The organism is Streptomyces sp. NPDC059524 (genome assembly GCF_042749255.1).
Lineage (GTDB): Bacteria > Actinomycetota > Actinomycetes > Streptomycetales > Streptomycetaceae > Streptomyces > Streptomyces xanthii.
This window is the reverse complement of the sequence record NZ_JBHYTK010000019.1, coordinates 1-54783: the sequence shown is the minus strand read 5'-3', so window position 1 is coordinate 54783 and position 54783 is coordinate 1. Positions and strand designations below refer to the sequence as shown.

54 protein-coding genes, 1 tRNA gene and 1 pseudogene are annotated in these 54783 nt (G+C 73.7%); 31 read left to right on the top strand and 25 right to left on the bottom strand.

Annotated features, from left to right (window positions below; all coding sequences use genetic code 11):
* The first annotated feature begins 117 nt into the window (after positions 1-117).
* Positions 118-1476: an MFS transporter gene (locus tag ACFW9D_RS08525; RefSeq protein ID WP_384619333.1), complete on the top strand. Its 1359-nt coding sequence runs from the start codon at positions 118-120 to the stop codon at positions 1474-1476.
* Positions 1477-1496: 20 nt separating this feature from the next.
* On the opposite strand, the gene ACFW9D_RS08520 is transcribed toward ACFW9D_RS08525, so the two are convergent.
* Entirely contained in the window at positions 1497-2474 is a 978-nt protein-coding gene (locus ACFW9D_RS08520) for an Lrp/AsnC family transcriptional regulator (RefSeq protein ID WP_188340296.1), read from the bottom strand.
* Between the two features lie 113 nt (positions 2475-2587).
* Between ACFW9D_RS08520 and ACFW9D_RS08515 the strand changes: the two genes are divergently transcribed.
* The 4 genes from ACFW9D_RS08515 (at position 2588) to ACFW9D_RS08500 (ending at position 6771) form a co-directional block, all read left to right on the top strand.
* Complete coding sequence (locus tag ACFW9D_RS08515; protein WP_188340297.1) at positions 2588-3832, top strand: amidohydrolase; 1245 nt, start codon at positions 2588-2590, stop codon at positions 3830-3832.
* A gap of 49 nt (positions 3833-3881) precedes the next feature.
* Positions 3882-5261, top strand: coding sequence for a DUF3100 domain-containing protein (locus tag ACFW9D_RS08510; RefSeq protein WP_384619329.1), 1380 nt, complete (start codon positions 3882-3884; stop codon positions 5259-5261).
* Between the two features lie 63 nt (positions 5262-5324).
* Positions 5325-6128, top strand: a complete 804-nt coding sequence (locus ACFW9D_RS08505) for an aminoglycoside 3'-phosphotransferase (protein WP_384619326.1) — start codon at positions 5325-5327, stop codon at positions 6126-6128.
* A gap of 124 nt (positions 6129-6252) precedes the next feature.
* A complete protein-coding gene (locus ACFW9D_RS08500) occupies positions 6253-6771 on the top strand; it encodes a hypothetical protein (protein ID WP_384619323.1) in 519 nt (172 codons plus the stop codon).
* Positions 6772-6889: 118 nt separating this feature from the next.
* Here ACFW9D_RS08500 and ACFW9D_RS08495 read toward each other — a convergent pair whose 3' ends face one another.
* Complete coding sequence (locus ACFW9D_RS08495) at positions 6890-7573, bottom strand: helix-turn-helix transcriptional regulator (protein WP_384619374.1); 684 nt, start codon at positions 7571-7573, stop codon at positions 6890-6892.
* 223 nt (positions 7574-7796) lie between these two features.
* Between ACFW9D_RS08495 and ACFW9D_RS08490 the strand changes: the two genes are divergently transcribed.
* The 4 genes from ACFW9D_RS08490 to ACFW9D_RS08475 all read left to right on the top strand — a co-directional run bounded on the left by ACFW9D_RS08490 (position 7797) and on the right by ACFW9D_RS08475 (position 10593).
* Positions 7797-8363, top strand: a complete 567-nt coding sequence (locus ACFW9D_RS08490) for a DUF2231 domain-containing protein (protein ID WP_384619320.1) — start codon at positions 7797-7799, stop codon at positions 8361-8363.
* 67 nt (positions 8364-8430) lie between these two features.
* A complete protein-coding gene (locus ACFW9D_RS08485) occupies positions 8431-8865 on the top strand; it encodes a hypothetical protein (protein WP_384619318.1) in 435 nt (144 codons plus the stop codon).
* 1 nt (position 8866) lies between these two features.
* On the top strand, positions 8867-9514 hold the full coding sequence (gene folE, locus ACFW9D_RS08480; RefSeq protein WP_384619315.1) for a GTP cyclohydrolase I FolE: 648 nt from the start codon (positions 8867-8869) through the stop codon (positions 9512-9514).
* Positions 9515-9606: 92 nt separating this feature from the next.
* Complete coding sequence (locus tag ACFW9D_RS08475) at positions 9607-10593, top strand: aldo/keto reductase (protein WP_384619312.1); 987 nt, start codon at positions 9607-9609, stop codon at positions 10591-10593.
* Positions 10594-10595: 2 nt separating this feature from the next.
* Here the strand turns inward: ACFW9D_RS08475 and abc-f are convergent, their stop codons facing one another.
* On the bottom strand, positions 10596-12245 hold the full coding sequence (gene abc-f / locus ACFW9D_RS08470) for a ribosomal protection-like ABC-F family protein (RefSeq protein ID WP_384619310.1): 1650 nt from the start codon (positions 12243-12245) through the stop codon (positions 10596-10598).
* Positions 12246-12611: 366 nt separating this feature from the next.
* Between abc-f and ACFW9D_RS08465 the strand changes: the two genes are divergently transcribed.
* Both ACFW9D_RS08465 and ACFW9D_RS08460 read left to right on the top strand, forming a co-directional pair.
* Positions 12612-13436 (top strand): hypothetical protein, encoded by an 825-nt coding sequence (locus ACFW9D_RS08465; RefSeq protein ID WP_384619307.1) that lies wholly within the window; start codon positions 12612-12614, stop codon positions 13434-13436.
* Positions 13433-14605: a S8 family serine peptidase gene (locus ACFW9D_RS08460; protein WP_384619305.1), complete on the top strand. Its 1173-nt coding sequence runs from the start codon at positions 13433-13435 to the stop codon at positions 14603-14605. Before ACFW9D_RS08465 ends, ACFW9D_RS08460 begins: the two co-directional genes overlap by 4 nt.
* Before the next feature lie 73 nt (positions 14606-14678).
* Here ACFW9D_RS08460 and ACFW9D_RS08455 read toward each other — a convergent pair whose 3' ends face one another.
* Both ACFW9D_RS08455 and ACFW9D_RS08450 read right to left on the bottom strand, forming a co-directional pair.
* Positions 14679-14861 (bottom strand): hypothetical protein, encoded by a 183-nt coding sequence (locus ACFW9D_RS08455; RefSeq protein ID WP_384619303.1) that lies wholly within the window; start codon positions 14859-14861, stop codon positions 14679-14681.
* A gap of 71 nt (positions 14862-14932) precedes the next feature.
* Positions 14933-15487 (bottom strand): GNAT family N-acetyltransferase, encoded by a 555-nt coding sequence (locus tag ACFW9D_RS08450; protein WP_384619301.1) that lies wholly within the window; start codon positions 15485-15487, stop codon positions 14933-14935.
* On the opposite strand from ACFW9D_RS08450, the gene ACFW9D_RS08445 reads away from it, so the two are divergent.
* Complete coding sequence (locus tag ACFW9D_RS08445; protein WP_384619299.1) at positions 15486-16058, top strand: helix-turn-helix domain-containing protein; 573 nt, start codon at positions 15486-15488, stop codon at positions 16056-16058. The genes ACFW9D_RS08450 and ACFW9D_RS08445 overlap by 2 nt on opposite strands.
* The gene (locus tag ACFW9D_RS08440; RefSeq protein ID WP_384619297.1) at positions 16055-17236 is read left to right on the top strand and encodes an MFS transporter; all 1182 of its coding nucleotides are present in this window, start codon (positions 16055-16057) and stop codon (positions 17234-17236) included. The genes ACFW9D_RS08445 and ACFW9D_RS08440 overlap by 4 nt, the downstream gene beginning before the upstream one ends.
* 13 nt (positions 17237-17249) lie before the next feature.
* Here ACFW9D_RS08440 and ACFW9D_RS08435 read toward each other — a convergent pair whose 3' ends face one another.
* Positions 17250-17657 carry a DUF5997 family protein gene (locus ACFW9D_RS08435; protein ID WP_384619295.1) on the bottom strand — a complete coding sequence of 136 codons (408 nt, stop codon included), beginning with the start codon at positions 17655-17657 and terminating at the stop codon, positions 17250-17252.
* Between the two features lie 58 nt (positions 17658-17715).
* Here ACFW9D_RS08435 and ACFW9D_RS08430 point away from each other — a divergent pair, with 58 nt between their 5' ends.
* Positions 17716-18492 carry a LysR family transcriptional regulator substrate-binding protein gene (locus tag ACFW9D_RS08430; protein ID WP_188340312.1) on the top strand — a complete coding sequence of 259 codons (777 nt, stop codon included), beginning with the start codon at positions 17716-17718 and terminating at the stop codon, positions 18490-18492.
* A 229-nt stretch (positions 18493-18721) separates the two neighbouring features.
* Here ACFW9D_RS08430 and ACFW9D_RS08425 read toward each other — a convergent pair whose 3' ends face one another.
* Positions 18722-19306 carry a TetR/AcrR family transcriptional regulator gene (locus tag ACFW9D_RS08425; protein ID WP_384619292.1) on the bottom strand — a complete coding sequence of 195 codons (585 nt, stop codon included), beginning with the start codon at positions 19304-19306 and terminating at the stop codon, positions 18722-18724.
* 208 nt (positions 19307-19514) lie between these two features.
* Here ACFW9D_RS08425 and ACFW9D_RS08420 point away from each other — a divergent pair, with 208 nt between their 5' ends.
* The 6 genes from ACFW9D_RS08420 (at position 19515) to ACFW9D_RS08395 (ending at position 25118) form a co-directional block, all read left to right on the top strand.
* Positions 19515-20072 carry a 2Fe-2S iron-sulfur cluster-binding protein gene (locus tag ACFW9D_RS08420; RefSeq protein ID WP_188340314.1) on the top strand — a complete coding sequence of 186 codons (558 nt, stop codon included), beginning with the start codon at positions 19515-19517 and terminating at the stop codon, positions 20070-20072.
* The gene (locus tag ACFW9D_RS08415; protein ID WP_384619290.1) at positions 20069-21061 is read left to right on the top strand and encodes an FAD binding domain-containing protein; all 993 of its coding nucleotides are present in this window, start codon (positions 20069-20071) and stop codon (positions 21059-21061) included. The genes ACFW9D_RS08420 and ACFW9D_RS08415 overlap by 4 nt, the downstream gene beginning before the upstream one ends.
* Positions 21058-23175 carry a xanthine dehydrogenase family protein molybdopterin-binding subunit gene (locus ACFW9D_RS08410; RefSeq protein WP_384619289.1) on the top strand — a complete coding sequence of 706 codons (2118 nt, stop codon included), beginning with the start codon at positions 21058-21060 and terminating at the stop codon, positions 23173-23175. Before ACFW9D_RS08415 ends, ACFW9D_RS08410 begins: the two co-directional genes overlap by 4 nt.
* Positions 23168-24280 (top strand): XdhC family protein, encoded by a 1113-nt coding sequence (locus ACFW9D_RS08405; protein ID WP_384619286.1) that lies wholly within the window; start codon positions 23168-23170, stop codon positions 24278-24280. Before ACFW9D_RS08410 ends, ACFW9D_RS08405 begins: the two co-directional genes overlap by 8 nt.
* A 28-nt stretch (positions 24281-24308) precedes the next feature.
* Positions 24309-24384: transfer RNA gene (locus ACFW9D_RS08400), tRNA-Leu, on the top strand.
* A 23-nt stretch (positions 24385-24407) separates the two neighbouring features.
* A complete protein-coding gene (locus ACFW9D_RS08395; RefSeq protein WP_384619285.1) occupies positions 24408-25118 on the top strand; it encodes a VWA domain-containing protein in 711 nt (236 codons plus the stop codon).
* A 7-nt stretch (positions 25119-25125) separates the two neighbouring features.
* On the opposite strand, the gene ACFW9D_RS08390 is transcribed toward ACFW9D_RS08395, so the two are convergent.
* From ACFW9D_RS08390 to ACFW9D_RS08375, 4 genes are all read right to left on the bottom strand, one after another.
* Positions 25126-26487: a VWA domain-containing protein gene (locus ACFW9D_RS08390; RefSeq protein WP_384619282.1), complete on the bottom strand. Its 1362-nt coding sequence runs from the start codon at positions 26485-26487 to the stop codon at positions 25126-25128.
* Complete coding sequence (locus tag ACFW9D_RS08385; protein WP_384619281.1) at positions 26484-27341, bottom strand: AAA family ATPase; 858 nt, start codon at positions 27339-27341, stop codon at positions 26484-26486. Before ACFW9D_RS08385 ends, ACFW9D_RS08390 begins: the two co-directional genes overlap by 4 nt.
* A gap of 138 nt (positions 27342-27479) precedes the next feature.
* Positions 27480-28493: a Ppx/GppA family phosphatase gene (locus ACFW9D_RS08380; RefSeq protein WP_384619278.1), complete on the bottom strand. Its 1014-nt coding sequence runs from the start codon at positions 28491-28493 to the stop codon at positions 27480-27482.
* 29 nt (positions 28494-28522) lie between these two features.
* A complete protein-coding gene (locus ACFW9D_RS08375; protein ID WP_384619277.1) occupies positions 28523-31660 on the bottom strand; it encodes a carboxyl transferase domain-containing protein in 3138 nt (1045 codons plus the stop codon).
* 94 nt (positions 31661-31754) lie between these two features.
* On the opposite strand from ACFW9D_RS08375, the gene ACFW9D_RS08370 reads away from it, so the two are divergent.
* Together ACFW9D_RS08370 and ACFW9D_RS08365 are read left to right on the top strand one after the other, a co-directional pair.
* Positions 31755-32396: a TetR/AcrR family transcriptional regulator gene (locus ACFW9D_RS08370; RefSeq protein ID WP_188340323.1), complete on the top strand. Its 642-nt coding sequence runs from the start codon at positions 31755-31757 to the stop codon at positions 32394-32396.
* A 28-nt stretch (positions 32397-32424) separates the two neighbouring features.
* A complete protein-coding gene (locus ACFW9D_RS08365; RefSeq protein ID WP_384619274.1) occupies positions 32425-34080 on the top strand; it encodes an AMP-binding protein in 1656 nt (551 codons plus the stop codon).
* Here ACFW9D_RS08365 and ACFW9D_RS08360 read toward each other — a convergent pair.
* The 3 genes from ACFW9D_RS08360 to ACFW9D_RS08350 form a co-directional block, all read right to left on the bottom strand.
* Complete coding sequence (locus tag ACFW9D_RS08360; RefSeq protein WP_384619272.1) at positions 34028-34741, bottom strand: HAD family hydrolase; 714 nt, start codon at positions 34739-34741, stop codon at positions 34028-34030. The genes ACFW9D_RS08365 and ACFW9D_RS08360 overlap by 53 nt on opposite strands.
* A gap of 32 nt (positions 34742-34773) precedes the next feature.
* On the bottom strand, positions 34774-35256 hold the full coding sequence (locus ACFW9D_RS08355; RefSeq protein WP_384619271.1) for an Lrp/AsnC family transcriptional regulator: 483 nt from the start codon (positions 35254-35256) through the stop codon (positions 34774-34776).
* 99 nt (positions 35257-35355) lie between these two features.
* Positions 35356-36441: a LacI family DNA-binding transcriptional regulator gene (locus tag ACFW9D_RS08350; RefSeq protein WP_188340327.1), complete on the bottom strand. Its 1086-nt coding sequence runs from the start codon at positions 36439-36441 to the stop codon at positions 35356-35358.
* Positions 36442-36700: 259 nt separating this feature from the next.
* Here ACFW9D_RS08350 and ACFW9D_RS08345 point away from each other — a divergent pair, with 259 nt between their 5' ends.
* A complete protein-coding gene (locus ACFW9D_RS08345; RefSeq protein ID WP_384619269.1) occupies positions 36701-37975 on the top strand; it encodes an extracellular solute-binding protein in 1275 nt (424 codons plus the stop codon).
* A 58-nt stretch (positions 37976-38033) separates the two neighbouring features.
* Here ACFW9D_RS08345 and ACFW9D_RS08340 read toward each other — a convergent pair.
* From ACFW9D_RS08340 to ACFW9D_RS08330, 3 genes and pseudogenes are all read right to left on the bottom strand, one after another.
* Positions 38034-38276: pseudogene (locus ACFW9D_RS08340) on the bottom strand (hypothetical protein); the annotation flags it as partial.
* On the bottom strand, positions 38273-39043 hold the full coding sequence (locus ACFW9D_RS08335) for an ABC transporter ATP-binding protein (RefSeq protein WP_384619267.1): 771 nt from the start codon (positions 39041-39043) through the stop codon (positions 38273-38275). The gene ACFW9D_RS08335 and the pseudogene ACFW9D_RS08340, both read right to left, overlap by 4 nt.
* Positions 39040-39336 (bottom strand): SHOCT domain-containing protein, encoded by a 297-nt coding sequence (locus ACFW9D_RS08330; protein WP_188341707.1) that lies wholly within the window; start codon positions 39334-39336, stop codon positions 39040-39042. The genes ACFW9D_RS08335 and ACFW9D_RS08330 overlap by 4 nt, the downstream gene beginning before the upstream one ends.
* A 181-nt stretch (positions 39337-39517) precedes the next feature.
* Here ACFW9D_RS08330 and ACFW9D_RS08325 point away from each other — a divergent pair, with 181 nt between their 5' ends.
* The 4 genes from ACFW9D_RS08325 (at position 39518) to ACFW9D_RS08310 (ending at position 42075) form a co-directional block, all read left to right on the top strand.
* Positions 39518-40087 carry a TetR/AcrR family transcriptional regulator gene (locus ACFW9D_RS08325; RefSeq protein ID WP_384619265.1) on the top strand — a complete coding sequence of 190 codons (570 nt, stop codon included), beginning with the start codon at positions 39518-39520 and terminating at the stop codon, positions 40085-40087.
* A 62-nt stretch (positions 40088-40149) separates the two neighbouring features.
* Complete coding sequence (locus ACFW9D_RS08320; RefSeq protein WP_384619262.1) at positions 40150-40548, top strand: cupin domain-containing protein; 399 nt, start codon at positions 40150-40152, stop codon at positions 40546-40548.
* A 34-nt stretch (positions 40549-40582) separates the two neighbouring features.
* The gene (locus tag ACFW9D_RS08315) at positions 40583-41167 is read left to right on the top strand and encodes a DUF4865 family protein (RefSeq protein ID WP_384619260.1); all 585 of its coding nucleotides are present in this window, start codon (positions 40583-40585) and stop codon (positions 41165-41167) included.
* On the top strand, positions 41161-42075 hold the full coding sequence (locus tag ACFW9D_RS08310) for a phosphotriesterase (protein ID WP_384619258.1): 915 nt from the start codon (positions 41161-41163) through the stop codon (positions 42073-42075). Before ACFW9D_RS08315 ends, ACFW9D_RS08310 begins: the two co-directional genes overlap by 7 nt.
* Before the next feature lie 3 nt (positions 42076-42078).
* Here ACFW9D_RS08310 and ACFW9D_RS08305 read toward each other — a convergent pair whose 3' ends face one another.
* From ACFW9D_RS08305 to ACFW9D_RS08290, 4 genes are read right to left on the bottom strand one after another with little or no spacing between them, the layout of a single operon-like run.
* Positions 42079-43338 (bottom strand): ROK family protein, encoded by a 1260-nt coding sequence (locus ACFW9D_RS08305; RefSeq protein ID WP_188341706.1) that lies wholly within the window; start codon positions 43336-43338, stop codon positions 42079-42081.
* A 25-nt stretch (positions 43339-43363) separates the two neighbouring features.
* Positions 43364-44011, bottom strand: coding sequence for an alpha-ketoglutarate-dependent dioxygenase AlkB family protein (locus ACFW9D_RS08300; RefSeq protein ID WP_384619256.1), 648 nt, complete (start codon positions 44009-44011; stop codon positions 43364-43366).
* 38 nt (positions 44012-44049) lie between these two features.
* The gene (locus ACFW9D_RS08295) at positions 44050-44901 is read right to left on the bottom strand and encodes a class II fructose-bisphosphate aldolase (protein WP_188340413.1); all 852 of its coding nucleotides are present in this window, start codon (positions 44899-44901) and stop codon (positions 44050-44052) included.
* A 34-nt stretch (positions 44902-44935) separates the two neighbouring features.
* The gene (locus ACFW9D_RS08290; protein ID WP_384619253.1) at positions 44936-45820 is read right to left on the bottom strand and encodes an SIS domain-containing protein; all 885 of its coding nucleotides are present in this window, start codon (positions 45818-45820) and stop codon (positions 44936-44938) included.
* Between the two features lie 161 nt (positions 45821-45981).
* On the opposite strand from ACFW9D_RS08290, the gene ACFW9D_RS08285 reads away from it, so the two are divergent.
* Both ACFW9D_RS08285 and ACFW9D_RS08280 read left to right on the top strand, forming a co-directional pair.
* Positions 45982-46761 carry a DeoR/GlpR family DNA-binding transcription regulator gene (locus tag ACFW9D_RS08285; RefSeq protein WP_188340411.1) on the top strand — a complete coding sequence of 260 codons (780 nt, stop codon included), beginning with the start codon at positions 45982-45984 and terminating at the stop codon, positions 46759-46761.
* Between the two features lie 598 nt (positions 46762-47359).
* A complete protein-coding gene (locus tag ACFW9D_RS08280; RefSeq protein ID WP_384619249.1) occupies positions 47360-48568 on the top strand; it encodes an MFS transporter in 1209 nt (402 codons plus the stop codon).
* A 102-nt stretch (positions 48569-48670) separates the two neighbouring features.
* Here the strand turns inward: ACFW9D_RS08280 and ACFW9D_RS08275 are convergent, their stop codons facing one another.
* Positions 48671-49552 (bottom strand): GNAT family N-acetyltransferase, encoded by an 882-nt coding sequence (locus ACFW9D_RS08275; protein WP_384619246.1) that lies wholly within the window; start codon positions 49550-49552, stop codon positions 48671-48673.
* A 228-nt stretch (positions 49553-49780) separates the two neighbouring features.
* On the opposite strand from ACFW9D_RS08275, the gene ACFW9D_RS08270 reads away from it, so the two are divergent.
* Positions 49781-50518 (top strand): maleylpyruvate isomerase family mycothiol-dependent enzyme, encoded by a 738-nt coding sequence (locus ACFW9D_RS08270; RefSeq protein WP_384619244.1) that lies wholly within the window; start codon positions 49781-49783, stop codon positions 50516-50518.
* Between the two features lie 21 nt (positions 50519-50539).
* On the opposite strand, the gene ACFW9D_RS08265 is transcribed toward ACFW9D_RS08270, so the two are convergent.
* Complete coding sequence (locus ACFW9D_RS08265; RefSeq protein WP_188340407.1) at positions 50540-50950, bottom strand: MarR family winged helix-turn-helix transcriptional regulator; 411 nt, start codon at positions 50948-50950, stop codon at positions 50540-50542.
* 87 nt (positions 50951-51037) lie between these two features.
* Here ACFW9D_RS08265 and ACFW9D_RS08260 point away from each other — a divergent pair, with 87 nt between their 5' ends.
* The gene (locus ACFW9D_RS08260) at positions 51038-52570 is read left to right on the top strand and encodes an MFS transporter (RefSeq protein ID WP_384619242.1); all 1533 of its coding nucleotides are present in this window, start codon (positions 51038-51040) and stop codon (positions 52568-52570) included.
* Positions 52571-52884: 314 nt separating this feature from the next.
* Here ACFW9D_RS08260 and ACFW9D_RS08255 read toward each other — a convergent pair whose 3' ends face one another.
* Positions 52885-53550 carry a response regulator gene (locus ACFW9D_RS08255; RefSeq protein ID WP_384619239.1) on the bottom strand — a complete coding sequence of 222 codons (666 nt, stop codon included), beginning with the start codon at positions 53548-53550 and terminating at the stop codon, positions 52885-52887.
* The coding region (locus ACFW9D_RS08250; protein WP_384619236.1) for a sensor histidine kinase at positions 53547-54783 on the bottom strand (1237 nt) is incomplete at its 5' end. The genes ACFW9D_RS08250 and ACFW9D_RS08255, both read right to left, overlap by 4 nt.

Here is a 54783-nt window from a genome sequence, read left to right as displayed (position 1 = left end):
ACACCGATTTCCCCTGCCCCAGCCGCACTTCAGGCCGGCCCGGGCCCATCTCCCGTACAGGCGCCGACACCTGACACCCGCTCGGGCACACCGCGCGACCGCCGCATGCTGGCCGTCATGCTGGGCGCCGTCTTCATGGCGCTGCTCGACTCGACTGTCGTCAACGTCGCCACCCCCGCGATCCGCACCGACCTCGGCACCACCGGCTCGGCCCTGCAACTGATCGTCTCCGGCTACACCGTCGCCTATGCCGCCCTCCTCGTCACCGGCGCCCGGCTCGGCGCCCGCCACGGCTTCCGCACCCTCTTCCTGACCGGCCTCGTCACCTTCACCGCCGCCTCGCTCGTCTGCGGGCTCGCCCCCGGCGCCGCCGTCCTCGTCGGCGCCCGCGTCGTCCAGGGCGTCGGAGCGGCCCTGCTCATGCCGCAGATCTACAGCCTGATCCAGCTCCGGTTCCAGGGCGCCGCCCGCGCCCGCGCGCTCAGCCTCTACGCGGCGGTCATCGGCCTGGGCGTGGTGGTCGGGCAGCTCGCCGGCGGCCTCCTGGTGAGCGCGGACCTGTTCGGCGCGGGATGGCGCCCGGTGTTCCTCGTCAACGTGCCGATCGGCGCCGCCCTCGTGCTCGCCGCGCCGCGCCTGCTCCCCAAGGGCAGGCCAGAACACGCCAAGAGCCTGGACCTTCCCGGCCTGATCACCCTCACCGCCGCGCTGCTCCTGCTGGTCGTGCCGCTCGTCCTCGGCCACGAGCGCGGATGGCCGTTGTGGGCGCAGGCCTCGCTCGTCCTCGCGGTGCCCGCGTTCGGCCTGTTCGCCCTCGTCGAGCGGGTGGTCGCCCGTCGAGGCGGCGCCCCGCTGCTGCCCGGCCGGGTCCTGCGGACACCCGGCCTCGCGTCGGGGGCCTGCGCCAACTTCTTCGCCATGGCCGGGTATTCGGGCTTCCTCTTCTCCTTCTCCCAGCATCTGCAGTCCGGGCTCGGCGCCTCCGCGACCCGCACCGGACTCACCTTCGCGCCGCTCGCCCTCGGGGTCGCCGCCGGGAGCCTGACCTGGCAGAAGGTGCCCGAGCGGTTCCGCCGCACGATGATCGCCACCGGGTGCGCGGCCGCGGCCGCCGGACACCTCGGCATCGGCCTCGCCATGCGGCCCGGCGGCGACGGCGGCCCCGCCCTGCCCCTCCTGCACCTCGTCGTCGGCCTCGGCATGGGCTACGTCACCAGCCCGCTGCTCACCGTGGCCCTCGCCCGCGTCGAGCCCGCCGACGCCGCGGACGCGAGCGGCGTCATGACCACCACCGCCCAGATCGCCCAGGTCCTCGGCGTCGCGGTCCACGGAAGCGTCTACCTGGCCTCGGCCGGCGACCAGAGCGCCCCGGCGTCGGCCCACGCGGTCTTCGTCACCGCGCTGATGGTGGCGGCCGGCGCCCTGGTGAGCGCGCTCGCCGCCCTGACCCTCCCGCGCGGGTCCCGCGTGGGCTGAGCCCGTCACACGCCGAGCCGTCACACGTCCCCGGAGTACCCCCGTGACCGCGTGTCCGGACCGATGATCTGCGCCATGTGCTTGCGCATGCTGAGCACCACGGAACGGTCGGCGATGCGGGAGTCCGGCAGGGCCGCGCCTAGGGCCATCTCGAAGCGGTTCACATCCGCGAGCCGGCGCAGCCACACGGCGAGGATCAGGTTGTAGCGGCTCGGCGAGGTGAACGCGAGCCGCACCTCCGGCACCGTCCCGAGCGCGGTGCGCACCGTCTCGATCGTGCGCGCCGACGCCTCGACGAAGTACCACGTGTAGACCGGCCAGCCCGACACCTCGCGCGCCAGGTCGGTGCGGAAGAGCAGCTCACCGCCGCGCCGCAGCGTCGCCAGCGCGTCCGCGACCCGCTGCGGCGAGAACCCGTGCCGCTCGGCGATCGCCGTGACCGCGACCCGTCCGTCGCGCCACACCTCGGCCTCGATCGCCTCCCGCAGGTCGTCGGGCACGGTCCGGGCCGCCCGGGCCCGCGGCCCCCGCGGCGGACGCACCCGCGCCGCCTCCTCCGCGGTGAGCGCGCGCAGCCGCCAGTTGGCGGCGTCGACCAGGATCTCGTTGACGGGGTGGGTGCGCATGCCGCGCAGGCCCTCCTTCTCGCCGAGCCGCCGCAGCGCGTAATCGGACAGGTCGGACAGGTCGTCGAAGGAGACGATCGCGAGCAGGTCCCGCGCGCCCGAGCAGAAGTCGAGCACCCACACGGCGCGGTCCTGCTCCAGCTCGCGCGCCGTCGCGTCGATCTGGTCGGGCGCGCACTCGATCTCGATCATCGCGAGCTGGCGGCGCGGCCGGAATCCGGTGACCCAGACGACGCCCTCGTCGCGCAGCCGGTTCCACCTGCGGCCGAGCGTCGCCGCGTCCACGCCCACCACCGGCGCCAGATCGGTCCAGCTCGCCCTCGGTTCGATCTGCAGCGCATGGATGAGGCGCTCATCCGTGGGGTCCAGCATATTTTCCTGCGCCCTCGTACTCACTTGCGCAGTTTATCGGCACTTCGCCCGGTGGACCTCTGCGCAGACCTCACACTGCACGCCAACCGGAAGCCACGCGAGAAGGACCGACCTTGACGAACACCATCTCCCGGACCACCGAAGCGCTCGCGGCGGCCAAGGACACCAAGGACCGCGCCGAGGCCGAGGTGGCCCGCCGCCGCTCCCAGCTCCTCGCCCTGAGCCACGCCCTGCACGCCGACCCCGAGCTCTCCTGGCAGGAGCACCGGGCGGCCGCGCGCGTCGCGGAGGTCCTGCGGGACGCGGGCTTCGCCGTCCACGTCGGCGCGTACGGGGTGGAGACGGCGATCGAGGCCGTCTACGGGACCGGCGACCTCACCGTGGCGATCTGCGCGGAGTACGACGCGCTGCCCGGCATCGGCCACGCCTGCGGGCACAACGTGATCGCCGCCGCGGGAGTCGGAGCCGCGCTCGCGCTCGCCCCGGTGGCCGACGCGGCGGGCCTGCGCGTCAAGCTGCTCGGCACGCCGGCCGAGGAGCACGGCGGCGGCAAGGTCTCCCTGCTCGTCGAGGGCGCCTGGGAGGACGTCGACCTGTCGATGATGGTCCACGGCATGACCGGCGAGGACCGCCCCGCGAACGCGTTCCGCTCCACCGCCGTCGACCGCTTCGAGGTGACCTTCGGCGGCCGCACCGCGCACGCCGCCGCCTCGCCCCAGCAGGGCGTCAACGCGGGCGCCGCCGCGACCCTCGCCCTCACCGCGATCGGCCTGCTCCGCCAGCACCTGCCCACCGACACGAACCTCAACGCCTTCGTGTCGCACGGCGGCGAGGCCACCAACATCATTCCCGACCGCGCCACCGTTCAGGTCGAGATCCGCGCCTACGAGCTGGACGTCTGGCGCGACATGAAGAAGCGCGTCCTCGCCTGCTTCGAGGGCGCCGCCGTCGCGACCGGGTGCACCTGGGCGTGGGCGCCCACCGAGCACGCGTACGCGCCGATGAACCCCGACGAGACGCTCGCCGCGCTGTGGGACCGCAATCTCACCGACCGGGGCCGCACCGTCGAGGGCGCCCCGTCGCTCGGCGGCGGCTCCACCGACATGGGCAACGTGTCGCAGGTCGTCCCCAGCATCCACCCCATGATCGCGTTCCTCGGTGAGCAGGGTGTACCGCACAACCCGGACTTCACCGTGGCCGCGATCAGCCCCGCGGCCGACGACGCCGTCGTCGACGGCGCCGTGGCGCTCGCCTGGACCGCGCTCGACGTCGCCCTCGACGACGAGCTGCGGGCCGACTTCCGCCGTCGCACCGCCGAGCGGCCCGCCGGGGCGACCCGGGTCACCCTCGAGGCATGAGCCCGGTCCCCTCACCGGAATCACGTGCCTCCCAGCCAGGAGACAATGAATGAGCACCGACTCCACCCTCAAGGAAGCCGCCGCCGTGAGCACTTCACAGGGCGCCGCGGCCGCAGTACGGCTCACCCTGCGCGACGCCCGCCTCTGGGTCCTCATCGGGTTCGCCGTGGTGTTCGCGTCGGCCGCCCAGGCGATCGGCCCGATCGTCGTCCCGGTCGGCGTCGCGGCGGTCACGCTCCTTCCGATGATCTGGGGTCTGCTGGCCGGTGGCATCACGTCGGGTCAGCGGATCAGGCCGCTGCCCGTGGACCTCCAGCAGGCCGCCAACGTGATCATGGGCATCGCGGTGCTCGTCCTGGGCGCCCGGCTCGCGTTCACCATCGGCCCCAGCGTTCCCCTGCTGCTCGACGCCGGGCCCGCGCTGCTCCTCCAGGAAGCGGGGCACCTGTTCGGCACGATCCTCGTCGCCCTGCCGCTCGCCGTGCTGCTGCGCATGGGCCCCGCGACCATCGGCGCCACCTTCTCCATCGACCGGGAGACGTCCTTCGCGATGGTGAGCGAGCGCTACGGCGCCGACTCGCCGCAGTACCGCGGCGTGCTGTCGATGTACGTGTACGGCACGATCTTCGGCGCGCTCGTCGTCAGTCTCGTCGCCTCGCTCGCCGCGTCACTCGGCATCTTCGACCCGCGCGCCCTGGCCATGGGCTCCGGCATCGGCTCCTCGTCGATGATGGCCGCGGGCGCCGCGTCGATCGTCGCCGTGCACCCCGAGATGTCGGAGCAGGCGCTCGCCCTCGCCTCCACGTCGAACCTGATCACCAGCGTCCTCGGCCTCTACATCGGCGTCTGGGTCTCCCTGCCGCTCGCCGACCGCTGCTACCGGCTGCTGACCCGCGACAAGGACGCCGTGCTGCCCGGCCGCCGGCCCAAGGCCGAGCCGGAGGCCCAGGACCTGGCCGCCGACGCGGAGAAGGTCCTCGCCCGGCCGACCACGCGCGTGCCGCTGTGGACCACCACGAGCATCGTCGTCGGCACCGGGCTCGTCGTCGCGGCCGTCGCCGCGCACGGCTTCACCTGGTCGATGATCGCCTGTTACGCGGTCCTCGCCGCGCTCGTCCTGGCGGGCCTGGGCGTCTCCCGGGTGACCCGGGGCCGGCTCCCCGCGATCGTCGTCGTCATCACGCTCGGCGCCCTGCTCACCTCGCCGGTGTCGCCGGTCGCGGGCTGGCTGACCCGGACCGGCGCGAGCGTCGACATCCTCTCCGTCATCACGATGCTGCTGACCATCGCGGGCCTGAGCCTGGGCAAGGACCTGCCGATGCTGAAGAAGATCGGCTGGAAGATCGTCCCCGTGGGCACGACGGCGATCATCGCGTCGTTCGTCCTGTCCACGGTGGCGGCGGAGTTCGCCCTCGGCCTCTGGGGCTGAACAGGGTGCCGGGTCTCGTCGAACGGCCGGGACCCGGCACCGCCCGTCGACCACAATGGCCCGATGATCGCCTCCGCGCCCCGAGAGCCCGTACAGGCCCCGCCCGTCGTCACCGAGATCGCGGCGGGCCGGCCCGTGCGGGCGGTCTGGGAGAACGAGGCCGGCGGGCTCACGTTCCAGGTCGGGCTCGGCGACGCACGGCAGTTCGTGAAGTGGACGCCGCACGGCAGCGGCATCGACCTCGCCGCCGAGACGGCACGGCTGCGATGGGCGTCGGCGTACACCACGGTGCCGCGCGTGCTCGCCGAGGGCGCCGACGGCACCGGAACCTGGATCCTCACCCAGGGCCTGCCCGGGCGCTCCGCGGTGGACGACCACTGGAAGCGTGACCCCAGAACCGCCGTCCGCGCCGTCGGCTCCGGGCTGCGGGCGCTGCACGACACGCTCCCCGTCGCGGACTGCCCCTTCGACTGGTCCGCCGAGAAGCGCCTGGAACGGGTGCGGGCCCGCGCCGCGGCCGGCCGGATCGACCCCGCCGAACGGCACCCGGACCTGCGGCACCTCGGCACGGTCGAGCGGGTGCTCGGCCTGCTCGCCGACATCCCGCCCGCCGAGCGGCTCGTCGTCTGCCACGGCGACGCCTGCGCCCCCAACACCCTGGTCGCCGACGACGGCACGCACAGCGGCCACGTCGACCTCGGCACGCTCGGCGTCGCCGACCCCTGGGCCGATCTCGCCGTCGCCACGTGGAGCACGCGGTGGAACTACGGTCCCGGCTGGGAGGAGGCGCTCCTCGACGCGTACGGGATCGAAGCCGCCCCGGAGCGGATCACGTACTACCGGCTGCTGTGGGACCTGTCCGACTGAAAAAGAGGCCCGACACGCCCTGGGCGGCGGGCTATTCTCTGCCCGGTCGAACGGGATCACCGTCATACGCGAACGTCCGGTCTTCCTCGACCTGTCAGATCTTCCAGCCGAAGGTGTGAGCCCGATGAACGTGTCCCCGCCCGCCCGTGACGCGATGCTGGACCTCCTCTCGGCGGACGGCCCGGATCCGGAGCACGCCGACGCGATGATGCTCTACGGCCGGCTGGTCGGGACGTGGGAGATCAGCAACCGCTACCGGTTCCCGGACGGGGAGTGGCGGACCGCCGCGGGGGAGTGGCGCTTCGGGTGGGCGCTCGGCGGCCGGGTGGTGCAGGACGTGCTCCACTGCCCGGACTTCATGGGCCGCTATCCCGGCACCACCGTCCGCATGTACGACGTCAACACCGGCCTGTGGACGATCACTTGGATCTCGCCCAAGCTACCGTCCTACTTCACGCAGACCGGCCGCTCCGACGGCGCCGGCGGAATGATCCAGGAAGGCACGGACGCCGAAGGCAGGCGCTCCCGCTGGACGTTCACCGACGTCACCCCGACCTCGTTCCACTGGAAGGGCTACAGCGAGGGCCCCGACGGGGAGCTCACGTTCTTCCAGGAGATGCACGCGACGCGCACCAGCCTCTAGGTTCCCGTCCGCCGCGCGGCAGTGACGTGTCGAGCGCGAGGTCCCGGTACACCTGCTCCGCCTCGGCGCGCAGCGCGGCCTGCCCGGTGTTCAGGTCTGAGACGTCCACGCGGTCACCCTAGGCGGGGGGCGGCTCGGCTGCTTCTGGTCCGGATTCCCGGTCCGCGTCCGGCGCGCTCGGCATCAGGCGTACGCAGCATTCGCCGGGCTCCGGGGCGAGCACGGCCTCGATGCCGTTGACCTGGAGGCCCTCCAGGCAGCCGCCGAGGAACGCCAGGTTCATGCCGCACACCAGGTCCGGGGCCTTCGCGGCCAGCGGGTGGAAGGGGCAGTTGCGGAGCCGGAGCCGGGTGGGCGTCTCACGGAAGGGTTCGTAGCCGCCCGCTTCGAGGAGGTGTTCGCAGGCCGTCAGGCCGCGTTCCGGTCCCATGCGGCCGGGGCGGAGCTCCTCGCGGGCCGCCTCGCCCAGTTCCCTGCCGCGCCGTTCGGAGGTGCGCAGCGCGGCCTGCGTCGCGTTCTCGTCCGCGCCCTCGGTGAGGACGGCGTCCAGGAGCAGGCCGGCCAGCAACTCGTGGCGCCGGTCCGGGATGTTCACCGTGATCTGCGCGTCGGTCGGCTCGTACACCTTCGGTTGGCGGCCGACCTTGCGGACCCCGCCCGGGGCCTCGTACCGCGCCCGCAGCAGCCCCGCGGTGACCAGCTTGTCGAGGTGGAACGCGGCGAGCTTGCGGGAGATGCCGACGCTCGCGGCGGCCTCGTCCCGCGTGACCGCGCGCCGGGCGCGCCGGATGAACGTGAACATACGGCGCCGTGAGTCCTCGCTCAGGACGCTGACCGAATCGATGGCGTTGTCGCCGCCCGGTGCCGGCTGCTCCGGCTGCCCGCTCGTTTCTGAAGCCACACCCCCACAGTAACTCCCACCCGGATGGGCGCAGAGGTCGTGCGGGGCCTTCTGGGCTGCCCGGCTTGACGTCGCCGCCGAATAAGACCAACATTTATTGGCGAAACTAGTGGGAGGTCGCGCCATGCCCAGTCAGCCGCAGCTTCAGGCGAAACAACCGGTGAGTTCCCTGCTCGCGGGGCCCTACGGCCACCCCTTCCATCCGATCCTGGTGACCGTGCCGATCGGCGCGTGGGTGACGAGCCTCGTGTTCGACATCGCGTCGCACGTCGTCGACCGTCCGGGCTTCCTGACCCAGTCCTCGCAGTGGCTGATCGCCGTCGGCGTCATCGGCGCGCTGCTCGCCGCGACGGTCGGCTTCCTCGACTTCTTCGCCCTCCCGCCCGGCACCCCGGCCTTCCGGACGGCGCTGGTCCACATGACGCTGAACCTGCTGGTCACCGCCGCCTACGTCGGCAACTTCCTGTGGCGCCACGGCGAGGACATCGGCCGTGACAGCGCCGTCGGGACCGGGCCGCTCGTCCTGTCCGCGGTGAGCGTGGCGGCCCTGGGCGCGTCCGGGTTCCTCGGCGGCAAGCTCGCCTACCACTACGGCGTGCGCGTCGCGGACGAGCGGAAGCAGGCCGAGGGCTTCACGACGACCCGGCCGTCCGCATCCGATGCGGACCGCACCACCCGCACCACCCGCTGACCGTCACCCGGTCACTCCGTCCCCCGCCACACCATCTCCCCGTCATCCCGATTCCTCGGAGTTCCCCATGGACATCGCCGCATTGATCGCCTGGCTGGTCACAGCCCTGGGCGGCTTCTACATGCTCGGCACCTGGATCCAGCGCGGCGGGCTGCGGCAGCAGCAGTCCGGCACCAGCAGGCTCCCCGCCCCCGTCGTGTTCGGGCACTTCGCCCTCGCCGCGATCGGGCTCGTCGTCTGGATCGCCTATGTCGTGGCGGACAAGGACGCCCTCGCCTGGACCGCGTTCGGCCTGCTGCTGCCCGTCGCCCTGCTCGGCTTCGTGATGCTGGCCCGCTGGATCCCCGTGTACCGCGCCAGGGCGACCGCGCACGGCCCCGCGACGGACGAGGCCCCCGCCGAACGGCACTTCCCGGTCGCCGTCGTGCTGGCCCACGGCCTGTTCGCCGTCGTCACCCTCGTCCTCGTCCTGCTGACCGCCCTGGGCGTCGGGGGCAGCTGACATGAGCGAGTACCCGTACGGAACCGCCGCGCGCCTCGCCACCCAGCAGGCGCCCTCCGCCCCGCCGGCCCTGCGCGTCGTCCACCAGCCCGAGGGCATCGACCTGGCCGCCGCCGAGACGGCCGCCGGACAGTTCCTCGAAGCCCTCGGGATCTCCACCGCCTCCGAGAGCCTGCGCGGCACCCCGGGCCGCATGGCACGCGCCTACGCGGAACTGTTCAGCCCACGCCCCTTCGACCTGACGACCTTCCCCAACGACGAGGGCTACGACGAACTGGTCCTGGCCCGCCGCATCCCGCTGCGGTCCGTGTGCGAGCACCATCTGCTGCCCTTCACCGGCACCGCCCACGTCGGCTACCTGCCCGGCTCCCGCATCCTGGGGCTGTCCAAACTGGCCCGCGTCGTCGAGCACTTCGCCTGCCGCCCGCAGGTGCAGGAACGCCTGACCAAACAGGTCGCAGACTGGCTCCAGACCCAACTCGAGCCCAAGGGCGTCGGCGTCGTCATCGAGGCCGAGCACTCCTGCATGACCCTGCGCGGCGTGCAGGCGACCGGCTCCAGCACCATGACCTCGACCATGCTGGGCCTCCTCCGCTCCGACGCCCGCTCGCGCAGCGAGTTCCTGTCGCTGACCGGCGCCGCCTCGTAGGGCCGCCGCGCGGGACGCGCCGCGTTCCGGCCGGGGAGCGCCTAGGGTCGACGTCGTCGGCGAACGCCCACCACCCGGCCGGACGGAGAGACATGCGGACACGACGACTCGGGCGCACCGAGGTCGAGGTCACGGAACTCAGCTTCGGCGGCGGCCCGTTGGGCGGCCTGTTCACCGCGCTGGACGACGACACGGCGGCGGGGGCCCTGGCCGCCGCCTGGGACGGCGGCGTCCGCTCCTTCGACACCTCGCCCCACTACGGCATCGGCCAGTCCGAACGCCGCACCGGCGCCTTCCTGCGCGGCAAGGAACGGACCGCGTTCACCCTGTCCACCAAGGTGGGCCGGCTGCTGGTGCCGCAGGAGGCGGGCGGCCGCACCGACGAACGGTTCGTGGTGCCGGCCACCCACCGCCGGGTCTGGGACTTCTCCCGCGACGGCGTCCTGCGCAGCGTCGAGGACTCCCTCGCCCGGCTCGGCCTCGACCGCGTCGACGTGCTGTACCTGCACGATGCCGAGGAACATTTCGAGGCGGCGCTGCGCACCGGATATCCGGCGCTGGCCGAACTGCGCGCCCAGGGCGTGGTCGGGGCGATCGGCGCGGGCATGTACGACCCCGGGAAGCTGGCCCGCCTGGTGCGCGAGACCGACGCGGACGCCGTCATGCTCTCCGGCCGGTACACCCTCCTCGACCACAGCGCCCTGGACGAACTGCTGCCCGCCTGCGCCGCACGCGGCGTCTCCGTCCTGGCCGCGTCGGTCTTCAACTCCGGCCTGCTGGCCACCGACCGCCCCGCCGAGGACGCCCGGTACGACTACGGCCCCGCCACTCCCGAACTCTTCGCCCGGACCCACCGCGTCGCAGATGTCTGCGCCGCCCACGGCGTGACGGTCCCGCAGGCGGCCCTGGCCTTCCCGCTGCTCCACCCCGCCGTCGCCGGAGTCGTCGTCGGCATGCGCAGCGCGGACGAGGTACGCCGCGACCTCGCCGCGTACGCCACGGAGATCCCGGCCGGCCTCTGGCCCGACCTCCGGTCGGCGGGGCTCCTCGACGAGCGCACCGCCGACCTCGGGTCCTGAGGTCAGGCCGGGCGGCCGGCGTTCAGTGCCAGGCGGCGGCCCGGGAACCGTTCGCGGAAGGCGTGGTCGTGCGAGACCACGACGACCGCGCCCGGATACACGGCCAGGGCCGCCTCCAGGTCCTCCACGAGGTCGAGCGCGACGTGGTTCGTCGGCTCGTCGAGGACGAGGACGTCGGCGGGACGCGTGACCAGGCGGGCGAGCTGGAGCCGCCGCTGCTGTCCGGCGGACAGTTCCGCGACCGGTACGCGCAGGTCCTCCTCGCGGAACAGACCGAGGGCGAGCAGCCGTTCGGCGTGTTCGTCGGGCAGGCCGGGCGACCCGGCCGCGAACGCGGCGAGCAGCGGCAGCCGTGTGGACCGCGTGGGCAACTCCTGTGCCAGATAGCCGATCCGGGCGGCGATACGCACCGTCCCCGTGTCCGGTGCGAGATCGCCGGCCAGGACCCGCAGCAGCGTCGACTTCCCGGCCCCGTTGGCGCCCGTGACGAGGAGCCGCTCACCGGCGCCGACCGTCAGGGGGCTGTCCAGGCGCAGCCGGTCGCCGACCCGGACGCCGTCCAGTGCGACGAGCGGGCCGTCCTCGCCGGGCCGGGCGCCGGACGCCGTCGTGAGCGCCGCGGTGAACCGGAGCGGGGCCGCCGGCTCGGGCACCGGTGTGCGCCGCAGGTGCGCCAGCCGTTCGCGGGCCGCCCGCACCTGTCCGCCGAGCTTCGCCTCGTGCGAGCGGCGGTGCTTGCCGAAGCCCTGCCCCGGATCCTTGCCGGTCGTCGCGAGCCGTCTCCCGGCGGCCGCCACCAGCTCCTCGGTGCGGGCCAACTCCTCGATCCACTCCGCGTGTTCCTGCACGGCGCGGCGGCGCGCCGATGCCTTCGCGGCGCGGTAGCCGGTCCACCCGTCGCCGTACCGGTGCACCGTGCGGCTGTCCCGGTCGACCTCCAGGATCGTCGTCGCGACGCGCTCCAGGAAGAGCCGGTCGTGGGTCACGGCGACGACGGTGCCGCGATGGGCGCGCAGATGCTCCTGGAGCCAGCGCACGGCCGCCGCGTCGAGATGGTTCGTCGGCTCGTCGAGCAGGAGCAGTTCGGGTGCCGCGGCCAGCACACAGGCGAGGGCGAGCCGGGACCGCTCGCCGCCCGACAGCGAGCCGAGCGGCCGCTCGCGGGTGACTCCGGCGAGTCCCAGCCCGTGCAGGGCGGCGTCCACCCGGACGTCGGCCTCGTACCCACCGCGTTCCTCGTAGGCGAGCAGGAGTTCGCCGTACGCGGCCAGCTCGTCCTGAGTCGCCTCGCCGAGTCCCTCCTCCGCCGCGCGCAACCGGCGTTCCATGTCCCGCAGTTCGCTCAGCGCGAGGTCGACGGCGTCCTGCACGGTGCGGTCGGCGGAGAGGGCGAGGGTCTGGGCGAGGTGACCGGTGCCGCCGGGGAAGCGGACGGTGACCTCCCCGTCGTCCGGCGCCTCGGCGGCGGCGAGCAGCCGCAGGAGGGTGGACTTGCCGGCCCCGTTCTCGCCGATGACCGCGGCCTTCTCGCCCGGTCGGACGGTGAAGGTGACCTGGTCGAGGACGGTCCGGGTGCCGTAGGACTTCGTGACGTTCTTGACGGACAGCTGCGCCGTGGCGGCGGGCACGGCGGTACGGGCGCGTTCGCGCATGTGACTTCCCTGAGGTGTGAGGTGTGCACGGGCGGCGGTGACGGCGACGGGGCGCCGTGCCCGGACTCAGAGGAAGAAGTAGAAGGCCATGCCGCTACTGTACAAGACGATGCGTCTCGTCTCAATCGATTGACGTCATGGTGAAGAAATAGCAGGTCAGTGATCACATCTGTGGGGTTCTTGTGCGGCGTGGTGTCGGAGCCTTCGGCGGGGGAGGGGTGCGGCTGTCGGCAAGAGTGCTCAACTCCCGCTGTGTCAGGGCCTGTTGAGCGATGTGGCGTTCTGTGTCGCAGGTGAGGGCCGTGCGGTCGCCGGCGGTGCGGGTGCATAGAGTCTGACGTTCACCGTTCGTCCATCGGGGGAGACATGTCTCATTCCATTCCGCCCGCGAACCAGGGGCAGATGCCGCCGGGTTGGGGTCCGCCGCCCGCTGCCGCCCAGCCCGCCCGGAGCAGCGGGCGCAGTGCGGGAGGTGTCGTCCTGTGCGTCCTCGGCGCCCTGCTGCTGCTCGGCGGCTCCGCGCTCGCCGCGCACGCGTACAGCAACAGCCGGCAGACCATCGCCAACGCCCGCTACGGGCTGACCCTCTGGAAGGACGAGCCGGTCGACCGGCTCTTCCCGAAGACCATCGGCGGCCGCGCCGACATGCTCTCCGGCGCCACCGACCCCAAGTACGCGATGTGGGAGCGCCTCGGCATCTCCGAGGAGACCTCGTGTGCGAAGGCGCTGGACGGCAGCATCGGGAAGACGGCGAAGCGGCTCGGCTGCAAGGCCGTGCTGCGTGCCACCTACGTCGACCCCACCGTCAACACCCTCGCGACGGTCGCCCTCGTGGTGCTGCCGCCGGAGGAGTCGAGGCGCGTGGAACTGATGGAATTCTTCGAGGACCATCAGAACGAGGAACCCGGCGTCAGGGCGCTGCCGGTGCCTGGCACCGCCGCCGCGAACTGGTCCGACGCGCGCCGCTCGGCCGCCGACCTGACGCCCACCGACGGCGAGTACCTCCCGTACGCGCTGGCCGTCACGACCGGCTCGGTCGACGGGCGGGTCGCCGGATGGCTGCCCGGCAAGTGGGGCGAGGACGACGACACCGGGCTCTTCGACCGCAAGGCCATGGCCGGTACGGCCCACGACGTGGCCCGCCTCTTCGAGGGGCACATCGACGACCTGCGGCTGGAGGGCGTGAAGTGAGCACCCGGACCACGAACACGGGGGGCCGCTCGCGGCGCGCCCTGCGCGGCGCGCTGACCGCCGGCCTGCTCGTCGGGCTCGTCGGCGGGGCGGCGCTCTCCGGCGCCGCGCCCGCGGCCGCCGCCACCACGGTGCCCGCGGGCTGGGAGAACGCGGCGCTCGGTCTGCCGGCCGCGCAGCGCCTCAGCCAGGGCGAGGGTGTCACCGTCGCCGTCATCGACTCGGGCGTCGACCCGGACCACCCCTCCGTCAAGGGGCACGTCACGACCGGGCCCGACTTCATGAAGGACGGCAAGAGCCCGAGCGACGACGACTGGGGCCTGCACGGCACCGCCATGGCCTCCGCGATCCTCAAGGTCGCGCCCCGGGCGAAGATCCTCTCGATCCGCTCGATCGACGACTCCGCCGAGGAGGACACCGGAGAGGTCACCTTCCGGCACGACGGCGACCCGATCGCGAAGGGCATCGACTACGCGGTCGAGCACGGCGCCGACGTGATCTCGCTGTCCCTCGGCAACAAGTTCGCCGACTACCAGCGGCCCGTCGCCAACGCGCTCGGGTACGCGGCGAGCAGCGGCATCACGACCGTGGCCGCCGCGGGCAACGCCGGAGACGAGTCCAACGACGGCGATTTCCCCGCCGGTTACGCCAGCGCGATCGCCGTCGCGGCCACCCGGCCCGGCGGTGGCCGGGCCGCGCTGTCCAACGTGAAGACGTACAACGCGGTCGCGGCACCCGGCGTGGGTGTCACCCTCGCCGAACGCTCCGGCGGGTACTCCAAGCGGGACGGCACCTCGGTGTCGACGGCGCTGACCGCCGGAGTGCTCGCGCTGATGTACGCCGAGTACCCGGACCTCACCCCGGCCCAGGCCCGCTCCGCGCTCACCCGCACCGCGAGCCACCCGGGCAGGCACAGCGCGCTCGACGGCTACGGGCCCGTGAACGCGGCGGCGGCCGTCAGGGCGGCCGACACCCGTCAGGAAGTCGAGGCGGAGCCCGTCGAGTACCGCGGCGAGAAGCACTTCGAGACGCCCTCCGGTGTCTCGAAGACCGCCCACGCCCCCATGGAACAGCCCCTCTGGCTGGGTGGTCTCGGCGCGGCGGTGCTGGGACTGCTCCTGCTGGCCGGCGGCGTCGTGCTCCTGCGCAGGCCCCGCGCGCGCACCTGATCCGGCCCACACGGAAGAAGCCCGGTGCCCCGCCCCGCCGTCACCGGCGCGGCGGGGCACCCGCGCGTTCGGGTCAGGACGGGCCTAGGTTCTGACGCGTCGCGTTCGCCGCAGACACGCCCTCGTTCAGGCCCCGCGCCGCTGCGGCTGCTTCGTCCGCGCCCCGCTCGCCCGGTCCGCCCCGGCGGCGCAGCGCGACCAGGCACGCGGCGCCCGCGAGCGCGAGTACGGCGAGGATGACGATTCCGTAGACCATGAGCGAGACCCCCGTTCGTCGGGGGCGCGCGGCCCCCGGATGTGTCCGTGTGCCCTAGTGTCGCCCAGTGCTCAGCTGTTCGAAACCTCCGGGGGTTCGTCGAGCGGCAGGCGCATCAGCGTCAGGTCCAGCCAGCGGCCGAACTTGCGGCCCACCTCCCGCACCGTCCCCGCGTGCTCGAAGCCGTGCCGTTCGTGCAGGCGGATCGACGCCGTGTTGCTCGCCTCGATGCCGGCGATCATCACGTGCAGGTCCGCCGCCCGCGCCGCGGTGATGAGCGTCGACAGCAGCGCCGAGCCGATGCCCAGGCCGTGCCGGCCCTCGGCCACGTAGACCGAGTTCTCGACCGTGTGCCGAAAGCCGGAGTACGCCTTCCACGGGCCGTAGACCGCGAAGCCGACCACCCCGCCCGCGTGCTCCGCGACGAACGCCGAGCCCCGCTCCAGGTGGTCGCCGAGCCAGGCCGCGCCCTCCTCGCGGGTCTGCGGGGTGTCCGTCCACAGCGCCGTGCCGTGCTCGATGGCGTGGTTGCGGATGGCCAGGACGGGGGGCAGGTCCGTGGCCCGGGCCGGGCGGACCGTCACCGCCTGCCGCCCGGGCTCCTCGATCTCGTATATTGGATTCATGTCCAACATCGTAGACCCTCTGGTGGAGCGCATCGGCGCCCGCATCCGTGCCGAGCGGGACCGGCGGCGCTGGACGCTGGCGGAGCTCGCCGAGGAGTCCGGGGTGTCACGGGCGATGATCCACCGGATCGAGCGCGGCGAGAGCAACCCCACGGCCGTCGTCCTCGGCAAGCTCTCCGCCGCGTTCCGGCTCAGCGTCGCCACCCTGCTCGACCCCGACGGGGAGGCGGAAGAGCGGGTGCGGCGGGCGGATGCCGCGCCCCGCTGGAACGACCCCGAGACCGGATACACCCGGCGGCAGGTCTCGGGCCCCGGGTTTCCCGCCGAGGTCGCCGAGATCCGGCTCCCCGCCGGGGCGGAAGTCCCGTACCCGGCGGCGGCGTTCGCGTTCCACCGGCAGATCATCTGGGTCCTCGACGGGCACCTCACCTTCCACGAGGGCGACACGGTGCACGAGCTGGACGCGGGCGACACCGTCGAGCTGGGGCGGCCCGCACCCTGCGTCTTCGTCAACTCCACGGCGCACGAGTGCCGTTACGCCGTCGTCCTCGTCCGGGGCGACGCGCCGTGAGCCTGCGACGCGGCGCGGTCGGACTGCTGGCCTGCACGGCCGGAGTGGCGCTCGCCAACAACTACGCCATCCAGCCCGCGCTCGGCGACGTCGCCCACGACACCGGCACTTCCGCCGCCGCGATCGGACTCGTCACGACGGCCGCGCTGGCCGGCTGCATCGCCGGGTTCGCGTTCCTGCTGCCGCTCGCCGACCGGGCGGCGCCCAGGCGCCTCGTCGCCGGGCAGCTCCTGCTGCTCGCGGCCGGGCTCGGCATCGCCTCGCTCGCCCACCACGCTGCCCTGCTGCTCCTCGCGTACGCCGTCATCGGCGCCGGGGCCAGTGTCAGCGCCATGGCCTCCACGATCGCCGGGCGCGGGGCCCCCGAGGGGCGGCGCGGGCATGCCGTCGCGCTGGTCGCGGCCGGGATGTCCGCCGGGATCCTGCTCAGCCGGCTCGTCGGCGGGGCCCTCGCGGACGCCGTCGGCTGGCGCGGGATGCTGCTCGTGTCCGCCGCGCTCGTCCTGGCCTGCGCGGCCGCCGCCCGGCTGTGGCTGCCCGCCGAACGCCCCGAGCCCACCGGGACCTACCTCGCGACGCTCGTGGCGCTGCCCAAACTGCTGCACCGCCACCGCACCCTGCGCCGCGCCGTCCTGAACGGCAGCCTCTGGTACTTCGCGTTCAGCCTGGTCTGGGTGGCGCTCACCGTGCGGCTCGGGCAGCCCCCGTACGGCCTGGACGCGGGGACGATCGGGCTCTACAGCCTGGCCGGGGTGCTCGGCTTCGCCGCGCTGCCCGCCGCCGGGCGGCTCGGGGACCGGTACTCGCCGCGCGTCGTGATCGCCGGGAGCATGGCGGTCGCGGCGGTGGGGGCGGCGCTGCTGTGCACGGGGCTCGACCGGCCCGCCGTCACCGCCGCCGGACTCGCCCTCGTCGACGCCGGGTGCTTCACGGCGCAGGCCGCGAACCAGGCCCGTATCCTCGCGATCGACCCGCGCCGGGGCGGCAGCCTCAGCGGGGTCTATCTCCTGCTCTACTTCCTCGCCGGCGCGCTCGGCGCCGGACTGGCCGGCCCGCTGATCGAGGCCGGCGGCTGGACGGCCGCCGCGGCCCTGGTGCTCGCCGCGCTCGTCCCGGCGGGCCTGCTCGCCCTGCGCCGCGACGAGCGGACGGAGCCGGTGGCCGAGAGTCGCCCCTGAGCCCCGGCCGGGCTCAGTCCTGGGCCTGACGGGCCTGGCGCTCGGCCTTCTCCGCGTGCATCTTCTTCACACGGACGTTCTCCTTGCGGACCTCGGACTGCGTGGCGCGCTCCTTCTGCAGCCACTCCGGGTTCTCGTCCTTCAGCGCCGTGATCTGGGCCGTCGTGAGCGCCTCCGTGACGCCGCCGCGGGCCAGGCCCGCGATGGAGACGCCCAGCTTCTCCGCGACCACCGGGCGCGGGTGCGGGCCCTCGGCGCGCAGGGTCTGCAGCCACTGCGGCGGGTCGGCCTGCAGCGCGGCCAGCTCGGCGCGCGAGACGACGCCCTCCCGGAACTCTGTGGGGGTGGCGTCGAGGTACACACCCAGCTTCTTCGCCGCGGTGGCGGGCTTCATGGTCTGGGTGCTCTGGTGCGAAGTCATGAGGTCAAGGGTATCGAGCGCGGCGGAGAGCTCCGACCACGGCGGGTAGCCTGGCTCCGTGACAGGCACGGAACAGACCCCCGCGGCGGACCCCTCGGCGACCCCCGGGTTCCGGCTCGCCTACGTACCCGGAGCGACCCCCGCCAAGTGGGTCCGGATCTGGAACGAGCGGCTGCCCGGGACCCCCCTGACCCTTGTCCCCGTGGCCGCGGCCGACGTGGACGGCGTGCTGCGCGGCGGGGAGGCGGACGCCGGTCTGGTGCGGCTGCCCGTGGACCGCACGTTCTTCAGCGCGATCCCGCTCTACACGGAGACCACCGTCGTCGTCGTGCCCAAGGACCACGTCGTGGCCGCCGTCGAGGAGGTCACGCTCGCCGACCTCGCCGACGAGATCGTGCAGCACCCGCTCGACGACGTGCTCGACTGGGAGCGCCCGCCCGGGCAGCCCGCCTTCGAGCGGCCCGCGACCACGGCCGACGCCATCGAGCTCGTCGCCGCCGGCGTGGGTCTGCTGATCGTGCCGCAGTCGCTGGCCCGGCTGCACCACCGCCGCGACCTCACCTACCGGACCGTGACGGACGCGCCCGGCTCCGCCGTGGCGCTCGCCTGGCCGGAGGAGCGCACCACGGACCAGGTCGAGGACTTCATCGGCATCGTGCGCGGCCGCACCGTGAACAGCTCCCGGGGCCGCACCCAGCCCGAGAAGAAGCAGCCGCAGAAGGACAAGAAGCCCCAGAAGAAGACCCAGAAGAAGCCGACCACGGCCGCCCGCCCCCGCTCAGCCACCAAGCAGTCCGGAGCCCGCCGAGGCGGCAAGCCCCGCAAACGCTCGTAGGACGCCCCTGGGGCGCACGAAGTGTGCCTTCAGGGGCGCGGGGAACTGCGCGAGAAGCCCCACCGCGCGGCCCCCGGCGGTGCACCGCCACATGGCAGACGCGTCCCCCGCCTTCAGGGGCGCGGGGCTGTGTCGATATGCGGCTCCGCCGCGTGGGCGCGATCAGCCACGACGGGACCGCCACCCGGCGACGCACCACAACATGGCAGACGCACCCCCGAACCCCCGCTCAACCGGCGGAGCCCCCCGCCCGCAACCCGTCCATCACCAGATCGAGCAGCCGCCCGGCCCGAGGCTCCCAGTCGGAATGCGGATCGATCTGCCACAGCCCGGCGATCGCCAGCATGAAGTCGTCCGGGCTCACGCCGGGGCGAATCGTGCCCGCCCGGTCGTTCGCCGCGAGCAGCAGCTCCAGCGCCCCCGTCAGTGGACCCTGGGCCAGGGACTTGAACGTGCCCCGGGCGCTCGTCGCCGCGCACAGCGCGTCCGCGAGGCCCGCCTTCGCCATCGCGTACCGGGCCAGCCGGTCCATCCACTCGCGCAGCGCCACCTCCGGCGCCCGCGTCCGCAGGAGCTGCTCCGCCGCGTCGGCGACCTGCTGCACCTCGTAGCGGTACACCTCCAGGACGAGCGCCTCGCGGCTCGGGAAGTTCCGGTAGAACGTGCCCTGGCCGACCCCCGCGAGCCGGGCGATCGTGCTCAGTGGTGTCTGCGCCGAGCGCGTCAGCTCCACCAGGGCCACCTCGAGGATGCGCGCACGGTTGCGCTGCGCGTCCGCGCGCTGCGCGGGGCTCTTGTCCGGCTGCTGCCGCACGCCTCCTCCTTCGGCCGTGGCGCGGAAACGTCCTTGCTGGGCGGGACAGTTGTCGATTACGTTACTGAGCCGCAGAACGGACAACTGTCCGCTTAGCCCGCACTCTAACCCCGGCCCGGGCCGGCGACGACCACCGTCCGGCCACCGACCTCGCACCGCGCAGATTCGCAGATTCTCCTCGCAACAGACCCGCGAAAGAAGGCTGTTCATGCCATCGGCCGACCCCGCCACGTCCAGCGTCATCACCCTGCAGATCAACGGGGAGAAGCACACGCTGCCCGTCGACCACCGCACCACCCTGCTCGACGCCCTGCGCGAGCGGCTCGACCTGACCGGGACCAAGAAGGGCTGCGACCACGGACAGTGCGGTGCCTGCACCGTGCTCGTCGGCGGCCGCAGGACCGTCGCCTGTCTGCAGCTCGCCGTCGCCGCCGAGGGCCGGGAGATCACCACCATCGAGGGCGTCTCCGAGGGCGACGCGCTGCACCCGGTGCAGCAGGCGTTCGTCGACCTCGACGGCTACCAGTGCGGCTACTGCACCCCCGGCCAGATCTGTTCCGCGCTCGCCGTCATCGAGGAGCACGCGGCCGGCTGGCCGTCCGCCGTGACCGAGGACGTGAGCCCCGAGGCGGCACCCCCGCCGCTGAGCCCCGAGGAGATCCGCGAGCGCATGAGCGGCAACCTGTGCCGCTGCGGCGCCTACGTCTCCATCGTCCGGGCCGTCGCCCAGGCCGCCGCCGCCACCCAGAAGGAGACCGTCGCGTGAGGGAGTTCGGATACGAGCGCGCCCTGGACGTGTCCGGAGCCGTCGCCCTCGCGGGCGCCGACCCCGAGACCCGCTTCCTCGGCGGCGGCACCAACCTCGTCGACCTGATGAAGGCGGGAGTGGAACGCCCGGGCCGGCTCGTCGACGTACGCGAACTGCCCCTGGACCGCGTCGAGTCCACCCCCGACGGCGGCCTGCGCGTCGGCGCCACCGTCACCAACAGCGACCTCGCCGCCCACCCGGACGTGCGCCGCCGCTACCCCGCCCTGACCCAGGCCGTGCTCGCCGGCGCCTCCGGCCAGCTGCGCAACATGGCGACCGTCGGCGGCAACCTGCTGCAGCGCACCCGCTGCGGCTACTTCACCGACGTGACCAAGCCCTGCAACAAGCGGACCCCGGGCAGCGGCTGCCCCGCCCTCGCCGGCGAGCACCGCAACGCCGCGATCCTCGGCGCGAGCGACGCCTGCGTCGCCGTGCACCCCTCCGACATGGGCGTCGCGCTCGCCGCGTTCGACGCCGTCGTCACCTACGAGACCGCCGACGGGCCCGGGGAGCTTCCGCTCGCCGACTTCTACCGCCCCGTCGGCGACACCCCGCACCTCGAGACGGCCCTGCCGGCCGGCGCGCTCGTCACGGGCCTCGTCCTGCCGCCCGCGCCCGTCGCCGCCCGCTCCCGCTACCGCAAGGTCCGCGAGCGCGCCTCGTACGCCTTCGCGATCGGGTCGGCCGCCGCGGCGCTGGAGGTCCGCGACGGCGTCGTCCAGGACGCCCGGCTCGCGTTCGGCGCGGTCGCCTCCCGTCCCTGGCGGGCCCGCGCCGCCGAGCAGGTCCTCATCGGGGCGCCCGCCACCGGCGAGACCTTCGCGGCCGCCGCCGACGCCGAGCTCTCCGCCGCGCGGCCGCTGCCGCAGAACACGTACAAGGTGCCACTGATGCGTAATCTCGTCGTGGCGCTGCTCACCGAACTCACCGAGGAGGCCGCCCGATGACGACCACGGCGAAACCCGACGCGGTCGGCGTCGCGCGCACCCGGATCGAGGGCCACGCCAAGGTCACCGGCGCCGCGCGCTACGCGAGCGAGATCCCGTTCACCGGCCTCACCCACGGCTGGCTCGTCCTGTCCACGATCGCCCGGGGCCGGATCACGGCGATCGAGGACGAGGCCGTCCGCGCCCTGCCCGGCGTCCTCACCGTCCTGCACCACGGCAACGCGCCGCGGGTCAGCGCCGAGTTCTTCGGCGCGCTCGGCCAGCCCGACCCGATCGTCGAGGTCTTCCAGCACGACAAGGTGCCGCACGCCGGCTGGCCCGTCGCGCTCGTCGTCGCCGAGACCTCCGAGCAGGCCCGCGAGGCCGCCGAGGAGCTCGTCGTCCGCTACGAGACCGAGCCGCACGACGTCGTCTTCGCCGCGGACCGACCGGGCACCTACACTCCCGAGGGCCGCGAGGACTCCAAGGGCGACCTGGCGGCGGAACTCGCCGCCTCCGCCGTCGTCGTCGAGGCCTCGTACACGACGCCCGAGCAGCACCACAGCGCCATGGAGCCGCACGCGGTCACCGTCCGCTGGGACGGCGGCCGCCTGGAGGTCTTCGACGCCAACCAGGGCAGCAAGTGGGTCGCCGACGACCTCGCCCGCATGTTCTCCCTCGACCCCGAGACCGTGCACGTGCGCTCCGAGCACGTCGGCGGCGCCTTCGGCTCCAAGGGCCTGCGGGCGCACCACATCGCCGCCGTCATGGCCGCCACCGAGCTCCAGCGGCCCGTACGGATCTCGCTGACGCGCCGCCAGGTCTTCGCGATCACCGGCTACCGCAGCCCCACCGCCCAGCGGGTCCGGCTCGGTGCCGACGCCGACGGACGACTGCGCGCCTTCGAGCACGAGGCCCAGTGCATGACCTCGAACCTGCGCGAGTTCGTCGAGGCCAGCGCCGGGTACGGGCACGCCATGTACGCGACCGACGCGCTGCGCACCCTCGACCGCGTCACGCCCGTCGACGTGGCCACCCCGACCTGGATGCGCGCGCCCGGCGAGGCGCCCGGCTCCTTCGCCGTCGAGTCCGCGATCGACGAACTCGCCGAGCGGCTCGGCCTGGACCCGATCGCCCTGCGCGTGCGCAACGAGCCGACCGCCGCGCCCCTCTCCGGCCTCCCGTTCAGCAGCCGCAACCTGCTCGGCTGCCTGGAGGAGGGCGCCCGCCGCTTCGGCTGGAGCGAGCGCGACCCGCGCCCGCGCGCCCGCCGCGAGGGCCGCTGGCTCATCGGGACCGGCGTCGCCGCGTCCACCTTCCCCTCCAACGCCGCGCCCTCGACCGCGTCCGTGACCGCCGAGCAGGACGGCACGTTCACGGTGAGGATCGCCGCCGCCGACGTCGGCACCGGCGCCCGCACCGCGCTCACCTCGATCGCCGCCGACGCCCTCGACGTCGCGCCCGAGCGCGTCCACGTCCGGATCGCCGACAGCGACTTCGGCCCCGCCTGGGTCGCGGGCGGCTCCATGGGCACCCGCTCCTGGGGCTGGGCCGTCATGGCCGCCGCCGCGGAACTGCGCGAGAAGCTCGTCGCCGGGGCCGACATCCCCGCCGAGGGCATCACCGCCCGCACCGACACGGCCGCCCTGATCGCCGCCCTGGCGCAGAAGGAACGGCACGCGTTCGGCGCCCAGTTCGCCGAGGTCGCCGTCGACGTCACCACCGGAGAGGTACGGGTGCGGCGGCTGCTCGGCGTCTTCGCGGCGGGCCGCATCGTCAACCCGCTCACCGCGCGCAGCCAGCTGATCGGCGGCATGACCTGGGGCCTGTCGATGGCGCTGCACGAGGAGGCCGTCCGCGACGAGGCGACCGGCGGGCACGTCGGCGCCGACTTCGCCGGGTACCACGTCGCCGCCAACGCGGACGTGCCGGAGATCGAGGCCGCCTGGATCGACGACCCGGACCCCGACGACCCCGTCGGCATCAAGGGCATCGGCGAGATCGGCATCGTCGGCACCGCCGCCGCCATCGCCAACGCGGTGCACCACGCGACCGGCTTCCGCCACCGCGACCTGCCGATCCGCCCCGACCGGGTGCTGCTCGCCGAGGCCGGAGGGGACGCGCCGCATGCTTGACCTCGCCGGGCCGCTCGGTGAATGGGCCGCGCAGGGCCGGGAGTTCGCCGTCGCCACCGTCGTCTCGGTGAGCGGCAGCGCGCCCCGGCCGCCCGGCGCGGCCCTCGCCGTCGACGCGGCGGGCGAGGCGATCGGCTCGGTGTCCGGAGGCTGCGTCGAGGGCGCGGTGTACGAACTGTGCGCCGAGGCGCTGCGCGACGGCGCCGTGCGGCGCGAGCGCTTCGGGTACAGCGACGACGACGCGTTCGCCGTGGGGCTCACCTGCGGCGGCAGCGTCGAGGTGCACGTCGTCCCGGTCCGGGCGGACTCGCCCGGCCGGGCCGTGCTCACCGAGGCGTTCGCAGCTGCCGCGCGGGGCGAACCGGTGGCGCTCGCCCGGGTCCTCGACGGGCCCGGCGAACTGCCCGCCGACGGCCGGGTGCTCATGGTGCGGCCCGACGGTTCGACCGCCGGGGACCTGGGCTCGGCGGACGACGCCGCGCTCGCCGCGCAGACCGGCGCACTGCTCGATCTCGGGCGGACCGGGGTGTGCGCGGTGCCGGAGAGCTCGGCGCGCTGCGGCGGCGACGTCTCCCTGTTCGTGGAGTCGTCGGTGCCGCCGGCGCGGATGATCGTGTTCGGCGCGGTGGACTTCGCCGGGGCGCTCGTCCGGGTCGGCAAGCTGCTCGGCTTCCACGTGGCCCTGTGCGACGCCCGCGCCGTGTTCGCGACGCCGACCCGCTTCCCCGAGGCGGACGAGGTCGTCGTCGAATGGCCCGACCGCTATCTGCGGGGCACGCGGACCGACGAGCGGACGGTGCTGTGCGTGCTCACGCACGACGCCAAGTTCGACGTGCCGCTCCTGGAGGAAGCGCTGCGCCGGCCCGCCGCGTTCATCGGGGCGATGGGCTCGCGCCGCACTCACGAGGACCGACTGGAGCGGCTGCGCGAGGCGGGCCTGAACGAGGCCGAACTGGCACGGCTGCGCTCGCCGATCGGGCTCGACCTCGGCGGACGCACGCCGGAGGAGACGGCCGTGTCGATCGGGGCGGAGATCGTCGCGGCACGCCGGGGCGGAACGGGCGCGCCGCTGAGCGGTCTGGCCGGGCCGATCCATCGCGCATGAGCGGACGGGCTGGGTAGGATCCGGGCGGGCGGGTGTAGCGCAGTGGTCGTCGCGCCTCACACAGCATGAGAGGAGGACGCCGGTTCGAATCCGGCCACCCAGCCCACCCGAGACGAAGGAGCGGCGGATGCCGATCAGCTTCGACAAGGTGCCCGCCGGGCTCGTCGACCTCGCGAAGACCGCCGCGGTCTCCCTGGAGAAGAAGGGCCTGGCCGGGCGCCGCGCGGCCGTGTACCTCGTGCTCGACCGCTCGGGCAGCATGCGCAGGTACTACCGGGACGGCAGCGTCCAGCACCTGGCCGAGCAGGCGCTCGGCCTCTCCGTGAACCTGGACGACGACGGGATCGTGCCGACCGTCTTCTTCGACAGCCACGCCCACCCGGCCGTCGGCATCGGCCTCGACGACTACGCGGGCCGCGTCGCACAACTCCACGACAGCCTCGGGCACATGGGCACCACCGACTACGCGGCCGCCATGGACGCCGTCATCGACCACTACCTCGACAGCGGCACCGAGCACCCCGCGTTCGTCATCTTCCAGACCGACGGCTCGCCCGACTCCCGGCGGGCCGCCGAGCAGACCCTGTGCCGGGCCGCGCGTCTGCCCCTGTTCTGGCAGTTCGTCGGATTCGGCCGCGACCGCTTCGACTTCCTGCGCAAGCTCGACGAACTGGCCGTCCCCGCACGCCGCGTGGTCGACAACGCGGGCTTCTTCCCGGCCGGCAAGAACCCCCGGAAGATCCCCGACGCCGACCTGTACGACCGGCTCATGGGGGAGTACCCCGACTGGCTGCGCGCCGCGGCCGCTGCCGGGGTGCTCGCCCACGGGGCGGGCTGACGGGGCGTCACACCGGCAGCAGCCGCCCCACCAGCGCGCTCAACTGCCGGGCGTTGCGGCACTCGTACATCGGCACCACGTCCCCGTACACGCCCGCCGCGGAGTCTCCCGTGTCCCAGAGCGACGTCGGCTCCGGGTTCAGCCAGTAGGTGCGGCGGGCCGACCGGGCGATGCGGCGCAGGGACGGCACGTTCGGGTTCTGCTGGTTGTTCCGGGCGTCGCCGAGGACGAAGACCGTCGTGCGCGGCCCCACCGCCGCCTCGTAGCGCTCGACGAACTCGCCGAGAGCCGTGCCGTAGTCGCTGCTGCCGTGCCAGCCCGTGATCGCCGCCTCCGCCGTGATGCGGGCGCCCAGGCCGTCCGGGTCCGCCGTGCCGTGCTCCAGGAGCCCGGTGACCTCGTCGATCCGGTTGACGAACGCGAAGACGCGGACCTTGCTGAACTGATCGTGCAGGGCCTGGACGAGCAGCATCGTGAAGTTCGCGAAGCCCGCGACCGAGCCCGACACGTCGCACAGCAGCACCAGTTCGGGGCGGGCCGGGCGGCGTCTGCGCAGCACCGGGCGCATCGGCACGCCGCCCGTCGACAGCGAGCCGCGCAGCGTGCGGCGCAGGTCGATGTGGCCGCGGGCCGCCCGCCGCCGGCGCGCGGCGAGCCGGGTCGCCAGCTTGCGGGCCAGCGGGTGCACCGCCCGGCGCAGCTCCGCGAGCTGCGCCTTGCCCGCGTACAGGAAGTCGGCCCGGTCCGCCGTCCGCACCGCCATGCGGCGCGCGATCTCGTCCGTGCCGCGCCGCTCGGCGACCCGGCGGCGGGCCTCCGCCCGCACCAGCTCGCGGAAGTCCTCGATGCGGGCCCGGACCTCGTCGGCCGCGATCCGGTCGGTGAACGCGCCGGAGGCGGCCGACCCGGAGCCCGCCATGACGCGGGCCAGCAGGGTCTGCGGGCGCAGCCGGTCCAGGGTCTGGTGCGCCGAGTAGCCGTCCGAGCCCGGCGTCGAGCCGTAACCGCCGAGCCCGTCCACGGCCTCCGCCGCGAGACCGGCGAGCGCCGCCCGGTCGTTCGCCGCGAGCGCATCGGCGAGCCGCTCGCGCAGCTCGTCCCGGTCGAAGCCGTCGCCCGGCCGGCCGGGGGCGCCGATCCCGCGCGGGAAGTACAGCTCGAAGACCGGGTCGAACACGGCCCGCTGGCCCTGGTCGTGCAGCAGTGCCGAGGCGAGGCCCTCGCGCAGATGCTCCCGGTTGTCGAGGCCCAGCTCGGCGACGGCCCGCGCCGCGTCCACGCTCTCGCCCGTGCCGATCCGGACGCCGTGCGTGCGCAGCGCCCGTACGAGATCGGTCACCCGGTCCGCGACCGTCGGGACGGTGCTCACACGGCGTCCAGGTCGAGCTTGGCTGCGGCCGTGCGCACGTCCTCCTGGTGCTTGAGGACGACGCCGAGCGACTGGCGCACGACCTCCTCGTCGAGCCGGTCCGCGCCGAGCGCGAGGAGCGTGCGCGCCCAGTCGACCGTCTCCGCGACCGACGGCGCCTTGCGCAGGTCCATCGCCCGCAGCGCGCCCACGACCCGGACCAGGGACTCGGCCAGGACCGCGTCCAGTCCGGGCACCTTCAGCGCGACGATCCGGCGCTCCAGTTCGGCGTCGGGGAAGTCGATGTGCAGGAACAGACAGCGGCGGCGCAGCGCCTCCGACAGCTCCCGGGACGCGTTCGAGGTCAGCACCACGAACGGGCGGCGCTCCGCGGTGATCGTGCCCAGCTCCGGCACCGTCACCTGGAAGTCGCTGAGCACCTCCAGGAGCAGGCCCTCCACCTCGACGTCGGCCTTGTCCATCTCGTCGACGAGCAGCACCTTCGGGTCCGTGCCCCGGATCGCGGTCAGCAGCGGCCGCGTCAGCAGGTACTCCTCGCTGAAGATGTCCGAACGCGTCCGGTCCCACGTCTCGTCACGGCCCGCCGTGATCCGCAGCAACTGCTTCGCGTGGTTCCACTCGTACAGTGCGCGGGACTCGTCGACGCCCTCGTAGCACTGGAGCCGGACGAGCCGGGCGTCGGTGATCGCCGCGACGGCCTTCGCCAGCTCGGTCTTGCCGACTCCCGCCGGGCCCTCGACGAGCAGCGGCTTGCCGAGCCGGGCGGCGAGGAAGACGGTGGTGGCCACCGCGGGCGAGGCGAGATAGCCGGTCTCGGCCAGGCGCGCGGTGACATCGTCCACGGACGCGAACAACGGGGCCTCCAGCGTGATGCGATACGGAACCCCAGCTGACCAGCACGGACCCCACCCCACAAGGGGCGCCGCCGCTTCATGGTGAACGTCACGTCCGCCGGGGTGCGCCGTGGGGCCCGTGTCAGCCGCGCCGCCGCCTCACCCCCGCACGGCGAACCGCAGCCCCTCCTGCGGGAGCGGGTCCCTCATGTGGGGCAGGACCGGGTCCGTCAGGCCGTTCCACCAGGCCGTGTCGCCCTCTATGCGGCGCAGCAGGATGCCCTCGCGGATCGCCCAGGGGCACAGGGTCAGTTCACGGACGTCCATGAGCTTCATCGCCGTGTGGCCGACCAGCGCGCCGGCCAGGGACTGGGCCGCGCGGGGCGCCGAGATGCCGGGGAGCGCGGCGCGGTCGGCGGCGGGGAGCACCGCGAGTTCGGAGATCGCGGTGCGCAGCGCCCGGCGGCTCAGACGGCGTTCCGTGAACGGTCCGTGGCGGCCCGGGGCCGCCCCGCACAGCCGCGCCAGCTGCGTGAACGTACGCGAGGTCGCCGCCATCGTCAGCGGGCCCTCCCAGCGGATCCGCGCGGCCACGTCCCGGAGTTGATGCCGGACGTGACGGCGCAGCGCCTTGAGCGACTCCTCCGTCGGCGGGTCCTCGTCCTGCGGCAGGTGCTCGCGCGTCAGCCGGCGTGCCCCCAGCGGCAGCGACACCGCGAAGCTCGGCTCGCGGCCCCGCCCGAACGCGACCTCCAGCGAGCCGCCGCCGATGTCGAGCACGCCGAGCGGTCCGGCCCGCCAGCCCAGCCAGCGGCGCGCCGCGAGGAACGTCAGCTCCGCCTCCACCTCGCCGGGCAGCACCCGCAGCCGCAGCCCCGCGCCCTCGTGCACGGCGCGCAGCACCTCGTCCCGGTTCGGCGCGTCCCGGACGATCGCCGTGGCGAACGCGAACGGCTCGTCGCTGCCCCAGCGCCGGGCCTCGTCCCGCGCCGCGGCGACCGCCTCGACGATCTCCGACACCGTCTCGGGGCCGAGCCGCCGGTCGTCGTCGACCCGGTCGGAGAGCCGCAGCCGGCGCTTCGCCGTGTGCACCGGCAGCGGCGCCCCGTCGGCCGCGTCCGCGATCGCGAGACGCACCGTGTTCGACCCGACATCCACCACACTGATCCGCATGATCGTCGGAGTACCCCTCAGCTCGCCGGTCAATGCCGCGCCGCCGCCGGCGCGTCCAGCGCGGACAGCAGCCAGGCGCGGGACGCGGCCGGGTCGATCACCCCGTCGATCTCCAGCGCGGCCGCTGTGTTGACCGCCTTGCCGTGCTCGTACAGCTCGGCGACCCGCTCCTGGAAGGCCCGCTCGCGCTCGGCCGGGTCGGCGATCGCGGCGAGCTCCCTGCGGTAGCCGAGCCGCACCGCGCCCTCGAGCCCCATCCCGCCGAACTCGCCGCTCGGCCAGGCCGCCGTGGCGAGCGGCGCCCGTGTCGAGCCGCCCATCATGGCCATCGCCCCGAGCCCGTACGCCTTGCGCAGCACCAGGCACACGAGCGGAACCGTGAGCCGCGCCCCGGCCACGAACAGATCCGCGAACTGCCGTACCGTCGCCGTGCGTTCGGCGTCCGGGCCGACCATGAAGCCCGGGGTGTCGCACAGCGAGAGCACCGGCAGCCCGAAGGACTCGCACAGCCGCAGGAAGCGCGCCGCCTTGTCGGCCGCGTCCCGGTCCAGCGCACCGCCCAGATGCCCGGGGTTGTTCGCGAGCAGCCCCATCGGCCGGCCCTCGACCCGGATCAGCGCCGTCACCACGCCGACCCCGAACCCGCGCCGCAGTTCGAGCACCGAGCCGGCATCGGCCAGCCCCTCGACCGCGGCCCGCACGTCGTAGGCCCGCCGCCGGTTCTCCGGCACCACATGCCGCAGCAGCCGCTGGTCCGCAGCCTCCCAACCCCCTTGCACCCCCTGGAAGTACGACAGGTAGGCGCGGGCCACCCGCACCGCCTCCGCCTCGTCGGCGACCGGCAGGTCGACCACCCCGTTCGGCACCTGCACCGACAGCGGCCCGATGTCCTCCGGCCGGTGCACGCCCAGCCCGCCGCCCTCGATCATCGCCGGGCCGCCCATCCCGATGTTCGCCTCCGGCGTCGCGATCACGACGTCGCAGGAACCGAGCAGCGCCGCGTTCCCCGCGAAGCAGCGGCCGGACGCGATGCCGACCAGCGGCACCCGGCCGCTGAGCCGCGCCATGTGATGGAACGTCGTCACGTTCAGCCCGGCGACCGCCGTCGAGTCCGTGTCCCCGGGCCGGCCGCCCCCGCCCTCCGCGAACAGCACGACCGGCAGCCCGCGCCGCTCCGCGACCTCCAGCATCCGGTCCGTCTTGGCGTGGTTGTTCATGCCCTGCGTCCCGGCGAGCACCGTGTAGTCGTACGACATGGCGACGACCGGCGCGCCGCCGACCCGGCCCGTGCCGGTGACCATCCCGTCGGCGGGCGTGTCCCGGATCAGCTCCTCCAGCGGGCGCCGGCGGCGCTGCGCCGCGACCGCCAGCGCGCCGAACTCGGTGAACGTGCCCGGGTCGCAGAGGTCCTCCAGGTTCTCGCGCGCCGTCCGCCGGCCCGCCGCGTGCCGCTTGGCGACCGCCCCCGGCCGGTTCCCGTCCAGTCCGAACGCGTGCCGCGCCACGACCTCCGCCAGATCCGGCCGCACCGCGTCGAGGTCCACCGGCCCGGCGTCCTCCCGCTCCGCGGGCCCCGCCTCGCCCGGATCCAGCAGCACCAGCTCCGCGCCCTCGGCGACCGTCTCCCCGACCGCCGCCCGCAATTCCCTGACGACACCGGCCTGTTCGGCGCGCACCACGTGCTCCATCTTCATGGCCTCCAGGACGACGAGCACCGCGCCCGCCGCGACCGCCCGGCCGGGCTCCGCCTCCACCGCGACGACCGTGCCGCTCATCGGCGCGACGAGCGTGCCCGCGTCCGTGTCCGGCCGGGGCGCCTCGGGCGGCGCCAGCTCGGCGAGGTGCCGCTCGACGAAGCCCGTGTCGACGCCGCCCGCCGTGAAACCGGGATGGCCGAGCAGCGCGCGCAGCAGCGGCACCCCCGTCGAGACACCCTCCACCACGAACTCGTCCAGCGCCCGCCGGGCCCGCCCGCACGCCGCGTCCGGACCGCCGCCCGGCGCGTGCGCCACGACCTTGGCGAGCAGCGAGTCGAAGCGCGTGCCGATCTCCGTACCGGTGCGCACCGCCGTGTCCACCCGCACCCCGGGCCCCGTCGGCAGATCGAAGCGGGTGATCCGCCCGGCGGAGGGACGCACCGCGCCGTCCGCCGCCGTGGTCTCCGCGTTGACCCGCACCTGCACCGCGAACCCGCGCGGCGCGGGCGGGGCACCGGCCAGCCCCAGGTCGGCGAGCCGCTCGCCCGCCGCGATGCGCAGCTGCGCCGCGACGAGGTCGACGCCGGTCACCTCCTCGGTCACCGTGTGCTCCACCTGAAGGCGCGGATTGGCCTCCATGAACACGAACTCCTCGCCCCGCACCAGGAATTCGACCGTGCCCACGCCCTCGTAGCCGGCCGCGCGGGCGAGCCGCAGCGCGCTGTCGAGCAGCCGGTCCCGCACCGCCGCGTTCAGTCCGGGCGCGGGCGCGATCTCCACCAGCTTCTGGTGCCGCCGCTGCGCGCTGCAGTCCCGGGCCCACAGGTGCGCCACCGCACCGGAGCCGTCCGCGACGATCTGCACCTCGATGTGCCGGGCGCCCTCCCACAGCCGCTCCACGTACAACTCGGCCCGCCCGAAGGCCTGCCGTGCCTCCGACGCGCACCGCTCCCACGCCGCGCCGAGCTCCGACGGCGTGCGCACGACGCGCATCCCGCGCCCGCCGCCCCCGCCGAGCGCCTTCACCATGACCGGCCCGCCCGCGAGGAACTCCCGTGCCTCGTCGAGCGAGGTCGCGCCGAGCGTGCCCGGCAGCACCGGCACCTCCGCCTCGACGGCGAGGGCCCGTGCCCGGGCCTTGTCGCCGAACAGGTCGAGGACGTCGGGGGAGGGGCCGACGAAGACGATCCCGGCCTCGGCGCAGCGCCGGGCCAGCTCGGACGACTCGCTCAGGAACCCGTACCCCGGATGCAGATACCCGCAGCCCGTGCGCCGCGCGGCGTCCACCAGCGCGGCCGCGTCGAGACAGCCCCCGGCCGCGAGCGCCGCCTTCTCGTCGGCGGCCCGCACATGCGCCTCGTCACCCGGCTCGTGCACGGCGACCGTGCGCATCCCCAGTTCGGCGGCCGCGCGCAGCACCCGTACGGCGATCTCCCCGCGATTGGCGACGAGGACGGCGGCAGACCCCATGAGCTCCTCCGGTGAAGGTCGTGGTCGGACGGGCGTGGACGGATGTCCGTCAGCTTCATTGACATTGACGTCAACGTCAATACTCTTGGGCCCCGTGGCACGCAGACAGCAGACACAGCAGGAATGGGCGACGCGCACGGCCCGCGACCGCACGGACGCACCGGCCCGCGGCCGGCTCCTCGACGCCGCCGAGACCGTCTTCGCGCGCCTCGGACACGGTCCGGCGACCATCGCCCACATCACCGCCGAGGCCGAGGTCTCCCGGGCCGGTTTCTACGTGTACTTCGCCTCCAAGGACGAGGTGTTCCGGGTGCTCGCGGCGCGGGTGCGGGACGCGTTCCTCGCCGCGCAGGACGTGCCGGGCGTCGACACCGACGACGTACCGGCCGTCGCCGCGGCCTCCACCGCGGCCTTCGTCACCGCCTACGCCCACCACCTGCCGCTCCTCTCCCTGATCGAGCAGCAGGCGCGCACCGACGCCGAGGTGCGGGCGCTGTGGGAGGAGATCCGCGAGCGTCCCGTGCGCCGCGCCGCGCGCTACGTGCGCCGCGTCGCCGCCGAGGGCCTCGCCCACCCCGTCGTCGACCCGCTCACGCTGTCCCGCGCGGTCGGCGGCATGAGCGTGGAGTTCGCCCGGCTCGTCGCCGAGCGGCCGGACACCCGCGACGCGGCGGTCCGCGACGTGACCGCCATGTACCTGCACCTCCTCGGTATCGGAGCAGCAGCGCAGCAGTAGCCGCACACCATGAGTAGGGAGCCGCACGTTGACCACCGGCACACACGTCGAGGCGTACCTGACCGACCTGCGGGCACGGCAGGCGAAGTCCCGCGCGGGCCGCCAGCCCGCCCGCACCGTCCATCCCGCGGGCGAGCTCACCGTCCCCGCCCACATAGCCCGCTGGGCCGCGCTCCACCCCGATCGCCCCGCCCTGGTCACCGACGACGGCACGCTCGACTACCGCGCGCTCGACGACCTCTGCGCCCGCGTGGCCGGCCGGCTGCACGACGAGGGCGTACGGCCCGGCGACCGCGTCGGCGTCTTCCTGCCCAACGGCGCGCGCTTCGTCGTCACCATGCTCGCCGTGCTGCGCCTCGGCGCCGTGCACGTGCCCGTCAACCCGATGTTCCACGCGGCCGAACTGCGGCACGAACTGACCGACGCCGCCCCCGAGGTCGTCGTCACCCACGACCCGCTGTTGCCCGTCCTCGACGCGGTGCGCGCCGACACCCCCGTCCGCACCGTCCTCGCCGACGCCGACTGGCCGGCCGCGACCGCGCACGCCCGCCACGAGCCGATCGCCGACGACCTCGACGCGCTCGCCGCCCTCAACTACACCGGCGGCACCACCGGCATGCCCAAGGGCTGTGAACACACTCAGCGGCACATGGTCTACACGGCCACCGCCATCGAGAACGGCCGCGCCGCGGACCCCGCCGCCCGCACCGAGCGCATCGTCTCGCTCTGCTACCTCCCCGTCTTCTGGATCGCCGGCGAGAACCTCGGCATCCTCGCCCCGCTCGTCTCCGGCGGCACCAGCGTGCTCCTGCCCCGCTGGAACGCGGGCGCCGTGCTGCGCGCCATAGGCGAGCACGGCGTCACCACGCTCGCCGGGACGGTCGAGAACTACCTCGAACTCCTCGACCGTCCCGAGCTGTCCCGCCATGACCTGTCCACGCTGACCGCGCCGCTCACCGTGTCCTTCATCCGCAAGCTCACCCCCGACATCCGGGCCCGCTGGAAGGCGGCCGTCGGCGAGCACAGCGTCCTGCGCGAGGCCTCGTACGGGATGACCGAGACGCACACCAGCGACACCAACACCCTCGGCTTCCAGGACGGCGACCACGACCTGGTCAGCGACCCCGTCTTCTGCGGACTGCCGGTTCCCGGCACCGACTTCATGGTCGTCGACTTCGTCACCGGCGACCCGCTGCCCCTCGGCGAGCGCGGCGAGATCGTCGTCCGCGGCCCCTCCGTCCTCACCCGCTACTGGCGCGCGCCCGCCGCCACCGCGAGCGCCCTGCGCGACGGCTGGCTGCACACCGGCGACATCGGCGCCCTCGACGAGGACGGCTGCCTGCACTACCTGGGCCGCAACAAGGACATGATCAAGGTCAAGGGCATGAGCGTCTTCCCGACCGAGGTCGAGACGCTGCTCGGACAGCACCCCGAGGTGCTCGCCGCCGCGGTCGTCGCCGTGCCCGACCCCGACAGCGGCGAGCGCCCGCACGCGTTCGTACGGGTCGCCGAGGGCTCCGCGCTGACCGGCGAGGCCCTGCGCGCGTGGGCCGCCACGACCATGGCCGGCTACAAGATCCCGCAGGTCGTCGAAGTCGTCCCCGAACTGCCGCTCACCCCGACCGGGAAGATCAGGAAGACGGAGCTGACCGCTCGAGCCACTCGCACGCGGCCCGCGCCGTGAACTCCTCCTGACCGCCCTTGAAGAGCAGGTCCACGGTGGTGAACGCGGGGTCGCCGGCCTGCGCGGCGACGTACGGGACGGCGATGCAGCGCATGCCCGCCGCGTGCGCCGCCGCCGCCCCCGGTGCCGCGTCCTCCAGGACCACGCAGTGCCGCGGCGCCACCCCGAGCCGGCGGGCCGCCTCCAGGAACACGTCGGGGGCCGGCTTGCCGTGCTCGACCTCGTCCGCCGAGACGTACCGCGACAGCTGCCCGGTCAGCCCTGTGCCCGCGAGGATCGCCTCGATGGCCTCCGGGGACGAACCCGAGGCGACGATCATCGGGACGCCCTCCGCGTGCAGGTGCTCCAGGAACAGCCGCATCTGCGGGAACACGTGCGTCTCGGCGCGGGCCAGCTCCAGATAGCGGGAGTTCATGTCGTCGAGCAGTTCGTCCGCGGGCGCCGCGATGCCGTACCGGCGCTTCCAGATCCCGATGGTCTCCAGCGTGGAGATGCCGACGTACTTCTCGTGGTCGGCCCACGTGAAGTCCGTGACGCCGTACCGGGCGAGCGTGCCGAGCGCCGCCCGGAAGTAGTTGGGCTCGCTGTCCACGAGGGTGCCGTCCAGATCGAAGACGACGGCCGTCGTGCCGAGCCGGTACGCGGGCAGATGGTCGCTCATGCCTTCCAGCATGCAGGAACCGGCGGCCCGGATCACCTGCGCTCGGCTGCCGCGCGCCCGATCGCCTCGACCAGCGGCAGCACCCGGTGCGGAACCCGCTCGCGCAGCGCCACCTCGGTGCGGGTGCGGACGACCCCGGGCAGCCGGTTGAGCTGCTGCACGATGTCCTCCAGGTGCCCCGCGTCGCGCGCCGCGACCCGGGCGAGGAGGTCGCCGCCGCCGGTGATCGAGTACGCCTCGATGATCTCCGGAACGCCCGCCAGGTCGTCGCCCACGTCGGCGAGGTGCCCCTGGGTGACCTCGATGTGCACGAAGGCCAGCACCGGATGCCCGAGCGCGGCGGGGGAGAGGGTGGGCGACGTGCCGGTGATCACGCCGTCCCGTTCCAGACGGTCCAGCCGGGCCTGGAGCGTGCCCCGGGCGACCCCGAGGATCCGCGCGTACTCGCGCACACTCGTACGCGGCTGCTCCAGGAGCAGCCGCAGAATCCGGGTGTCGAGCTGATCCACGGCCATCGGCGGCGTGCTCCCTACGGCATGGCGACAGGGTGGTACGAGTCAGGCGCCACCGACTGTACCAATGGCCCGGCACGCCCGCCCGGCCCGACAACCCCTTCAGGACCGCCCGGTCACCCCAGGTCCCGATGCCGTCGAGCCGCGCACCACCAGTTCCGGCATGAAGACGAACTCGGTGTGCGGGGTGGGCGTTCCGCCGATCTCCTCCAGGACCGCGCGGACCGCCGCCTGGCCCATGGCCTGCACCGGCTTGCGCACCGTCGTCAGGGGCGGGTCGGTGAACGCGATCAGCGGGGAGTCGTCGAAGCCGACCACCGACACGTCGTCCGGGACCTCCAGGCCCCGCCGGCGCGCCTCGCGGATCGCGCCGAGGGCCATCATGTCGCTCGCGCACACGATCGCCGTGCAGCCGCGGTCGAGCAGGTCGGAGGCCGCGGCCTGGCCGCCCTCCAGCGTGTAGAGGGAGTGCTGGACGAGCTCGCGTTCGATGTCCTCGGGCGCGAGAGAGAAACGGTCCTGCATCGCGCGCACGAAGCCCTCGATCTTGCGCTGCACCGGCACGAACCGCTTCGGACCGAGCGCGAGCCCGATCCGGCTGTGTCCGAGCGCCGCGAGATGCGTGACGGCGAGCTGCATCGCGGCCCGGTCGTCCGGCGAGATGAACGGCGCCTGCACCTTGGGCGAGAAGCCGTCCACGAGGACGAACGGGACGCCCTGGGCCCGCAGTTGCTCGTAGCGCTGGGTGTCCGCCGTGGTGTCGGCGTGCAGTCCGGAGACGTAGATGATGCCGGTGACCCCGCGGTCGACGAGCATCTCGGTCAGCTCGTCCTCGGTGGAGCCGCCGGGGGTCTGCGTGGCCAGCACCGGCGTGTAGCCCTGGCGGGTCAGCGCCTGGCCGATGACCTGCGCGAGCGCCGGGAAGATCGGGTTCTCCAGCTCGGGCGTGATCAGGCCGACCAGGCCCTCGCTGCGGCGGCGCAGCCGGACCGGCCGCTCGTAGCCGAGCACGTCGAGGGCGGCGAGCACGGACTGCCGGGTGGCGGAGGCGACGCCGGGCTTCCCGTTCAGCACGCGGCTGACCGTCGCCTCGCTGACACCGGCCTGCGCCGCGATGTCGGCCAGGCGGGCGGTCGCGGGCGGGGACGGCACGGGCCGGCGGCCGGCCTGTGCGGGCAGCTGCGTCATCGCACTCCTCGTAGAGCAACAGGACAAGACCTCAGATGATCCCTGTGTGACGGCCCCGTGGCAAGACCTTGCAGAGCCTTGCAGCCGGGCAAGAGAGAGCAAAATTGGGCAAATCACATAACGCTTGCAGCTCGGGCTGCAAAATTTTTCAGCAAGGTCTTTCGTACGGCTTACCGCGCTGTTACGTTCACGTCGCCCGGCGGCCGCAGCGGCCCAGTCGGCAGAGCCAAACACGGGCTTTCACCCTCTAGGAGATCTCATGCGGCGTGGCATAGCGGCCACCGCGGTGGTGGCGTCCCTCGCACTCGCGGCGACGGCCTGCGGCGGAAGTGACGAGGACGGCGGCAAGGCGTCGGGCCCGGTCACCATCACCTGGTGGGACACCTCGAACGCGACGAACGAGGCCCCCACGTACAAGGCCCTGGCCAAGGAGTTCGAGAAGGCGAACCCCGGCATCAAGGTCAAGTACACCAACGTGCCCTTCGACCAGGCGCAGAACAAGTTCGACACCGCCGCCGGCGCGAGCGGTGCCCCGGACGTGCTGCGCGCCGAGGTCGGCTGGACGCCCGCGTTCGCGAAGAAGAGCTACCTGCTGCCGCTCGACGGCACCGAGGCCCTCGCCGACCAGGACAAGTTCCAGCCGAGCCTGATCAAGCAGGCCCAGTTCGACGGCAAGACCTACGGCGTGCCGCTGGTCACCGACACCCTGGCCCTCGTCTACAACAAGGCGCTCTTCAAGAAGGCGGGCATCACCGAGGCGCCCACCACCTGGGAGGAGCTGAAGGCCGACGCGGCCAAGGTCAAGGACAAGACCGGCGTCGACGGCTACTGGGCCTCCACCGCGGGCTACTACGCCCAGCCGTTCCTCTTCGGCGAGGGCACCGACACCGTCGACGCCCAGGGCAAGAAGATCACCATCTCCTCCGCCGCCGCCAAGAAGGGCCTGACCACCTGGAAGGGCATGTTCGACGGCAAGGGCCTGCACAAGGCCGACGCCACCGCGGACGCCTACGCCCACATCCAGGACGCGTTCGTCAGCGGCAAGGTCGCCGCGATCATCCAGGGCCCCTGGGAGATCACGAACTTCTACAAGGGCTCGGCGTTCAAGGACAAGGCTAACCTCGGCATCGCCACCGTCCCGGCCGGCTCCAGCGGCAAGGCCGGCGCCCCGACCGGCGGACACAACCTGTCCGTCTACGCGGGCTCCGACAAGGCCCACCAGGCGGCGTCGCTCAAGTTCGTCAAGTGGATGACCTCCGCGAAGACGCAGGAGCAGATCGCCCTGAAGAACTCGACGCTGCCCACCCGCGAGGACGCGTACACCGCGAAGGTCACCGCCGACCCGGGCATCGCCGGCTACCAGAAGGTGCTCCCCGCCGCCCAGCCGCGCCCCGAGCTGCCCGAGTACAGCTCGCTGTGGACGCCGATGGACCAGGAGCTCCCGAAGGTCGCGACCGGCAAGGAGACCCTCGACAAGGGTCTCGGCAACCTCGAGACGGCCTTCACCAAGCTGGTCCCCGGCTTCACCAAGTGACCCCGGCGGTCCCGTAGCGCAAGCGGGCGGGGGGGGGGGGGGCGCCGCGCGCGGCGGGCACCGGCTGCCGGGTGCCCTGGGCCTCGCCGGGCGTGGTGATGGCGTCGGCGCTGCGCACGACGGCGTCGGTGCCGCTGGTGGCGCCCGCGAACAGGGAGTCGAAACTGGCGCGCAGCGTGTCGCCCATGACGAGGGTGCCGGCGAGGAACGCGACGCCGAGCAGGACGGCGGTGAACGTTCCGGCGAAGCGCCGTTTGTGGGCGCGCAGCGAGTTGAGGCTGAGTCGTACGGAGGCGTTCATGACGGGCCTCCCGGCCGGGACGCGGCGGTGTCGAAGGCCTTCATGCGGTCGAGGACCTTGTCGGCGGTGGGCTGTTCCATGCGGTCGACGAGGCGGCCGTCGGCGAGGAAGACGACCTCGTCGGCGTGGGCGGCGGCGACCGGGTCGTGGGTGACCATGACGACGGTGCGGCCGGTCTGCCGCACGGTGTCGCCGAGCAGTCCGAGGACCTCCTCGCCGGAGCGGGAGTCGAGGTTGCCGGTGGGTTCGTCGGCGAACACGACCTCGGGCCGCCCGGCGAACGCGCGGGCCACGGCGACGCGCTGCTGCTGCCCGCCGGAGAGTTCGGCGGGCCGGTGGTGCAGCCGGTCGCGCAGTCCCACGACGTCGATGAGCGCGTCCAGCCATTCCGCGTCGGGGCGGCGTCCGGCCAGATCGGTCGGCAGGGTGATGTTCTCGGCGACGGTGAGGGTCGGCACCAGGTTGAAGGCCTGGAAGACGAAGCCGATCCGGTCGCGGCGCAGCAGCGTGAGCCGCCGGTCGTCGAGGGCGCTCAGCTCGGTGTCGCCGATGTGGGCGGAGCCCTCGGTGAGGGTGTCGAGCCCGGCCGCGCAGTGCATCAGGGTCGACTTGCCGGAGCCCGAGGGCCCCATGATCGCGGTGAAGCGTCCGGCGCGGAAGCCGACGGTCACGCCGTCGAGGGCACGGACGGCGGTGTCGCCGGAGCCGTACACCTTGACGGCGTTCTCGACGCGCGCCGCGGTGCGGGTGAGCGTCGTGGTGGTCATGCCGCACCGCCCTTCGTGCCGTGCCGGCCGAACTCCTCGTCGAGGACGCTCAGGCGCCGCCAGTACTCGTCCTCGTCGATCTCACCGGCGGCGAAGCGCCGGCCGAGCACGGTGATCGGCGAGGTCTCGTCGGTCCGCGCCTGCGGCCCCCGGTCCCAGGGCCCGCGGCGTCCGCGCCACACCGTGCGGCGCAGCAGGGTCACGACGCCGATCACGACGGCCGCCCAGACGAGCGGGAAGAACAGGATCCACGGGCCGGGCCCGTCACCGCCGAAGTACGCCAGGGTCTCCATCTGACTCATCTCCCGAGGGGGTTGCTGCCGGGTTTTCCGACACTTCGAGCGTCCCGCCGCAGGGGGGTCCGAGTCGTCGTGCAGCCGGCGGCAGTGCGCGTACCACCACGGGAGTACGGGGGCCGCGGGCGCCTGCTCCCCCGGCTTCGGTCCCGACCCCCTCGATTCTGTAACTACTAGTATGTACAGTGAGGGCATGAGCACTCAGGAACGCCTCGTGGAGGCGACGCGCGAGCTGCTGTGGGAGCGCGGTTACGTGGGCACGAGCCCGAAGGCGATCCTGCAGCGCGCGGGCGTCGGCCAGGGCAGCATGTACCACCACTTCACCGGCAAGCAGGATCTGGCGCTGGCCGCGATCCGGCGCACCGGCGCGGAGCTGCGCGCGGCCGTGGACCGGCTGCTGGACACGGACACCTCGGCGTACGCCCGCATCGAGGCGTACCTGCTGCGCGAGCGCGACGTGCTGCGCGGCTGCCCCGTGGGCCGGCTGACGATGGACCCGGACGTGATCGCCGACCCGGAGCTGCGGGCGCCGGTCGACGAGACGATCGCGTACATCGAGGGCCGGCTCGCCGCGATCGTCCAAGAGGGCGTGGACAGCGGGGAGTTCGCGCCACGCCTCGTGCCGGCCGAGATCGCGGCGACAGTCCTCGCGACGGTGCAGGGCGGCTATGTGCTGGCCCGCGCCTCGGGTGCGACGGAGGCCTTCGACGGTGCCGTCCGCGGCCTGCTCTCCCTGCTCGCCCCCTGATTCAACTCCCTTCCCCTTTCACCTTCTTGCGAGTTTCCCCTTCTTACGAGTGAGGACTCCCCGTGCAGATCACGCGCACCGGCACCGTGTCCCAGCAGGGTCCGGCCGAACACTTCACCGGCACGGTCCGCCTCGAACAGGTCGCGGCACCCGAACCGCCGTCCCGTCTGCGCATGTTCAACGTGCACTTCGCGCCCGGCGCCCACACCGCCTGGCACACCCACCCGCGCGGCCAGGTGCTGCACGTGCTGGCGGGCGAGGGCCGCGTGCAGCGCGAGGGCGGCCCGGTGGAGGTGATCCGGCCGGGCGACTCGGTGTGGATCGAGCCGGACGAGCGGCACTGGCACGGCGCGGGCCCGCGCACCTCCATGACCCATCTGGCCACGGTCGAGGCCGCCGAGGACGGCACGACCGTGTGCTGGGGCGAGCACGTCGGCCCCGCCGCCTACCCGGATGCCTGAGCGACGCCCGAGAGACGCCTGAGAGGAACCCGCGATGCACGCGCTGCAGTACGAGATCACCCTGCCCGCCGACTACGACATGGACGTGATCCGGGAGCGGGTCGCCACGAAGGGGCATCTGCTCGACGCCTTCCCCGGGCTGGCGGCGAAGGCGTACCTGATGCGGGAGCGCGGCGTCGCCGGCTCGCCCGTGAACCAGTACGCGCCCTTCTACCTGTGGGCCGGCTCCGAGGGCATGAACAGCTTTCTCTGGGGTCCCGGATTCCGTGGCCTGGCCGCCGACTTCGGCCGCCCGGTGGTGCAGCACTGGATGGGCGTGACGTACGAGCCGGGCCGCGCGGGTGACGCCCCGGCTCGTACCGCGGTGCGCCGCCGCACACTGATCACCGAAGGTTACGAACTGGAGTCCCTGGTACCCGAGTTGGAGCGTGAGGTGTCCCGACTCGCCGCTTGCGAGGGTGTGATGTTCGCGGCGGGGGCGCTGGATCCGCGCACCTGGGAGCGGTGCGTCTTCTCGGTGTGGTCGGAGACCGAACCGGCCGCCGAGGGCGAGGTCTTCCAGGTTCTGCATCTGTCCGAGCCGGAGCGGGACGGTCTGAAGCCGGGGCGGCAGTGGTGAGTGCGGCCGTCCGGGGTGTGCGCGGCGACCTGGATCCTGCGCTGCTCGGGGTCGTGGACGCGCACGACCATCTCTTCTTCCGCAGCCCGCTGTTGAAGGGGCAGGAGCTCGACGACGCCGGCCTCGCGCGGGAGGAGCTGGCGGCCTACGCGGCGGCAGGCGGCGGCACCGTCGTGCAGTGGACGCCGTACGGGCTCGGCCGCCGGGCCGAGGAGCTGCCGGCGCTGTCGGAGGCCACGGGCGTGCACCTCGTCGCCGCGACGGGGATGCATCAAGCGGCGCACTACACGCGGGAGTTGCTCGACGTCCGCCGCTCCGACCTGGCCGCCCTCTTCGTGCGTGAGCTCACCGGAGGGATCGGGGACAGCGGGGTGCGGGCGGGCCTGATCAAGGTCGCGGGCGGCTTCCACGCGCTCGACGCGCACGCCCGGTGGACGATGTCGGCCGCCGCCGAGGCGCATCACGCGACGGGGGCGCCGATCGCGGTCCACCACGAGATGGGGACGGGCGCGCTGGACGTGCTGGACCTGCTGTGCGGTGAGCTGGAGGTGCCGGCGCACCGGGTGATCCTCGGGCACCTCAACCGCTCCCCCGACCTCGTGCTCCAGGCGGAGGCCGCGCGCTCGGGCGCCTATCTGGCCTTCGACGGCCCGTCGCGCGCCCATCACGCGACGGACTGGCGGATGCCGGAGGCGATGGCCGCGCTGGCCGACGCCGGGTACGCGGACCGGCTGCTGCTCGGCGGGGACACGACGACGGCGGGCGCCCGGTCCGTGAGCGGCGGCCCGGGGATGCCGTATCTGCTGCGGCGGGTGCGGCCCCGCCTGGAGACGGCGCTCGGCGCGGACGGGCTGGAGCGGGTGCTCGTCGCCAACCCGGCCCGGGCCTTCGCCGTCGAGTGGGCCTGAGCCTCAGCCCTGCGCGGTGAGCGCGCCGAGCGGGTCGTCGAGGACGGGCTGCCAGGCCAGTTCGGCCGCGCCGACGAGACTGTTGTGGTCGAGCGTGCAGGCCAGGATCGGTACGCCGCCGCTGCGGCCCCACAGGCTGCGGTCGGCGACGACGGCGCGCAGCCGCTCCGGGTCGGCGTCGAGCAGCGAGCGGTGCAGGCCGCCGAGGATGATGCGGTCCGGGTTGAGGATGTTGACCAGCCCGGCCAGGCCGAGGCCGAGGCGGTCGATGAGCGCCTCGGTGGCCGCGCGGACCGCGGGGTCGTCCTTCTGCGTACGGATCAGCTCGCGGGCCTGCGTGAGCAGCGAGCCGTTGGGGTCCGGGGTGCGGCCGGCGGCCGTGAGCAGGGCGAGCGGGTCGGTCTCGACATCGAGGCAGCCGCGGCTTCCGCAGTGACAGGGGTGCCCCTCGGGGTTCACGGTGAGGTGGCCGACCTCAAGGGCGAGCCCCGAACTCCCGGTGTGCAGACGGCCGTCGAGGACGAGGGCGCCGCCTACGCCGCGGTGTCCGGTGGCGACGCACAGCAGGTCGCGGGCGCCCCGTCCGGCGCCGTGCCGGTGCTCGGCGAGCGCGCCCAGGTTGACGTCGTTCGCGGCGAAGGCGGGCCCGTCGAGTCCGGCCTCGCGCACCCGGTCGGCGAAGATCTCACGGACCGGGGACCCGGCGGGCCAGGCGAGGTGCAGCGGGTTGAGGGCGGTGCCCTCGGGCTCGGCGACAGCGGACGGCACGGCCAGTCCCGCGCCGACGCAGCGCCGGCCGGTCTCCTCCAGGAGCCGCACGCCGGTCTCCACGACGGAGCGCAGCACGTGCGCCGGGTCGGGACCGATGATCTCGCGACCGGGGGCGCTGGCGACGATGCGGCCGCCGAGAGCGACGAGCGCCGCGCGGTAGCCGTCGGAGTGGACCTGTGCGGCGAGCGCGACGGGCCCGTCGTCGGCGAGGGAGAGGCGGTGCGAGGGCCGGCCCTGCGCACCGGCGGCGGCGCTGGGCCGCGCGTCGATCCGGATGAGGCCGAGCGCCTCCAGTTCGGCGGCGACGGCGCCCGCGGTGGCGCGGGTCACGCCGAGCTCGGAGGTGAGGACGGCGCGGGTCGGGGCGCGTCCGGTGTGGACGAGTTCGAGTGCGGGGCCGAGCGCGCTGCGCCCCCGCTCCAGACGCGGTGTGCGTACGGCACCGTCGCCCGTCGTAGGGCCCCCGTTTCCGGAGGCCGCCCTGCCGCCCATCAGCAACTCCTCGCCGTGATCACCGTCAGGCATCGTAGCCGCTCACCCGGAGGGTGATGTTGAGACGGCCGCTCAGGCCCAGTTCCGGGGGCGCGCTGCCCGGATCGGTGCGGGGCACGCCGTGGTAGGCGTACCGGGCGGGGCCGCCGAACACGAAGAGGTCGCCGCTGCGCAGCTCGATGTCGGTGTACGGCCGGGTGCGGGTCTCGGTGTTGCCGAACCGGAAGACGCAGGTGTCGCCGAGGCTGAGGGAGACGACGGGTGCGGGCGAGCGTTCGTCGCGGTCCTGGTGCATGCCCATGTGGGCGCCGGGACCGTAGTGGTTGATCAGCGCGATGTCGTAGGGCTCGGCGGGCGCCTCGCCCAGGGCCTCCTCGGCGGCCCGGCGTCCGAGCTCCGCGAGTTCGCCGGGCATCGGCTTCACGGGCTGCCCGTCGCCGTCGACAGCGGTGCGAGAGTAGCCGTACGGGTACCAGTGCCACCCCAGACAGAACTGACGGGCCGTCATGGCACCGCCGCCGGGGAGGAGTACCTCGCGCAGGCCCGCGGGCGGAGCGGCCCAGGTGCGGCAGCTCTCGACCAGGTGCCGCTGCGCCTCGGCGCCGAGCCAGTCGGGCAGGTGCACGGCGCCGGGGGTGATCTCCCTGCGGTCCCGGGCGAAGAGCTCGTTCATACGGCCATTCTCGCCCGGGTCCGCCGGGGGGCGGCCGGTCAGCCGCGCAGCACCATGATCAGGTCGCTGACCGTGCGGATCATGGCCTCGCGTCCGACGGTGAGGTACTTGCGGGAGTCCACCGCGTCGGGGTGCGCCGCGAGGAACTCGCGGATGGCGCCGGTCATCGCGATGTTGAGCGCCGTGCCCACGTTCACCTTGGCGATGCCGCCGCGCACGGCCTCGGCGAGCTCGGCGTCGGGGACGCCGGAGGAGCCGTGCAGGACCAGCGGCACGTCGAGGCCTTCGGCCAGCCGCTTGAGCAGGTCGTGGTCGAGGGTGGCGGTGCGGGTCGTCATGGCGTGCGAGGAGCCGACGGCGACGGCGAGCGCGTCCACGCCCGCGTCGGTGACGAAGCCGCGGGCCTCGCCGGGGTCGGTGCGGGCGCCCGGCGCGTGGGCGTCGAGCGGCGCGGCCCCGTCCTTGCCGCCGACCTCGCCGAGCTCGGCCTCCACCCACAGGCCGTTGGCGTGGCCCCAGTCGGCGGCGGCGCGGGTCGCGGCCAGGTTCTCGTCGTAGGGCAGTTTCGCCGCGTCGTACATGACCGAGCTGAAGCCCGCGTCGGCGGCCTGGCGCAGCAGCTCGTCGCTCTGCACGTGGTCGAGGTGGAGGGCGACGTCGACGCCGGCGGAATCGGCGACGGCGGCGGCCGCGCGGGCCAGCGGCAGCAGCCGGCCGTAGCGGTAGCGCACCGCGTTCTCGCTGATCTGGAGGATCACCGGGGCCTCGACGGCCTCGGCCCCCGCCACGACGGCCTCGACGTGCTCCAGGGTGATGACGTTGAACGCGGCGACCGCGCCGCGGCGGGCGGCCGCCGCGCCGACGAGCGTCCCCGTTGCTGCGAGAGGCACGGGATGTCCCCTTTCAAGTACGGTGACGCGATGGTCAGTTGGCGTCGAGGATCACGGAGCGCGTGAGGTGGCGCGGCTGGTCGGGGTCGAGGTTCCGGCGGGCCGCGACGGCGACCGCGAGGCGCTGGGCGCGGACCAGTTCGGCCAGCGGGTCGAGGCGGCCCTCCACCCACAGCGCGCCGGTCCCGGCGACCTGCTCGGCCAGGCCCTCGGGGGCCTCGCCGAGCATCCAGGTGGCGGTGCCGTGGGTGGTGACGCTGATGGGGCCGTGGCGGTACTCCATCGCGGGGTACGCCTCGGTCCAGGACAGGGAGGCCTCGCGCATCTTGAGCGCCGCCTCGTTGGCGAGACCCACGGTCCAGCCGCGACCGAGGAAGGTGAACTGCTCACAGGCGTCGAGGCCCGCGGGCAGCGGCTCGGCGAGCGCCGTACGGGCGTCGGCGACGGCCTGCTCGGTGTGCAGGCCGAGGTGGGCGCGGAGCAGAGTGAGCGCGGTGGTGGCGAAGCGGGTCTGCACGACGGACTGCTCGTCGGCGAACTCGAGGACCACGAGGTCGTCGGCGGCGGTGCGGATCGGGGTCTCGGGGTCACCGGTGATCGCGGTGGTGCGGCCCGTGCCCTTGAGGGCGGCCAGCAGGTCGAGGACCTCGGTGGTGGTGCCGGAGCGGGTGAGCGCGACGACCCGGTCGTAACGGCGCCCGGCCGGGAACTCGGAGGCGGCGAAGGCGTCGGTCTCGCCCTGTCCGGACTCCTCGCGCAGCACGGCGGCGGCCTGCGCCATGAACCAGGAGGTGCCGCAGCCGACGATCGCGACCCGCTCCCCCGCCTGCGGCAGCGCCGCCTTGTGCTGGGCGGCCAGGCCCGCGGCCCGCGTCCAGCACTCCGGCTGGCTGTTCAGCTCGTTCTCGACATGGCTCATGCCGTGCCCCACTCCCCGGTTCGGCGCGCTGACCCAGCGCGATTCGCTCTCTTGCTTGTTCCTGCAAGGTATAGCTATCTTTCAAGCATTATCAAGCATTCGCGCGCACACCGGCTAGGGTTCCGGTGACGAACGGGCCGCTCGACGAATGGAGACCGCGCATGTCCCGCGACGCCCGCTGGAAGTCCCTTCTCGAGCTGCTCGTCGAGCGCGGCCGGCTCGACGTGGAGGACGCGGCGACCGAACTCGGCGTCTCGGCCGCGACGATCCGGCGCGACTTCGATCAACTGGCGGAGCAGCAGATGCTCGTGCGCACGCGCGGCGGCGCCGTCGTGCACGGCGTCAGCTACGAGCTGCCGCTGCGGTACAAGACGGCGCTGGGGGCCGCCGAGAAGCAGCGCATCGCGAAGGCGGTCGCCGAACTCCTCACGCCCGGCGAGGCGGTGGGCCTCACCGGCGGCACGACGACGACCGAGGTGGCCCGCGCGCTGGCCGTCCGCCCCGACTTCTCCTCCGGCACGCCCGCGCTGACGATCGTCACGAACGCGCTGAACATCGCGAACGAGCTGGCGGTGCGCCCCCAGTTCAAGATCGTGCTCACCGGCGGGGTGGCCCGCCCCCAGTCCTACGAACTCATCGGCCCGCTCGCCGACGGGGTCCTCGGCCAGATCACGATGGACACCGCCGTCCTCGGCGTCGTCGGCCTGGACGTCACGCACGGCGCGTCCGCGCACGACGAGGCGGAGGCAGCGATCAACCGCCTCCTGTGCGAGCGCGCGGAACGCGTGATCGTGGCGGCCGACTCCAGCAAGCTCGGCCAGCGCGCCTTCGCCCGCATCTGCGACGTGTCCGCCCTGGACGTCCTGGTCACGGACACGGCGGCACCCCCGGAGGTCCTGGCCCGCTTCGAGGAGGCGGGCGTGACCGTGGTGGCGGTCTGAGGAAGGGCTGAGGGCGCCTCGGACGACGGCGCCCGTAGGGGCGGCGCGCTCGGGCCGGTACGGGATGGGCCGTCGGGGGGCTGGGGACGGACTCGGGCCGGCCGCAGCCATCGCGCCAGGAGCGCGCTCGGACCGACAGCCGCTACGGAGCCATGGGGAATCGCGCCCGCCAACCACCATCAGGTCAGGAGCGGCTCGGGCCGACACCGGCCATCGGGCCAAGGGCGAACTCGGGCCGACACCGGACACAGGGCCAGGGGCGGGCTCAGACCCGCAGACCCCCCTGCCGGGCCTAAGGCGAACTTGAGCCGAATCCGGCCGTCGAGCCAGGGCGGGTTCAGGCCGACACCGGCCATCGAGCCGAAGGCGGGCTCGGCCCGGTAGTTGAACAGCGCGGACCTCGCCGGGCTCTCGGGCTCTCGGGCTACCTCGACCCCACCGCGCGGCCGGGCGCCGGATCGGCACCGCCACCACCGGCAGCGGCACCCACACGCACACCCACACCCCCACCCACATCAAGCCCGCCCACCTCGAGTGCGGGCCACCTCTCACTCAGGCCGTCTTGTCCGGGCCCGCCCCACACCCCTACCCTGAGTTTGTGCCGCTACTGAACAAACTCCGGACCGTCAACGCCGACGCCCCGCGCAACGCCCCGCTGACCCGGCTGCGTATCGCCCTGACCGTGTTCTTCGCCCTCGACGGGTTCGTCTTCGCCGGGTGGGTGGTGCGGATTCCGGCGATCAAGGCGCAGACCGGGGCCTCCGCGAGCGCGCTGGGGCTCGCGCTGCTCGGGGTGTCGGCCGGGGCCGTGGTGACGATGATGCTGACGGGGCGGTTGTGCCGCCGGTTCGGCAGTCACACGGTCACGGTCGCCTGTGGCGTCCTGCTCCCGCTGACCGTGGCGCTGCCGCCGCTCACCCACAGCCCCGTCACGCTCGGCCTGGTGCTGCTCGTGTTCGGCGCCGCGTACGGCGGCATCAACGTGGCGATGAACAGCGCCGCCGTAGATCTGGTCGCCGCGCTGCGCCGCCCCGTGATGCCGAGTTTCCACGCCGCGTTCAGCCTGGGCGGCATGGTGGGCTCGGGCCTCGGCGGGCTGGTCGCGGGGCACCTGTCCCCCACCCGGCACCTCCTCGCGATCACCGTGATCGGCCTGGTCGTCACTGCGGTCACGGCCCCGACCCTGCTGCGCCACCCCGCCCCGCGCCCGCCCGAGCAGCTCCCGGCCCCCACCGAACAGCCCCGAGACACACGACGCGGCACCCGAGGCATCGTGCTGGTCTTCGGTCTCATCGCCCTGTGCACGGCGTACGGGGAGGGCGCGCTCGCGGACTGGAGCGCGCTGCACATGGAGCAGGACCTGGGCGCCCACCCGGGCGTCGCCGCCGCCAGCTACGCGTGCTTCGCGTTCGCCATGACGATCGGCCGGCTCAGCGGCACGGCTCTGCTCGAACGGCTCGGCAGGACCCGGACGCTGGTGGCGGGCGGGGCGACGGGCGCGGCCGGCATGCTGCTCGGCGCCCTGGCACCTTCCGTCTGGCTCGCGCTGGCCGGGTTCGTGATCACCGGGATCGGCCTCGCGAACCTCTTCCCCGTCGCGGTCGAGCGGGCCGGGGCGCTCGCGGGCCCGACAGGCGTCGCGGCGGCGTCGACGCTCGGCTACGGCGGGATGCTGCTCGGCCCGCCGGCCATCGGCTTCATGGCCGACTGGTTCTCGCTGCCGGCGGCGCTCACCAGCGTGGCGCTGCTCGCGGCGGTGGCGGCGACGATCGGGTTCGCGACGCGGCGGGTGGCGGTCGGCAGTTGAGGCCTGAAGGGCCTGGCCGGCCCAGGGCGCAGGCCCGACCCGCGTACGCACACGAGGGCGGGCCGAGCAGGGAGATCCCCCGCCCGGCCCGCCCGTACGCTGCTAGAGGTCCAGCTGGTACTGGTGCGTCGTGTGCGTCGGCACGTAGCCGAGGCTGTCGTTGATGTGCCGCATGTGCGCGTTGCTGTCCGCCGTGTCCGTCAGCAGGCCGCCGAGGCCCGGAAGGTCACGGTGGGCCCGGCGGATCGACTCGGCCTTCATCCAGCGGCCGAGACCGTGTCCCCGGTGCTCGGGCAGGACACCCGTGCCGTAGTGCTGACCGTCGCCGGTGCCGTCGCCGGGCGTGACGAGTTCGGTGAACCCGGCGATCGAACCGTCCGAGGTGTCGACGGCCACGACGGTGTCCAGCCGGTCGCCGCGCGCCGCGACGGCCCGCGCGACGGCCCGGACCCGGTCCACGTCCCAGGTCACCGTGCCGTAGTCGGTGTCGTCCATGGGCATGTCGTCCATGGCCCGGCGCGACGCGGCGAACGTGACGGCCAGTTCGTCGGGGACGGTGCCCTGCCAGGCCTCCAGCCGGTAGCCGGGATGCGGGCGCTCGACGGTCTCGGCGAGTGCGGCGGCGTCCACGTCGGCCAGCGGCAGCCGGGCGTACCGCAGGGTGAGGACCTTGCGGAAGCCGCGCGCGGGCAGGAACCGGTCGGCGGACGAGCCTGCGTCGGCCTGCGCGACGACGCTGCGCCGGGCCTCGTCCCGGGCGGCGGCCACGGCGGCGTCGAGCAGCCGGGAGCCGACGCGCTTGCGGCGCTCGTCGGGGTGGACGCGCAGCGTCAGCTCGGCCAGGTGCTGCTGGCCGGGGTCGGTGAACAGGCGCAGGAAGGCGGTGCCGACGGGGTGCTCGTCGGCGTCGGACGCCAGCCATGCCAGACGTCGGCCGTGCGGCCCGTCGGCGGGGTCGGTCAGCGGGGTGAGGTGCAGCGACAAGGTGTCTCCGTGATGAGGATGCGGTCATGGGCGGTACGGGGGTCCGACTGCCGGGCACTCCTGCGCATGTGCTCCACACCTCCTCGTCGACGGCGCCGCTCCTCCCGAACGGGCGGACGGCGCACCGAACCTAGCGGCTCCTCCCTTCCCCGGCAACGCATTTGAGGCCGCAGGAGAACAGAGAAAAACTCCTGCCCGGGGGCGGGCTTCACCCGGCACACTCACCCCATGGACATCGCCGAACACCTTCAGGCCCTCGACCGGGAGGGCCGCGCGCTCGCGGACGCCGCCGAGCGGGCCGGGACCGACGCCAAGGTCCCCACCTGCCCCGACTGGCAGATCCGCGACCTGCTGCGGCACACGGGCATGGTGCACCGCTGGGCCGCGGCCTTCGTCGCGGAGGGCCACACCTCGTACCACCCCGACGGAGGGCTGCCCGATCTCGACGGGGAGGCGCTCATCGCCTGGTTCCGGGAGGGGCACGCCCAGCTCGTGGACACGCTCACGCACGCCGCGCCCGACGTGGCGTGCTGGAGTTTCCTGCCCGCCCCGTCGCCGCTCGCGTTCTGGGCGAGGCGGCAGGCGCACGAGACGACCGTGCACCGCGTGGACGCCCAGTCGGCGCTAGCGGCCGCGCCGGACACCGTCCCGCGCGAGCTCGCCGTCGACGGGATCGAGGAACTGCTCCTCGGCATGCACGCCCGCCCCAAGAGCCGGGTGCGGTCCGACGCGCCCAAGGTGCTGCGGGTGCGGGCGACGGACGCCGACCGCGTGTGGACCGTACGGATCGGTCAGGAGCCCCCGGCGACCGAGTCCGGCGACGCGGGCGAGGCCGACTGCGAAGTGGCCGGGACCGCCGCGCGCCTGTACGTGGCGCTGTGGAACCGCGCGCCGTTCCCGTCCGTGAGCGGCGACGCCTCCGTCGCCACACTGTGGCGGGAGAACTCGGCGATCACCTGGGGCTGAGACGGCGGGCCGCGCGGGCCGTCAGGCGCCGGACTCCAGCATCCGGCTCAGGACGGCCCGCTGCAGCGGCCGCACCTCGGCGTGCAGCGCCCGCCCCTTCGGCGTCAGGCACACCCGTACGCCGCGACGGTCCTCGCTGCACATGCCGCGCGCGACGAGGCCGTCCTTCTCCAGGCGGCCGATGAGCCGGGACAGGGCGCTCTGGCTCAGGTGGACCTGGCCGGCGATCTCCTGCACGCGGAACCCGGCGGAGTCGTCCTGCGGGGTGCCTTCGGCGAGCACGTCGAGCACCTCGAAGTCGCTGGCGCCCAGGCCGTGTCCGTGCAGCTCGCGGTCGAGCTCACACATGGTGCGCGCGTGCTTGGCGAGGATGTCCCGCCATTGATCCACGAGGCCCGCGCCGGCCCTCGCTTCCGACTCCTGTGCCGTCATAACCGCACCGTAGCAGAAAAGACGCCCTTTGTTGCATCGGAATTAAATGCACTTGCAGTCAATGCATGTGCATGTAGTGTGCTGCGCATGACCTCTCCGCTCACCGACGCCGCGGCGTCCGCTCCGCTGTCCCCGGAGCCGACCGCCAAGGATCCGTCGACCGCACCGGACCAGTCCCACTGGTCGCCCCGGCTGTGGGGGACCCTGCTCGTACTCTGCGCCGCGATGTTCCTCGACGCGCTCGACGTCTCGATGGTCGGCGTCGCCCTGCCCTCGATCGGCACCGAACTCGGCCTCTCGACGGCGACCCTCCAGTGGGTCGTCAGCGGCTACATCCTGGGCTATGGCGGCCTGCTGCTGCTCGGCGGCCGCGCGGCCGACCTGCTCGGGCGGCGCCGCGTCTTCCTGATCGCGCTCGGCGTCTTCGCCCTGGCCTCCGTACTCGGCGGACTCGTCGACTCCGGGCCGCTGCTCATCGCCAGCCGGTTCATCAAGGGCCTCAGCGCGGCCTTCACCGCACCGGCCGGCCTCTCCATCATCACGACGACGTTCGCCGAGGGCCCGGTCCGCAACCGCGCCCTGTCCATCTACACCACCTGCGCCGCCACCGGCTTCTCCATGGGCCTCGTCCTGTCCGGACTGCTCACCGAGGCCAGCTGGCGCCTGACGATGCTGCTGCCCGCGCCGATCGCCCTGATCGCGCTGCTCGTCGGCATCAAGCTCATCCCGCACAGCGCCAAGGAGGAGAACCACCGCGGCTACGACGTCCCGGGCGCCGTCACCGGCACTCTGTCGATGCTGCTGCTCGTCTTCACCGTGGTCCAGGCGCCGGAGGCCGGCTGGGGCTCGCCCCGCACCCTCCTCTCCTTCCTCGCCGTCGCCGTCCTCCTCACCCTCTTCGTCCGCATCGAGCGGCGCTCGCCCGGCCCGCTGATCCGGCTCGGCGTGCTGCGCTCCGGCTCGCAGATCCGGGCCCAGCTCGGCGCGATGACCTTCTTCGGCTCGTACGTCAGCTTCCAGTTCCTCGCGACGCTCTACCTGCAGTCGCTGCTCGGCTGGTCGGCGCTCAGCATGGCGCTGGCGTTCCTGCCGGCGGGTGCGCTGGTGGCGCTGTCCTCGACGAAGGTCGGCGCGGTCGTGGACCGGTTCGGCACGCCGCGGCTCATCGCGGTCGGCTTCGGGCTGATGGTCGTCGGCTACGCGCTCTTCCTCCGGATCAACCTCGACCCCGTCTACGCGGTCGTCATCCTGCCGACGATGCTGCTGATCGGCGCCGCGTGCGCCCTGGTCTTCCCGTCCCTCAACATCCAGGCCACCAATGGTGTGGACGACGACGAACAGGGCATGGTCTCCGGCCTCCTGAACACATCCGTGCAGGTGGGCGGGGCGATCTTCCTCGCCGTCGTGACCGCGGTCGTGACCGCGAACGCCCCGGAGGGCTCCTCCCCGCAGGCCGTCCTCGACAGCTTCCGGCCGGGCCTCGTGGTGGTCACCGCGATCGCCGTGGTGGGCCTGCTGATCACGCTGCCGGGCCTGCGGCGCATCCGCTCGCGAGACTCGGTGGTCGTGGCCCGCTCCGTACCGGAGACAGCGGAGGACCGCGTCCCCGTACGGGACTGACCCCACCCCGCACGAGAGGGACCGGCCCGCCACGGGGGTGCGAGCCGGTCCCTCTTCCCCGTGCCCCGTCAGGGGCGCCGGGAACTGGGCGAGAAGCCCCACCGGGGCCGCAGCCGCCCCACACGCGCACACCCCACGCCGAACCCGCCGCGGGACGAGCGCCCTGCCACCCCAGGCGGAACGGGACTGATCAAGTCCCGGGCCGGACTCGCCCCGTCAGGGGCGCGAGGAACTGCGCGAGAAGCCCCACCGACCCGCAGCCGCGCCACACGCCCGGAACCCACCCCGAGGGCCGCCCAGCACGCGCGCGGCGGTCAGCCCAGCCAGCCCGGCCGGACCAGGCCCGATTCGTAGGCCAGAACGACCAGTTGGGCCCGATCGCGTGCACCGAGCTTCACCATCGTCCGGCTCACGTGCGTCTTCGCCGTGAGCGGACTGACGACGAGCCGCCGCGCGATCTCCTCGTTGGACAGCCCGATCCCGACCAGCGCCATCACCTCCCGCTCCCGCTCCGTGAGCTCCGCGAGCGCCCCCACCGCAGCCGGTTCCTTCGACCGCGCGGCGAACTCGGAGATCAGCCGCCGGGTCACCCCGGGCGACAGCAGCGCGTCCCCGTCCACGACGGCCCGCACCGCCCGCAGCAGTTCGTCGGGCTCCGTGTCCTTGACGAGGAACCCGGACGCCCCGGCGCGGATCGCCTCGAAGACGTACTCGTCGAGCTCGAAGGTGGTGAGCATGACGACGCGTACGGCCGACAGGTCCGGGTCGTAACCGATGCGCCGCGTCGCCGCGAGCCCGTCGAGCAGCGGCATCCGGATGTCCATGAGCACGACGTCGGGCCGCAGTTCGCGGACCATCCGGACCGCCGCCTCCCCGTCGGCGGCCTCGCCCGCCACCTCGATGTCGGGCTGGGCGTCGAGCAGCGCCTTGAATCCGGCGCGGACCAGCGACTGGTCGTCGGCGAGCAGGACACGGATCAACGGGGTGCCTCCGATGACGGTGCGGGCGGAGCCGGCGACGCGGCCGGCGGTGTGCGCGGCAGCGAGGCGACGACCCGGAATCCGCCGTCGGCCCGCGGGCCCGCCTCGATCGTGCCACCGAGCGCGGCCGCCCGCTCCCGCATTCCGGCGAGTCCGTTGCCGCTGCCGCCGGCTTCGGCGTGGCTCGCGGGCCCGTCGTCGTCGACGGTGAGGATCACGGCGTCGGCGTCGTGCCGCACCCGCACCCGGGCCCGCCGGGACTCGGAGTGCCGTACGACGTTGGTCAGCGCCTCCTGCACGATGCGGAACGCGGCGAGGTCGGCGCCGGGCGCGAGCGGCACCGGCTTCCCCTCCGTAGCGACGTCGACGGTGAGTCCGGCGTGGCCGGCCTGCTCGACGAGTTCGGGCAGCCGGTCGAGTCCGGGGGCCGGGGCGCGGGGCGCGTCGCCGGGCGTCCGCAGGGTGTCGAGGACCTGGCGCACCTCGCCGAGGGCCTCCTTGCTGGCGGCCTTGATGGTGGTGAGCGCGGTGCGTGCCTGCTCCGGGTCGCCGTCGAGCAGGGCGAGGCCGACGCCCGCCTGCACGTTGATCACGGAGAGGGAGTGGGCGAGGACGTCGTGGAGTTCGCGGGCGATGCGCAGCCGTTCCTCGTCGGCGCGCCGGCGGGCGGCCCGTTCCCGTTCCGCGCGGGCCTGCTGCCATTGCTCGCGGCGCGCCCGGGCCAGTTCGGCGACGGCGACGATGGCGAGCACCCAGGCGAGGATCAGCCCTTCCTGCCCCCAGGACGCGGCGTCGTCGTGGGCGGGCGGCAGGTGCGGGTAGAGCCAGTGCGCGACGACGAGATGCCCGAGCCAGAGCAGCCCGACCGCGCCCCACGCGGCCCACCGGTACCCGGCGACGATCGCGGAGAAGCAGGCCAGCGCCACGGTGAGGAAGACGGGCCCGTACGGATATCCGGCGCCCAGATAGACGAGCGCCAGCACGGCCGTGCCGAAGGCGACGACGACGGGGTACCGCTGCCGCCACAGCAGGGCGAGCCCGGCGGCGAGCAGCAGAAGGCGGGCGAACACGTCGAGCTGGACCCGGTCGGCCTGGCCGTGCCCCGCGAAGCTCGACCCGAGCAGCACGAACGCCGTGACGAACACCGTGGACCGCCACGGCCACCGCGTACCACCGGCCCGGTTCCACCAGGCGGGCCCTTGGTTCCACCACCCGGGCCCCGGCCCGCTCCAC

Excerpts from the sequence above, each read along its gene's own strand:
- ACFW9D_RS08420 (WP_188340314.1), top strand. The coding sequence starts at position 19,515 with ATGCCATCGGCCGACCCCGCCACGTCCAGCGTCATCACCCTGCAGATC.
- ACFW9D_RS08490 (WP_384619320.1), top strand. The coding sequence starts at position 7,797 with ATGCCCAGTCAGCCGCAGCTTCAGGCGAAACAACCGGTGAGTTCCCTG.
- ACFW9D_RS08500 (WP_384619323.1), top strand. The coding sequence starts at position 6,253 with ATGAACGTGTCCCCGCCCGCCCGTGACGCGATGCTGGACCTCCTCTCG.
- ACFW9D_RS08505 (WP_384619326.1), top strand. The coding sequence starts at position 5,325 with ATGATCGCCTCCGCGCCCCGAGAGCCCGTACAGGCCCCGCCCGTCGTC.
- ACFW9D_RS08300 (WP_384619256.1), bottom strand. The coding sequence starts at position 44,011 with ATGAACGAGCTCTTCGCCCGGGACCGCAGGGAGATCACCCCCGGCGCC.
- ACFW9D_RS08290 (WP_384619253.1), bottom strand. The coding sequence starts at position 45,820 with ATGAGCCATGTCGAGAACGAGCTGAACAGCCAGCCGGAGTGCTGGACG.
- ACFW9D_RS08405 (WP_384619286.1), top strand. The coding sequence starts at position 23,168 with ATGCTTGACCTCGCCGGGCCGCTCGGTGAATGGGCCGCGCAGGGCCGG.
- folE (WP_384619315.1), top strand. The coding sequence starts at position 8,867 with ATGAGCGAGTACCCGTACGGAACCGCCGCGCGCCTCGCCACCCAGCAG.
- ACFW9D_RS08495 (WP_384619374.1), bottom strand. The coding sequence starts at position 7,573 with ATGTTCACGTTCATCCGGCGCGCCCGGCGCGCGGTCACGCGGGACGAG.
- ACFW9D_RS08330 (WP_188341707.1), bottom strand. The coding sequence starts at position 39,336 with ATGGAGACCCTGGCGTACTTCGGCGGTGACGGGCCCGGCCCGTGGATC.
- ACFW9D_RS08525 (WP_384619333.1), top strand. The coding sequence starts at position 118 with ATGCTGGGCGCCGTCTTCATGGCGCTGCTCGACTCGACTGTCGTCAAC.
- ACFW9D_RS08265 (WP_188340407.1), bottom strand. The coding sequence starts at position 50,950 with ATGACGGCACAGGAGTCGGAAGCGAGGGCCGGCGCGGGCCTCGTGGAT.
- ACFW9D_RS08450 (WP_384619301.1), bottom strand. The coding sequence starts at position 15,487 with ATGAATCCAATATACGAGATCGAGGAGCCCGGGCGGCAGGCGGTGACG.
- ACFW9D_RS08335 (WP_384619267.1), bottom strand. The coding sequence starts at position 39,043 with ATGACCACCACGACGCTCACCCGCACCGCGGCGCGCGTCGAGAACGCC.
- ACFW9D_RS08465 (WP_384619307.1), top strand. The coding sequence starts at position 12,612 with ATGTCTCATTCCATTCCGCCCGCGAACCAGGGGCAGATGCCGCCGGGT.
- abc-f (WP_384619310.1), bottom strand. The coding sequence starts at position 12,245 with ATGCGCGAACGCGCCCGTACCGCCGTGCCCGCCGCCACGGCGCAGCTG.
- ACFW9D_RS08270 (WP_384619244.1), top strand. The coding sequence starts at position 49,781 with ATGGACATCGCCGAACACCTTCAGGCCCTCGACCGGGAGGGCCGCGCG.
- ACFW9D_RS08315 (WP_384619260.1), top strand. The coding sequence starts at position 40,583 with ATGCACGCGCTGCAGTACGAGATCACCCTGCCCGCCGACTACGACATG.
- ACFW9D_RS08285 (WP_188340411.1), top strand. The coding sequence starts at position 45,982 with ATGTCCCGCGACGCCCGCTGGAAGTCCCTTCTCGAGCTGCTCGTCGAG.
- ACFW9D_RS08485 (WP_384619318.1), top strand. The coding sequence starts at position 8,431 with ATGGACATCGCCGCATTGATCGCCTGGCTGGTCACAGCCCTGGGCGGC.
- ACFW9D_RS08325 (WP_384619265.1), top strand. The coding sequence starts at position 39,518 with ATGTACAGTGAGGGCATGAGCACTCAGGAACGCCTCGTGGAGGCGACG.
- ACFW9D_RS08510 (WP_384619329.1), top strand. The coding sequence starts at position 3,882 with ATGAGCACCGACTCCACCCTCAAGGAAGCCGCCGCCGTGAGCACTTCA.
- ACFW9D_RS08350 (WP_188340327.1), bottom strand. The coding sequence starts at position 36,441 with ATGACGCAGCTGCCCGCACAGGCCGGCCGCCGGCCCGTGCCGTCCCCG.
- ACFW9D_RS08395 (WP_384619285.1), top strand. The coding sequence starts at position 24,408 with ATGCCGATCAGCTTCGACAAGGTGCCCGCCGGGCTCGTCGACCTCGCG.
- ACFW9D_RS08410 (WP_384619289.1), top strand. The coding sequence starts at position 21,058 with ATGACGACCACGGCGAAACCCGACGCGGTCGGCGTCGCGCGCACCCGG.
- ACFW9D_RS08520 (WP_188340296.1), bottom strand. The coding sequence starts at position 2,474 with ATGCTGGACCCCACGGATGAGCGCCTCATCCATGCGCTGCAGATCGAA.
- ACFW9D_RS08475 (WP_384619312.1), top strand. The coding sequence starts at position 9,607 with ATGCGGACACGACGACTCGGGCGCACCGAGGTCGAGGTCACGGAACTC.
- ACFW9D_RS08345 (WP_384619269.1), top strand. The coding sequence starts at position 36,701 with ATGCGGCGTGGCATAGCGGCCACCGCGGTGGTGGCGTCCCTCGCACTC.
- ACFW9D_RS08260 (WP_384619242.1), top strand. The coding sequence starts at position 51,038 with ATGACCTCTCCGCTCACCGACGCCGCGGCGTCCGCTCCGCTGTCCCCG.
- ACFW9D_RS08355 (WP_384619271.1), bottom strand. The coding sequence starts at position 35,256 with ATGGCCGTGGATCAGCTCGACACCCGGATTCTGCGGCTGCTCCTGGAG.
- ACFW9D_RS08435 (WP_384619295.1), bottom strand. The coding sequence starts at position 17,657 with ATGACTTCGCACCAGAGCACCCAGACCATGAAGCCCGCCACCGCGGCG.
- ACFW9D_RS08360 (WP_384619272.1), bottom strand. The coding sequence starts at position 34,741 with ATGAGCGACCATCTGCCCGCGTACCGGCTCGGCACGACGGCCGTCGTC.
- ACFW9D_RS08305 (WP_188341706.1), bottom strand. The coding sequence starts at position 43,338 with ATGGGCGGCAGGGCGGCCTCCGGAAACGGGGGCCCTACGACGGGCGAC.
- ACFW9D_RS08375 (WP_384619277.1), bottom strand. The coding sequence starts at position 31,660 with ATGGGGTCTGCCGCCGTCCTCGTCGCCAATCGCGGGGAGATCGCCGTA.
- ACFW9D_RS08455 (WP_384619303.1), bottom strand. The coding sequence starts at position 14,861 with ATGGTCTACGGAATCGTCATCCTCGCCGTACTCGCGCTCGCGGGCGCC.
- ACFW9D_RS08445 (WP_384619299.1), top strand. The coding sequence starts at position 15,486 with ATGTCCAACATCGTAGACCCTCTGGTGGAGCGCATCGGCGCCCGCATC.
- ACFW9D_RS08380 (WP_384619278.1), bottom strand. The coding sequence starts at position 28,493 with ATGCGGATCAGTGTGGTGGATGTCGGGTCGAACACGGTGCGTCTCGCG.